Annotated in this window: 46 protein-coding genes and 1 pseudogene (1 of these 47 running past the window's edge); 20 read left to right on the top strand and 27 right to left on the bottom strand. The window is 59.3% G+C overall.

From position 1 onward, the window contains the following. The 8 genes from FJ964_RS24630 to FJ964_RS24595 form a co-directional block, all read left to right on the top strand. Positions 1 to 265 carry the final stretch of a GntR family transcriptional regulator gene (locus FJ964_RS24630; protein WP_140552869.1) on the top strand. The gene continues 410 nt to the left of window position 1, outside the view, so the window shows 265 of its 675 coding nt (coding positions 411-675); its start codon lies beyond the left edge, outside the window; it ends in the stop codon at positions 263 to 265. A gap of 34 nt (positions 266 to 299) precedes the next feature. Beyond that, positions 300 to 1,484, top strand: a complete 1,185-nt coding sequence (gene uxuA / locus FJ964_RS24625; RefSeq protein WP_140552803.1) for a mannonate dehydratase — start codon at positions 300 to 302, stop codon at positions 1,482 to 1,484. A gap of 211 nt (positions 1,485 to 1,695) precedes the next feature. Next, a complete protein-coding gene (locus FJ964_RS24620; RefSeq protein WP_140552802.1) occupies positions 1,696 to 2,748 on the top strand; it encodes a LacI family DNA-binding transcriptional regulator in 1,053 nt (350 codons plus the stop codon). Positions 2,749 to 2,750: 2 nt separating this feature from the next. Beyond that, complete coding sequence (locus tag FJ964_RS24615; RefSeq protein WP_140552801.1) at positions 2,751 to 3,512, top strand: glucosamine-6-phosphate deaminase; 762 nt, start codon at positions 2,751 to 2,753, stop codon at positions 3,510 to 3,512. Positions 3,513 to 3,547: 35 nt separating this feature from the next. Further along, positions 3,548 to 4,735, top strand: coding sequence for an extracellular solute-binding protein (locus FJ964_RS24610; protein ID WP_140552800.1), 1,188 nt, complete (start codon positions 3,548 to 3,550; stop codon positions 4,733 to 4,735). Between the two features lie 356 nt (positions 4,736 to 5,091). Further along, positions 5,092 to 6,273 (top strand): type III polyketide synthase, encoded by a 1,182-nt coding sequence (locus FJ964_RS24605; protein WP_318012748.1) that lies wholly within the window; start codon positions 5,092 to 5,094, stop codon positions 6,271 to 6,273. Further along, on the top strand, positions 6,273 to 6,995 hold the full coding sequence (locus tag FJ964_RS24600) for a class I SAM-dependent methyltransferase (RefSeq protein ID WP_140552798.1): 723 nt from the start codon (positions 6,273 to 6,275) through the stop codon (positions 6,993 to 6,995). Before FJ964_RS24605 ends, FJ964_RS24600 begins: the two co-directional genes overlap by 1 nt. Continuing rightward, positions 6,992 to 8,176, top strand: a complete 1,185-nt coding sequence (locus tag FJ964_RS24595) for an NAD(P)/FAD-dependent oxidoreductase (RefSeq protein ID WP_140552797.1) — start codon at positions 6,992 to 6,994, stop codon at positions 8,174 to 8,176. Before FJ964_RS24600 ends, FJ964_RS24595 begins: the two co-directional genes overlap by 4 nt. Before the next feature lie 134 nt (positions 8,177 to 8,310). Here the strand turns inward: FJ964_RS24595 and FJ964_RS24590 are convergent, their stop codons facing one another. The 4 genes from FJ964_RS24590 to FJ964_RS24575 all read right to left on the bottom strand — a co-directional run bounded on the left by FJ964_RS24590 (position 8,311) and on the right by FJ964_RS24575 (position 12,474). Next, positions 8,311 to 8,616: a hypothetical protein gene (locus FJ964_RS24590; protein WP_140552796.1), complete on the bottom strand. Its 306-nt coding sequence runs from the start codon at positions 8,614 to 8,616 to the stop codon at positions 8,311 to 8,313. A gap of 177 nt (positions 8,617 to 8,793) precedes the next feature. Beyond that, on the bottom strand, positions 8,794 to 9,294 hold the full coding sequence (locus tag FJ964_RS24585; protein WP_140552795.1) for a metallophosphoesterase family protein: 501 nt from the start codon (positions 9,292 to 9,294) through the stop codon (positions 8,794 to 8,796). A 78-nt stretch (positions 9,295 to 9,372) separates the two neighbouring features. Then, positions 9,373 to 9,702: a DUF768 domain-containing protein gene (locus FJ964_RS24580; protein WP_140552794.1), complete on the bottom strand. Its 330-nt coding sequence runs from the start codon at positions 9,700 to 9,702 to the stop codon at positions 9,373 to 9,375. A gap of 765 nt (positions 9,703 to 10,467) precedes the next feature. Continuing rightward, entirely contained in the window at positions 10,468 to 12,474 is a 2,007-nt protein-coding gene (locus FJ964_RS24575; RefSeq protein WP_140552793.1) for a DUF4838 domain-containing protein, read from the bottom strand. A gap of 547 nt (positions 12,475 to 13,021) precedes the next feature. Here FJ964_RS24575 and FJ964_RS24570 point away from each other — a divergent pair. The 5 genes from FJ964_RS24570 (at position 13,022) to FJ964_RS24550 (ending at position 18,047) form a co-directional block, all read left to right on the top strand. Continuing rightward, complete coding sequence (locus FJ964_RS24570) at positions 13,022 to 13,216, top strand: hypothetical protein (protein ID WP_140552792.1); 195 nt, start codon at positions 13,022 to 13,024, stop codon at positions 13,214 to 13,216. Between the two features lie 503 nt (positions 13,217 to 13,719). Continuing rightward, positions 13,720 to 14,136 carry a MucR family transcriptional regulator gene (locus FJ964_RS24565; protein ID WP_140552868.1) on the top strand — a complete coding sequence of 139 codons (417 nt, stop codon included), beginning with the start codon at positions 13,720 to 13,722 and terminating at the stop codon, positions 14,134 to 14,136. Positions 14,137 to 14,346: 210 nt separating this feature from the next. Next, positions 14,347 to 15,933 (top strand): GMC family oxidoreductase, encoded by a 1,587-nt coding sequence (locus FJ964_RS24560; RefSeq protein ID WP_140552791.1) that lies wholly within the window; start codon positions 14,347 to 14,349, stop codon positions 15,931 to 15,933. Between the two features lie 439 nt (positions 15,934 to 16,372). Next, positions 16,373 to 17,152 carry a response regulator transcription factor gene (locus tag FJ964_RS24555; RefSeq protein WP_140552790.1) on the top strand — a complete coding sequence of 260 codons (780 nt, stop codon included), beginning with the start codon at positions 16,373 to 16,375 and terminating at the stop codon, positions 17,150 to 17,152. Positions 17,153 to 17,285: 133 nt separating this feature from the next. Beyond that, a complete protein-coding gene (locus tag FJ964_RS24550) occupies positions 17,286 to 18,047 on the top strand; it encodes a Crp/Fnr family transcriptional regulator (protein ID WP_140552789.1) in 762 nt (253 codons plus the stop codon). A gap of 160 nt (positions 18,048 to 18,207) precedes the next feature. On the opposite strand, the gene FJ964_RS24545 is transcribed toward FJ964_RS24550, so the two are convergent. From FJ964_RS24545 to FJ964_RS31510, 3 genes are all read right to left on the bottom strand, one after another. Next, on the bottom strand, positions 18,208 to 18,939 hold the full coding sequence (locus tag FJ964_RS24545; protein ID WP_140552788.1) for a cysteine hydrolase: 732 nt from the start codon (positions 18,937 to 18,939) through the stop codon (positions 18,208 to 18,210). A gap of 176 nt (positions 18,940 to 19,115) precedes the next feature. Next, complete coding sequence (locus FJ964_RS24540; RefSeq protein WP_181172606.1) at positions 19,116 to 20,300, bottom strand: acyltransferase; 1,185 nt, start codon at positions 20,298 to 20,300, stop codon at positions 19,116 to 19,118. Between the two features lie 297 nt (positions 20,301 to 20,597). Next, entirely contained in the window at positions 20,598 to 21,185 is a 588-nt protein-coding gene (locus tag FJ964_RS31510; protein ID WP_246676221.1) for a DapH/DapD/GlmU-related protein, read from the bottom strand. Here FJ964_RS31510 and FJ964_RS31505 point away from each other — a divergent pair. Beyond that, positions 21,135 to 21,782, top strand: coding sequence for a hypothetical protein (locus FJ964_RS31505; RefSeq protein ID WP_246676222.1), 648 nt, complete (start codon positions 21,135 to 21,137; stop codon positions 21,780 to 21,782). The two genes, FJ964_RS31510 and FJ964_RS31505, sit on opposite strands and share 51 nt — an antisense overlap. On the opposite strand, the gene FJ964_RS24530 is transcribed toward FJ964_RS31505, so the two are convergent. Genes FJ964_RS24530 through FJ964_RS24505 form a run of 6 tightly spaced genes read right to left on the bottom strand, consistent with a single transcriptional unit; the run spans position 21,699 to position 27,534 of the window. Beyond that, positions 21,699 to 22,631 carry a transketolase C-terminal domain-containing protein gene (locus tag FJ964_RS24530; protein WP_140552785.1) on the bottom strand — a complete coding sequence of 311 codons (933 nt, stop codon included), beginning with the start codon at positions 22,629 to 22,631 and terminating at the stop codon, positions 21,699 to 21,701. The two genes, FJ964_RS31505 and FJ964_RS24530, sit on opposite strands and share 84 nt — an antisense overlap. A 3-nt stretch (positions 22,632 to 22,634) precedes the next feature. Continuing rightward, complete coding sequence (locus FJ964_RS24525) at positions 22,635 to 23,645, bottom strand: thiamine pyrophosphate-dependent dehydrogenase E1 component subunit alpha (RefSeq protein ID WP_140552784.1); 1,011 nt, start codon at positions 23,643 to 23,645, stop codon at positions 22,635 to 22,637. Next, positions 23,642 to 24,817: a DegT/DnrJ/EryC1/StrS aminotransferase family protein gene (locus FJ964_RS24520; RefSeq protein ID WP_140552783.1), complete on the bottom strand. Its 1,176-nt coding sequence runs from the start codon at positions 24,815 to 24,817 to the stop codon at positions 23,642 to 23,644. Before FJ964_RS24520 ends, FJ964_RS24525 begins: the two co-directional genes overlap by 4 nt. Before the next feature lie 22 nt (positions 24,818 to 24,839). Then, positions 24,840 to 25,517, bottom strand: coding sequence for a PIG-L deacetylase family protein (locus FJ964_RS24515; RefSeq protein WP_140498445.1), 678 nt, complete (start codon positions 25,515 to 25,517; stop codon positions 24,840 to 24,842). Beyond that, positions 25,514 to 26,176 (bottom strand): sugar transferase, encoded by a 663-nt coding sequence (locus FJ964_RS24510; protein ID WP_140552782.1) that lies wholly within the window; start codon positions 26,174 to 26,176, stop codon positions 25,514 to 25,516. Before FJ964_RS24510 ends, FJ964_RS24515 begins: the two co-directional genes overlap by 4 nt. Then, positions 26,173 to 27,534, bottom strand: coding sequence for a polysaccharide biosynthesis/export family protein (locus tag FJ964_RS24505; RefSeq protein WP_140552781.1), 1,362 nt, complete (start codon positions 27,532 to 27,534; stop codon positions 26,173 to 26,175). Before FJ964_RS24505 ends, FJ964_RS24510 begins: the two co-directional genes overlap by 4 nt. 218 nt (positions 27,535 to 27,752) lie before the next feature. On the opposite strand from FJ964_RS24505, the gene FJ964_RS24500 reads away from it, so the two are divergent. Both FJ964_RS24500 and FJ964_RS24495 read left to right on the top strand, forming a co-directional pair. Further along, positions 27,753 to 28,898, top strand: coding sequence for a glycosyltransferase (locus FJ964_RS24500; RefSeq protein ID WP_181172605.1), 1,146 nt, complete (start codon positions 27,753 to 27,755; stop codon positions 28,896 to 28,898). 9 nt (positions 28,899 to 28,907) lie between these two features. Further along, complete coding sequence (locus FJ964_RS24495; RefSeq protein ID WP_224713187.1) at positions 28,908 to 30,095, top strand: glycosyltransferase family 4 protein; 1,188 nt, start codon at positions 28,908 to 28,910, stop codon at positions 30,093 to 30,095. A gap of 36 nt (positions 30,096 to 30,131) precedes the next feature. Here FJ964_RS24495 and FJ964_RS24490 read toward each other — a convergent pair whose 3' ends face one another. Then, the gene (locus tag FJ964_RS24490) at positions 30,132 to 32,429 is read right to left on the bottom strand and encodes a polysaccharide biosynthesis tyrosine autokinase (RefSeq protein ID WP_181172604.1); all 2,298 of its coding nucleotides are present in this window, start codon (positions 32,427 to 32,429) and stop codon (positions 30,132 to 30,134) included. Positions 32,430 to 32,711: 282 nt separating this feature from the next. Between FJ964_RS24490 and FJ964_RS24485 the strand changes: the two genes are divergently transcribed. Further along, positions 32,712 to 34,052, top strand: coding sequence for an O-antigen ligase family protein (locus FJ964_RS24485; RefSeq protein WP_140552778.1), 1,341 nt, complete (start codon positions 32,712 to 32,714; stop codon positions 34,050 to 34,052). A 103-nt stretch (positions 34,053 to 34,155) separates the two neighbouring features. Here the strand turns inward: FJ964_RS24485 and FJ964_RS24480 are convergent, their stop codons facing one another. Further along, complete coding sequence (locus FJ964_RS24480; RefSeq protein ID WP_140552777.1) at positions 34,156 to 35,610, bottom strand: hypothetical protein; 1,455 nt, start codon at positions 35,608 to 35,610, stop codon at positions 34,156 to 34,158. A 20-nt stretch (positions 35,611 to 35,630) separates the two neighbouring features. Beyond that, positions 35,631 to 37,787, bottom strand: coding sequence for a nucleoside-diphosphate sugar epimerase/dehydratase (locus FJ964_RS24475; protein WP_140552776.1), 2,157 nt, complete (start codon positions 37,785 to 37,787; stop codon positions 35,631 to 35,633). Positions 37,788 to 38,224: 437 nt separating this feature from the next. On the opposite strand from FJ964_RS24475, the gene FJ964_RS24470 reads away from it, so the two are divergent. Then, the gene (locus FJ964_RS24470) at positions 38,225 to 39,103 is read left to right on the top strand and encodes a sulfotransferase domain-containing protein (RefSeq protein WP_140552775.1); all 879 of its coding nucleotides are present in this window, start codon (positions 38,225 to 38,227) and stop codon (positions 39,101 to 39,103) included. 98 nt (positions 39,104 to 39,201) lie between these two features. Here the strand turns inward: FJ964_RS24470 and FJ964_RS24465 are convergent, their stop codons facing one another. The 8 genes from FJ964_RS24465 to FJ964_RS24425 all read right to left on the bottom strand — a co-directional run bounded on the left by FJ964_RS24465 (position 39,202) and on the right by FJ964_RS24425 (position 51,710). Beyond that, on the bottom strand, positions 39,202 to 41,400 hold the full coding sequence (locus FJ964_RS24465; protein ID WP_140552774.1) for an acyltransferase family protein: 2,199 nt from the start codon (positions 41,398 to 41,400) through the stop codon (positions 39,202 to 39,204). A 154-nt stretch (positions 41,401 to 41,554) separates the two neighbouring features. Beyond that, complete coding sequence (locus FJ964_RS24455; RefSeq protein WP_140552773.1) at positions 41,555 to 42,772, bottom strand: glycosyltransferase family 4 protein; 1,218 nt, start codon at positions 42,770 to 42,772, stop codon at positions 41,555 to 41,557. Positions 42,773 to 42,778: 6 nt separating this feature from the next. Next, positions 42,779 to 44,710 carry a sulfate adenylyltransferase subunit CysN gene (gene cysN, locus FJ964_RS24450; protein WP_140552772.1) on the bottom strand — a complete coding sequence of 644 codons (1,932 nt, stop codon included), beginning with the start codon at positions 44,708 to 44,710 and terminating at the stop codon, positions 42,779 to 42,781. Beyond that, positions 44,710 to 45,720 (bottom strand): sulfate adenylyltransferase subunit CysD, encoded by a 1,011-nt coding sequence (cysD, locus tag FJ964_RS24445; protein WP_224713188.1) that lies wholly within the window; start codon positions 45,718 to 45,720, stop codon positions 44,710 to 44,712. Before cysD ends, cysN begins: the two co-directional genes overlap by 1 nt. Next, the gene (locus tag FJ964_RS24440; RefSeq protein ID WP_246676219.1) at positions 45,721 to 47,217 is read right to left on the bottom strand and encodes a lipopolysaccharide biosynthesis protein; all 1,497 of its coding nucleotides are present in this window, start codon (positions 47,215 to 47,217) and stop codon (positions 45,721 to 45,723) included. It lies immediately after the preceding gene. A gap of 196 nt (positions 47,218 to 47,413) precedes the next feature. Further along, entirely contained in the window at positions 47,414 to 49,234 is a 1,821-nt protein-coding gene (locus tag FJ964_RS31815; RefSeq protein WP_140552771.1) for a sugar transferase, read from the bottom strand. Between the two features lie 371 nt (positions 49,235 to 49,605). Continuing rightward, positions 49,606 to 50,709 (bottom strand): glycosyltransferase family 4 protein, encoded by a 1,104-nt coding sequence (locus FJ964_RS24430; RefSeq protein WP_140552770.1) that lies wholly within the window; start codon positions 50,707 to 50,709, stop codon positions 49,606 to 49,608. 17 nt (positions 50,710 to 50,726) lie between these two features. Further along, on the bottom strand, positions 50,727 to 51,710 hold the full coding sequence (locus tag FJ964_RS24425) for a sulfotransferase domain-containing protein (protein ID WP_140552769.1): 984 nt from the start codon (positions 51,708 to 51,710) through the stop codon (positions 50,727 to 50,729). A 319-nt stretch (positions 51,711 to 52,029) separates the two neighbouring features. On the opposite strand from FJ964_RS24425, the gene FJ964_RS24420 reads away from it, so the two are divergent. Then, positions 52,030 to 53,043, top strand: coding sequence for a formyltransferase family protein (locus tag FJ964_RS24420; RefSeq protein ID WP_224713190.1), 1,014 nt, complete (start codon positions 52,030 to 52,032; stop codon positions 53,041 to 53,043). Between the two features lie 57 nt (positions 53,044 to 53,100). Here the strand turns inward: FJ964_RS24420 and FJ964_RS24415 are convergent, their stop codons facing one another. The 3 genes from FJ964_RS24415 to FJ964_RS24405 all read right to left on the bottom strand — a co-directional run bounded on the left by FJ964_RS24415 (position 53,101) and on the right by FJ964_RS24405 (position 56,763). Then, complete coding sequence (locus FJ964_RS24415) at positions 53,101 to 54,129, bottom strand: NAD-dependent epimerase/dehydratase family protein (RefSeq protein ID WP_140552768.1); 1,029 nt, start codon at positions 54,127 to 54,129, stop codon at positions 53,101 to 53,103. Further along, on the bottom strand, positions 54,126 to 55,475 hold the full coding sequence (locus FJ964_RS24410) for a UDP-glucose/GDP-mannose dehydrogenase family protein (protein WP_140552767.1): 1,350 nt from the start codon (positions 55,473 to 55,475) through the stop codon (positions 54,126 to 54,128). Before FJ964_RS24410 ends, FJ964_RS24415 begins: the two co-directional genes overlap by 4 nt. 532 nt (positions 55,476 to 56,007) lie before the next feature. Continuing rightward, entirely contained in the window at positions 56,008 to 56,763 is a 756-nt protein-coding gene (locus FJ964_RS24405; protein ID WP_210243387.1) for a hypothetical protein, read from the bottom strand. A gap of 531 nt (positions 56,764 to 57,294) precedes the next feature. Between FJ964_RS24405 and FJ964_RS24400 the strand changes: the two are divergent. Next, positions 57,295 to 57,671 (top strand): annotated as a pseudogene (locus FJ964_RS24400) (molybdate ABC transporter permease subunit); the annotation flags it as partial.

Below are 57,671 nucleotides of genomic sequence, written 5' to 3'. Positions count from 1 at the left end.
TCACGAGGCGATTGCCCGAATAGCCAACTATTCCGGCATCTGGAACTATCTGAAGCCGGTCAAGGTGCAGATCGACCGGGCGCGGCGCATGACGCTGCCCGCGCTCGGCCGCATGGACCATGTGATCGGCGAGCATGCGATCATCCGCAACGCCATAGCGGCGCATGACGTGAAGGCTGCCTGTAAGGCCATGCGAATCCATCTAGGCGCTGTCATTCCCGATGTCGAGCAACTGCGCGACGCCTACCCCGACTGGTTTATTTGAGCCGACCAGCCCTGAAATGTTGGAGAAATGACGAATGCGCGAGGCATGGAGATGGTTTGGGCCGGATGCGGGGGTTCCGCTCGATGCGGTGCGTCAGGCCGGCGCCACCGATATCGTATCGGCGTTGCACGAAGTCCCGATCGGGCGTGCCTGGACCAAGGCGGAAGTAGCGACACGCAAGGCGATGATCGAGGATACTCCGTCAAACCGCTCGCCGCTTATCTGGTCGGTCGTTGAAAGCATACCGGTCCCCGACGCTGTCAAGCGTCACGGCGGCGGCGCGAAAGCCGAGATCGAGGCCTGGATCGCCAGCATGGAAGCGGTTGCGGCCAACGGCATCCATATCATCTGTTTCAATTTCATGCCGCTGGTGGACTGGACCCGCACGGATCTCGACTACGAGCTGCCAAGCGGCGCGACCGCGATGCGTTTCGACCAGGACCGGTTCGCAGCTTTCGACCTGCACATCCTGCAGCGCAGGGGAGCCGAAGCCGATTATTCCAAGGAAGACCGCGAGCGGGCGAAAGCTGTCTTCGAGGCGATGAGCGAAGAGGAGGCCGCGACCCTCGTCGCCAACATCGCCAGTGCGCTGCCGGGCTCGACCACGGAGCCGTTGACGGTCCCGCAATTTCGCGACCGGCTGGAGCGTTATGCGGGCATCGATGCCGCCCGGCTGCGCCAGCATCTCACCGAATTCCTGGCGGCGATCGCGCCCGCTGCACAGAGCAGCGGCGTCCGGCTTGCGCTGCATCCGGACGATCCGCCCCGATCGCTCTTCGGTCTGCCGCGGGTGGCCTCGACCGCCGCCGACTACAACGCGCTCTTCGAGGCAGTTCCGTCGCCGGCCGTCGGCATGTGCTTTTGCACCGGAAGCCTTGGCGTGCGCGCCGACAACAATCTTCCGGCGATGGCGAAGCACTTCGCTCCGCGCATCCCCTTCGCGCATTTGCGGGCTACCAAGCGCGAAGGCGATGGCCGCACCTTCCATGAAGCGGCGCATCTGGACGGCGACGTGGACATGGTTGCGGTACTGCGCGAATTGTTGGCCGAAGACGGCAAACGGGAACCGCACGACACCATCGTCTTCCGCTCCGACCACGGCCACCGCATGCTGGACGATCTCACAAAGAAGGTGAACCCGGGTTATCCGGCGATAGGCCGCCTGCGCGGTTTGGCGGAACTGCGCGGCGTGATCCACGCGCTCCAGTCGAAGGGTTGACGGCGCGGCAATGCCTACAGTGATCGGCGCAGCCCTCGGTCCGCCTGCGCCGATCCTGCCCTATCCCTGACGTCGATGGCATTAGGTCGGTTTCCGCCTGTGGAGGACTGCCTCGGGAGACAGCCCGACTATCCGACCTGTTCGAGGCCAATCAATCCTTGACACGACTTCGTGCAAGCGCTTTCATGCAAGCGCTTGCACAGGGGCGCGCATGCCTGACCGAAGGCGGAACAATTCATCTTCAACACCGACGCTGAGCGAGGTGGCGGACGCCGCCAACGTCTCTTCGGCTACCGTTTCGCGTGCTTTCAGCCGGCCGGAGCTTCTCAATCGCGAGACAGTCGCGAGGGTTCACTCGGTCGCCGCGCGGCTCGGCTATGTCCCCAACCATGCCGCGCGCGCACTAAGCACCGGCCGGATAGGCAACATCGCGCTGATCGTGCCCGACATCACCAACCCGTTCTTCGCGGCGTTGATGCGTGGAGGGCAGGCGACGGCCCGCGAATGTGGCTATGCGACGTTTATCGGCGATTCCGACGAGACGCCGGAAGTGGAAGACATTCTCCTGACCAAGCTGTCGGCCCAGGTAGAAGGTTTCATCATCGCCTCTTCGCGCCTGCACACGAAACAGATCCTTGAACATGCGCGGAAGCGGCCTTGCGTCCTCGTCAACCGCGACATTCCCGGCACGGTACGGCTTCTGGTCGATAGCGGGCCAAGCTATGGGCAAGCGCTGGCGCATCTGGTTTCGTTGGGCCATAGATCGATCGCCTATGTTGCCGGGCCGGCATTCTCCTGGTCGAACAGCCAGCGCTACGGCACCGTGACCAGGAGGGCCGCCGAGCTTGGGGTCGAGATCGTACGGGTTCCGACCTCGCGGCCAAGCTTCGAGGCCGGCCAGGCCTGCGTCGATGAGCTCGTCCTGACGGGAGCGACCGCCGTACTCGCATTCGACGATGTCATGGCGCAAGGCATCATGGCCGGGCTTGCCGCGCGCGGCCTGTCGGTGCCGGGCGACTACAGCGTGATCGGCTGCGACGGCATACTGGCGCCGACCCTTTTCCCGCCCCTGACGTCCATCGCAACCCATTGCGCGGAGGCCGGCAGGCAGGCGGTCGAGCTTCTCGTCGCTATGCTGCAAGGCAAGCCGCTCGCTCACAAGCGCATCAATCTCGTCACCGAATTCGTCATCAGAGCGACAACCCAGGCCCCGCGCTCGCAGCGAGCCAAGACGGGGCTCCATCGACTTACAACCACGGAGTGATCATGCGAATTTACGTGAAACCGGACAAAGAGCTGCTGGGCGCCGCTGCCGCTGAACTGGGGGCGCAGTCGATCCGCGCCGCGATCGAGGCGCGCGGCACGGCCAATATCGTCGTCGCCACCGGCGCCAGCCAGTTCGAGGTACTTGCCGCGCTGGTGAAGCGGGATGACATCGACTGGTCGCGCGTCACCGGCTTTCACCTCGATGAATATGTCGCCATGCCGGATACGCATCCGGCCAGTTTTCGGCGCTATCTCAAGGAGCGCTTCACCGCGCTGCTGCCGTCGCTCGGAGCTTTTCATTTCATCGACGGGGACGTGCCGGATCCAGGTGCCGAGGTGGCGCGCATCAATGCGTTGATTGCCCGCCACCCCATCGATGTGACCTTCGCGGGCATCGGCGAGAACGGCCACCTCGCCTTCAACGATCCGCCCGCAGACTTCGAGACGACGGCGCCGTTCCACCTGGTAACGCTGGACGACCGCTGCCGCCGTCAGCAGTTCGGCGAAGGCTGGTTTCCGACGCTGGAAGACGTTCCGCACAGGGCGATCTCCATGACCGTCAACCAGATCATGAAAAGCGGTCTGATCGTGCTGGCGGTGCCGGACCGCCGCAAGGCCGAGGCGGTGCGCGATACGGTCGAAGCGCCGATCTCGCCGATGGTGCCGGCCGGTATCTTGCGCAGGCATGCCGACTGCCACCTGTTTCTCGATCCGCAATCGACTGCTTTGCTTCACGACGTGCCGGACACCGTGGGCGAATAACCGTCCACGCAACCTAGAAAAGGGAGGAGACACCAATGACAACCCGACGCAATGCCCTTCTAACGATCCTGGGTGCTGGCGTTGCCGCGACGGCAAGGCCTGTTTTCGCGCTTGCCAAGGAGTTCCCGAAGCCGAAGGAACCGCTGGTCATCAATGTAGTCGACGTTGCCGGCGACCTGCAGCTCAGCCAGCGGGCGCTTGAAAAGTTCGCCGAGATCCATCCAGAACTGATTTCGAAGTTCGTTTACACGCAGGCCCCGGCGCCCGAACTTGCCGCCAAGCTCAAGGCCCAGCAGGCGGCAGGCCGGTTGGACATCGATTTCGTGCTCACCGGTAACGATGCCCTTGCAGCGGGCATCGATCAGGGATTGTGGACCCAGATCCTGCCCGACTACGCCGATATGTTTCCCAAGCTCGACGAGCGCTACCTGCCGGGCGCCTATGCCATGCAGCAGATGGCGAAGGGCCAGGCCTTCGTCGATAGCTGGTATCCGTCAGGCCCGCTCCTGGAATATGCACCGGATCGGGTCAAGGACCTTCCTGGGACCGCTGAAGAGTTGCTTGCCTGGTGCAAGGCGCATCCGGGAAAGTTCATGTATGCGCGACCGGCGAATTCCGGCCCCGGCCGAACCTTCGTCATGGGCCTTCCCTACCTGCTCGGCGATAAGGATCCGCTGGATCCTATCGACGGCTGGGAGAAGACCTGGGCCTATCTCAAGGAGCTGAACGACTGCATCGACTATTATCCCTCCGGCACGACCGTCACCATGAAGGAACTGGGTGACGGCACGCGCGACATCATCGCCACGACCACCGGATGGGACATCAATCCGCGCTATCTCGGCATCGTTCCCGAAGATTACAAGATTGCGACCCTGAAAGGCTTCCACTGGGTCAGCGACGCCAACTATGTGGCTATCCCAAAGGGTGTTTCCGACGAAAAGCTCGGCGTTCTCCTGCAACTGATCGCCTTCATCCTGGAGCCCGAGCAGCAGGCATTCATGTACGATCACGGCTACATGTACCCCGGCCCATCGATCAGGGACGTGCCGATAGAGATGGCGCCGCAGGACAGCCAGGACACGATCAAGCGTTTCGGCCGGCCCGAATATGCCGCGATGATCGCCGACAACCCGATCGAACCGCCGCTCGACGCCAAACCGCTGGTTGCCATGTTCGAGAAGTGGGACAAGGAGATCGGCGGGGCCAAAAACGCCAAATAGGGTATCTCCGCGCACAGCCATTCGACCGCGGTTTGTCCCCGCTGCCTTGATAGCTAAGCCGCCTTGACAATACCCCTGGTGGTCCGGGGAAGCCGCCGGTCCAACCGAGATCGCGGTCGACTGGCCAAGGCCTTGGCCGGTCAAGGAATGGATGACTCGTCTGGCCACATGGCGGCCGCGATGCCATCCGTCCTGACGCGAATGCGGCAACCGTCGCGGTACGGTGCCGACGTTCGACGCTCGCCCGCCTGCGCAGCCGACAGCGAGGATGCCTCCAATTGCGCTTGGTGCCGCCATAGGCCGGCACCTTGGAAATCGTCGAGGACGAGGGAAGCTTTCATCCGTCCCAGACGTTTATGAAGTGTTTACCATTCCCAGGGGCTGGTCCCGACCCGGTCGGGTTCGTAGTCACGCCCGCGGTACACCAGCCTAAAGCTGTAGGCCGAGGAAAAATGCCCGCTCAAGCTTTCATCAATCGGATTGCGGCAGCCGTTCCGGAGAATGGCGTTCACCGGTTCTTTCTTCAATTTGCCGGCTCCCAACTGACTGCAGATCCCCGTCGCCGGGCGATCTTTGATCGCATGGCGGACAGATGCGGAATAGAGCATCGTTATTCGTGCTTTGCGCCCGCCGATGATCCTGAAGGCCCAAGTGTCGATTTGGAGGGTGTTTTCAAACGGGGCGCGTTTCCAGGCACGGCAAAGCGCATGGAGATGTTCGCGGCCACAGCGCCCGCTCTGGCTGAACAGGCCGTGGAGAAGCTCCTTCACGGTCAGGACAGGAGCCGTATCACGCATTTGATCGTCACCACCTGCACGGGGTTTTCCGCCCCCGGCCTGGATCTGGAAATAATTGCCCGGTGCAACCTGCCGACCTCCATCGAGCGCACAATCATCGGCTTCATGGGTTGCTATGCAGCGATCAACGCACTCAAGCAGGCACGACACATCATCCGGTCAGAACCCGAGGCCCGGGTTCTGGTGGTCAGCATCGAACTCTGTACGCTCCATCTCAAGGAGACCTCCGACCTCGAAAAACTGCTCTCGTTCTGCCTGTGGGGCGATGGCTGCTCGGCTGCGTCGGTAAGCGCCAGCCCTTTTGGCATAGGACTGGATAGTTTTCACGCGCTCGTTGATGCCGGCAGCCGCGACCTCATGAGCTGGAACATACATGACGACGGTTTCGACATGGTGTTGTCGGGAGAGGTTCCCGCTGCAATTCACCACGCACTCGGCACAGACATCGGCAGCATTCTGGGAAACAAGAGCGTTTCCGACGTCGATCTCTGGGCCGTCCACCCGGGCGGGCGCTCCGTTCTCGACGCAGTGGAGCGCGCGCTGAATCTCCGTGCCGATGCGTTATCGGCCTCCCGCGAGGTCCTTCGTGAAAACGGAAACATGTCCTCTGCTACCGTCATGTTCGTACTCGAGCGAATGCTGCGCGAGGCCACAAAGGAAGACCGTGTGGGTTGTGCCATGGCATTTGGGCCTGGCCTGACGACCGAGACGATGATGTTCCACACAGCCGGCGATACCTAATGGCCAATGATCTCGACCATCGTCGGATCGAGCGGGAACTGCTCGACAATTTGCCTCCCGACGATCCAAGGGCCGTCGGTTCGCGGCGTGACCTCGCTTGGATAAACGCACTGATGTTTCAGAGCGCGATCATGGCCAGCCTGTTGAAGGCAAACGTGCGCAAAAGCCCACCCAGATTTTTGGAAATCGGTTCCGGCGATGGAGCATTCATGCTTTCCGTCGCAAAGCGCCTCGCCCGGCGCTGGACAGATGTAGACCTGGTCTTGCTTGACCAGTTCAACCTCATTTCGGACAGGCGGTTCGCTGATTTCTCCGCACTTGGTTGGCGAATCGAAACCATCACCGATGATGTCTTCGAATGGGTCGAAAGGCCCCGCGCCGGCGCCTTCGATGTGGTAGTGGCCAACTTGTTTCTGCACCATTTTTCGGACGCAGCCCTGAAACGCCTGTTTTTGGCGCTTCGCACTCTGGCGCCAGTGTTTCTCGCCACCGAGCCGAGACGAAACGCCATTGCCTTAAGAGCCTGCTCGCTTCTGCATGTCATTGGCGCGAATGAGGTGACTTTGCACGATGCGGCGGCAAGCGTCCGCGCGGGGTTTGCGGGTCATGAGCTTTCCAGCCTATGGCCCTCGGAATTCAGGCACCAATGTGCAGAACGCAGAATTGGACCGTTTACCCACGCCTTCCTAGCCGTCGACCGCGCTTCGGAAGGTTTGCCATGATGTACGACGCCATCGTCATAGGCGCCGGGCCAAGTGGTTCTTCCGTGGCCTTGGCTTTGAGCGGCCAGGGGCGCGCCGTTGCCATCGTCGAACGAAGTGAATTCCCGCGCCGCAAAGTCTGCGGGGAGTTCATGTCCGCGGTCAATCTGGATCTGTTGGATAGATTGGGCGGAGGCACCGCGGTTCGCGCCAAAGCCGGTCCGGAGGTCAAGCGGGTTGCACTTTTTGCATCGGGTCCGGGCCCAGAGGCGGGCATGCCGCGAGCCGTGGGAGATGCGTTTGGGCGCGCGCTCGGGCGCGACGTTCTGGATGGCATACTTTTGGATGCGGCTCGGGATGCCGGAGCCGACGTGTTTCAGCCTTGGCGGGCGGCGGAGATCACCACCGATGGTGACAACGCTACGGTTCGGATCGAAAGCAAGCACGATCAGGGAGTTCTCGTCGCGCCGGTCGTGATCGCCGCGCATGGCTCCTGGGAGCAAGGAAGGCTTCCGACGAACCTGCCGAAAACCAACGCGCCGCACGATCTTTTCGGGTTCAAGGCTCATTTCACCGGCGCTGAGCTCGACCGCGACCTCATGCCCCTGTTGGCATTTCCGGGCGGCTATGGCGGCATGGTCTGGGCCGACCGGAACAGGATGTCGCTGTCGTGCTGCATACGCCGCGACGTCTTGATCAGGCTGCGCGAAAAAGGCAACGCCTCGTCGGCAGCCCAAGCTGTTCATGCGCATATCCTTGCTTCCTGTCCCCGTGTCGCCTCCACGATCGTGGATGCCACGCTCGATGGCGAATGGCTCGCGGCAGGTCCCATGCGGCCTGGCATACGCCCACGTTTTGCCGACGACATATTTCGGGTGGGCAACCTCGCCGGTGAGTCCCATCCCATCATCGCTGAAGGCATCTCGATGGGGTTGCAGTCAGGCTGGTTGTTGGCCAATGAACTGGCCAGGTTCGACCGTTGGGACCGGGCGGCGAGGATTGCTGTTGGACGCCGCTATTCGAAGGCCTGGAACCGGCAATTTGCAACCCGCATTCGCGTGGCTGCCTTGTTGGCACGTCTTGCCTCCCATCCGATGTCCGCTGCCGCGATGAACACGTTCGTGAGCGGGTTCCCGAATACCCTGACGCTGGGAGCCAGATTGACCGGTAAAACGAAACCGCTGCCGATCGCGTGCGACTGAGAGGCTCAAGGCTTGGTACTCCAAGACGCTGTAGCGGTCACGCACTCAGTCTTTCGATAGGCCCAGCCTTGCGATTCGAGGTGACGTCTCAGGCCCGGTCATCGCCGGGCCTGAGCTGAATTCTGCTGGCGGAACTACTTGTTGCAATTCTGGGACGGCGAGGTGGCAGTGCCGCTGGCGGTATTGGTGTCGACGTCATTGCCCGCAGTGTCCTTGCAACGGTCATTCATGCCGTTGGGCGTTGTCGTGGTCGAGTTCGTCGCATTCGGATCAGTTGTGACGGTACCCGTGGTGTTGCCGGAGCCGTTGACGCTCGTGCCGCTGTTGTTCATGCCGCCACCTGCGGTACCACCGGCATTGCCCGAGCCGCTCGTTTGGGCCAGAGCGGATGTGGCGAGCGCTAAGGACAGGGCGGATGCGACGAAGATCGTTTTCATCATAAGTGTCTCCATTGGTTAAATCGCTTGTTGCGATCACTTTCCCAACGGAGCGCCGTCCTTGTTGTTCCTGTAACGGAAAATCGTGATCGATCTTCATTCTTGTCCGGCTTTGATGCTGAGCGAAGCACATCCAGAACTGTATAAATGACGACTGCCGGTCCGTGGCGAGGGCCACGCTCAGCCTGATCGACGGTTATGCTTGCTGAGTAGCATCGGCAGGGAAACCGGCCGGAAATTCCACACGTCAACGCCGACATCACGCTGGCGAGTAACCGGCTTCAGCTTGCCATGCGAATGGCCGTGCAAATTTACCGATTGCTTGCCCATCTGATTCCAGGTCCGAAACGGATAATGGCACAGGATGAGGAGGGTGCCGTCCACCACCAGTTCCGCATAGTGCTGGATGCTGGCCCAGCCAGATGCGAGCGTTGCATCGCTTCCGTCATTATTGCCGATGATCAGGTGCTTGCGCCCGTTGAGCTGCGACAGGATGTTTTCGATGCCGGCCCTCGGGCGGGCAAAATCACCCAGATGCCAGATCTCGTCGTCCGAGCCGACGGTCTCGTTCCAGAGGCTCATCAGCGCCGCGTCATGCGTCGCCAGCGAGCTGAACGGCCGCCGGTCGATTCGCAGGATGCGTGGATCGTTGAAATGAGTGTCGCTCGTGAAGAAGATCATCCTGTGCGCGGCTTCCCTCGCTGATCAACCCAGCCCATACGCCGGACTAACGATCCGGTATTCGGCTGTAGGCGCTCGTCAGCTCTCTTCCTTACGGCCGTCACCGGCGGCAGACACTGAGTGTTCAGGCTCCGCAGCCTCAAGACCTTCGATGATCGGCGTGAGCGCGCCATCTTCTTCCGGAACTGGCTGCCGGCCGTTGGTTGCGTTCGCCTTGTCGAGGGCCTGCTGGATGGCGTCCTCTATGTTGCCGATATCTTCTTCGCGAACCTCGCGCCCATATCCTGCGGCGTCCGCATCCTGCTCGAATTGCTGGGCCAACACTGTAACGCTGACTTGCGTGTCGGCGGCCAGGTTTCCGACATTCTCCTGCAGCCAGGTTCGAAAGAACTCGATCGTCGCGCTCATATCGCCTCCTGAACCGGACAACTGCTGCTGAGAGCGGTTGTTCCATGTTCCTGGCCACGCTTGCGGACTCTTGTGACGTTGACCTTGGGTGCCAGGGATCTGATGAACTCGCTGGTTGAGCATGGCCATTGCCGCCACGGCCGCTGCCATCGGTCCCGCGGCCCTTGCCGTCGGCAACACACGGTATCCGAACGGAGTAGCCCCAAACTGTCAGCTTACAATTTGCAGTCATAGGTTACAGACTTCCCTTGTTCTATAAAGGGAGGTGGGAAGTACCTGGGCCTAACAATACTCTAGTGCGAGGTTGACGGTTCGCCTTCGAATCGCGAAATGCCCAGGTGGTTCACAACTCCCAAAACAACGGGAGGTGTCAGCCAAACAGGATGAAATTCGGGTTTCGGTCCCTAGTCCCCTCGGTCCGATTCACCGGTTCAAGGGCAACGTTAACACAGCTCAAAGCCGCACAGGAAAAATGCAGTCCGGCAAGTCTCGGCCTCACATCTGGAAACCAGAGCCAGGCACCGACTTCCGCGCAGCACGACGTGTCCTCTCCGGCGATTGAGGAAAAATTGCGAGGTGATTGTCGCGTCTGTCGCCTGTCTTGACGCAGTCCCCCCGTTCATGGACAGAAGCGCTCCCGCAACTGCACCGAGCACAGTCGGCAGTGCCTGGCACAACGCCGACCACCTCTCCCTAGCTGGCCAGGGCGCGATATCGTGCGGCTTGGCCAGCTAGCTTCCCGCAACGTCCTTCAAAATAGATGGATCATTCCGGATCAAGGTCCGGAGATTGAATCGCAAAGCCCGGCAGGATCCAACTCTGGCTCTCCACCCACGCGCAGTGGTTCATGTTGGATATCCAGATATGCTCATATGAGCGCCGAAACTGCAGCAACGCTTCCAGTTCCGGCTTCCCGCGCTCATAGGTGGATTGCGGATCGCCGAGCGTGAGCTTGCTGGCCGCTCGCGAGCACAGCTTCGCATGCTGCAATCCCAGCTCAAGGAACTTCACCCGCATTGAGGCTTCCGGATCTTGGATTGCGGAGGCGGCCGCCCTGTCAAGCAAGGCTTCCGCCGGCGCGAAACTCTCCTCTGGATAGACAGCGTGCGCCGCCTTTGCCCAGCTTCGCCAACGAGATGCTCCAAGAGCCTCGAACCCGTCCCGCAGCTGGGCGCGAGCGTTCGAAGTATACGCTTGCCAATAATCAAAATAGCTTTTGACGTCGTCGGCCGCAGGTCCGAAGGCTGAATAATATTCCGACAACAATGACTCCATGGCAGTCTCGGGATGTGTCTGCAGGCGCATCAACAAATAGAGATTTGGACCTTGCGTCGCCCAATGGCCTGTCAGCGAGTCAAAGTCGGTTCCGACCATCCCGTTTCGCGCCGCGTTCTGAAACTCGTCGGCGAACTGGCCGGCGAATATATGGGGCATGCAGTAGCCATCCAGGAAATAGTTGGTGCGCATGAACACCTGGGCAGTCGTTGCCGCCCATCCGCGCCACTGGTCTTTTATCCAGTCCTGCTCTTCGCCGTTGCGTGGATAGTACCACGCCGATGGGCAAAACCCGATCAGGATATTCGGGTTCAACTTGATTCCCGATGTCGGTGCCGCGAAGTAGTTCATATAGGCGTATCCCACCACGACCGCGTTAGGGTCGTCTTTGGCGGCTATCCGCTGAATGGCCTGCCATGAACGCGCATAGCGGTCCGATACGAAAGGCTTGCTGGCGATCTTCGACTTCGACGGAATGAACTTTCGATAGTCAGGCGGCTCTGGGCCATCCAGCGCCTTGCATACTTCGCACTCGCACTGCCCTGGAATATCGTTCTCGACCGCATTGACGAAAGTTGGTTGTCCCGCAGAGGCGCTCCGATGCTCACGCCATTGCGAAACGATCTCTTCTCGCAAGCCCGGATTGGAAATGCACATCGAGAAGCGAGCGCCCAGCCTCACCGGGCCCCGTTTGCCTCTGACCAATTGAAACCATTCGGGATGCTCGGTGCCATACCGCTGCCACCAGTCGACGAAAGCGTGACCGTAGTTCGTGGGTACTCTGCGGCCCATTCGGTGGCGACGCAGGAACGTGGCCTGTGCTTTCATGTATTCTTTCGCCGCTGCTGCGGTGAAACCCATTTCGGGATGTTCTTCGCTCGTGAAGCCAGCCCCAGGGCGCACGCGACGCTGCATGAACCGAGGCGTAACGACGTGATCAAGCGCAGGGATCACCAAGGACTGTGCCTTTGGGACAAACGTTCCCAGCTCACCTGGCCATAGCCATCGGACACCGAAATAGCGATCAAGGAGCTCGTACACGCCGAAGAGGGTGCCCGCGGACGTGTTTTGGTCGAGTGCACTGCCGGGATGATCGAGGCCGGCGATGCACAGATGGTTGCCGACGGTTCGGATGATACAGGTTTCACGCGGCAATGCGCCGAAGGTGATTCCGGCCTCCCGGGCGAACCGGGTGTCGCCCAGAAAGATATGGGCGGCGTTACGCAGGCCAGCCGGCGAGACATGGCTTTCAGTTGTGATGGCAGGTTGGATGCCGGTCGCTTTTCCTATGTGCCAGCCGAGTTCCGTGGCGGCGTAGTGGACAGAGCCACTCGGTTGGTCCGAAGTAACGAGCGTTACCGCAGGTCTGCCCCCGGCGATAACCGTTACGCCAGTTGAAGATTGAGCGGCCGCTTTGCCAGGGCTGGTAAAGCCAAGCCAGTGTAACAGGCCCAGAACTGTTCCCTGTGCAAACGTCCTTCGCGATAACGGCCCCATGCCAAAGACCTCACTTAGCGCGCCCTACAAGAATGTAGACCCTTTTTGAGAAGAAGGGGGTTCACAACAATTTGTATCAAGTAAGCTTTGCATGCTTCCGCCGTTACGTTTCCCCTTACCCGCATGCCGTCTATGGATCGCCATTCGGCAGTTCGGGGCCAAGACGAAGATCAGTGTGTAAGGGCTCTCTTTGTACAATATGTACATACATACAGAGGTCCCATCTGATTTAACGGATGCAGAGAATTAATCGATATATCCGCGATTTTCCTCGAAAAAAACTATTCATATCCGCGGGATAAGCAATGCCCTCTTTTGGAGGCTTATCATGATCAAACACATTCTTTTGACAGGCTCACTGACCGCTTCAGTGCTTCTTTCATCTGATCGTTTTGCCGATTCCGGGACAAAGGTCGGGTCGGCGGATGCCGGTCGGTCCGGCGCTGTGCGACCGGTTTGCGCGACCCACTGGTGAAGTCCCCACCATCCGGGAACTCTCATGCGCCATGTTCGTTACTGCTCCACATTATGGAGAGACGGGGGTCGGATGGATTTTTCGAAACGTACGGACTGGGAGGCTCTAGCCAGCGCCCTCGACGTCAACATCTATCAGCGTTCGAAGACAGTGTGGATTGCGGCTGGAAAGTACCGCGGCAAAGACATTGAAGTGAAAGGCCGCTCGCCAAGCATCGCACTCGCATTGTGGAAGGAAGCTGCGGGTTATACCGGCTCGGAGTGGTAGAAAGAGTTGCTCCTCAAGCCGCGCCGCTCAGGTCCGAGCGCGCTCGCGCAGCGCAAGGCGCAAGCATCATTCAAGGGGCGACGCGTGGATAATCGTGACTTCGCGCGCGCCATGAAGCTCCTGACACGACAGCCTTAACAAGTCGAGCCGCCGCAGAGAGGCGGCGCTGGATATCGATTTAACAGTCGATGCCGGTACGCGATGTGTGCGCACCGGCATCGGATCACTCAGGTCCTGCCGGCTTGGCTGTGCCGCCTTTGTTGTCGGTTTCGCCGCTGCCATCACGGGATCGGCACGGCCAGGCGGTACCACTTTTGGATGGATCGGCTGCCGCCAAGGGACAATTGACACAAACGGCACCTGGGGATGGCATTGGGCTATGCAAGGAGCGGGGCATCAGGAGCATTCTCCTGTGACGGTGGGCAGTCCTTCAATGAGCGATGCAGAACGTGCTCCGCGCCTCGGCCACGGAAGGTAATCTTCTTCAGGCAATGAGCGGACTCATGGACTCTGACCCCGCCGACCACATTGAGCTAACCGCTGATATTGTTTCGGCCTATGTCAGGAAGAACCGGACGTCGCCTTCCGACCTGATTGACCTGATCCAGAATGTCGGCCGTGCTTTGCAAAAGCTTGCCGTGGGCGATCACCAGCCTGAACCAAAACCTGTTCCGGCCGTGCCGATCCGCAAGTCGGTGACCCCTGACTTCATCATCAATCTGGAGGACGGACGCCGGATGAAATCGTTGAAGCGGTATCTTACGTCCATCGGCATGACGCCAGCGCAATATCGGCAGAAATGGGGTTTGCCGCCGGATTATCCGATTGTGGCGCCGAATTTAACTGCGTTGCGTTCGGAGGCAGCCAAGAGGATCAGGCTTGGACAACGGAATGCCAGTGGCCGAACTTCCAGAGGTTAACCGAATGGAGCACAGGGCGAGGCTCCGGCAGTCCTCGCGCCGTTGCTCGTATCGTCGCATTTGTTTTCTTCGGACGACAGATTTAACGTGCCTGCCCGATGCCAGCGGGACCAGCAGTCAGATAGGGCTGGGGGCAGGGCGCAAACGGCCACGCTGTTCTCACAAGCGTGCAATTTCTGGTCCCGATCGACGCCATGCCCGATCGACGCCATGATTGAAGATTGCAACGCCTTTCCGCAGGGGATGCGCCTGGAGGCGGACGTGTGCATCGTGGGAGCGGGTGCCGCCGGCCTGGCGATAGCATCACAACTCGAAGGCATGCGGCATCGCATATGCGTCATCGAAAGCGGCGGCATGACGTACGAGCACTGGCGCCAACGGCTGTCGCGCGGGCTGTCCGTGGGTCAACCCTACGAAGCTCTTGACCTTTGCCGCCTTCGTCAGTTCGGCGGAAGCACAGGCAAGGCTGGTTGGGGCGGATGGTGCAAGATGTTGGATCATGGCGATTTCGAGCATCGCCCCTGGATACCCCTGAGTGGGTGGCCCGTCGCCCATAAATCGTTACTACCCCATTATGAGACCGCAGCCCGGCTGCTCGGAATCGACGACCTGCTGACCGATTGGCCGACTTCCGCGGTCCTGCCCGAAAACGGGCCGCTCTTTTCGGAACGCTGCTTTCTTAGTCCCACTCCGGATATCGGAGCAACGCTTCGCAAGAAGCTTCAGGACGCAAAAAACGTTCAGGTCGTGCTGCATGCCACGGCGCTGCGGCTCGACACCGACGACTGCGGAAGGCGGGTTCGCTCCATCGAGGTAGCGAGCACGCCGAACAAACGATTCCAGATTGACGCGCGATTTTTCGTGCTGGCCTGTGGCGGTATCGAAAACGCGCGCCTGCTCCTTGTTTCAAACCGACAGGCGCCGAATGGCATAGGAAACCAGTATGACCTGGTTGGCCGCTATTTCATGGAGCATCCCCGGGTAAAATGGGGAAGCCTGCAAGTCAGCCAACCCGACAAAATGATAGACCTCCACGTGCCCTGGACCCGCAGGACCGGATTGTCGCCTGAAAACCGCGGCACCAATGATGCGTTCGGACTGGCGCTGCGGCCCGAGATACGCGCAAACGAGCGCCTCCTTGATTCCCGCACATGGATCAAGCCTGGACCTTGCGTCAATCACATGGATGGTTCCGAAGCCTTGCAGTATCTTGCCTTCTGGCTGCGGAGAGGCCGCCTGCATCGCGATCTTATCAAATGCGGCCGAACTATCCTGATGCATCCTGCGGGAGCAGTGTCGGCAGGTTTCGAACGGGCATGGCACTCACGTCGGCGTGCAAGGCATTTTCATTTTGATACGATACTCGAACAAGAACCGGATCCGGCAAGCCGCGTCACGCTCGATACAAGGCTCGACGAGTTCAGTCTGCCCCGTGTGAAGCTGCAATGGAATGTGGGGCCTCTCGTCCGACGGACGCTTGAGCGTGTCCAGACAATCATCACTGAAGAGATGAAGCGGCTGGGGCACAGAAGCGCCATTCATACAGGCCAGGACGAAAAGGCGGCGGGAGAGCGAGACATCCCTTATCACTGGGTTCGACACCACATGGGCACGACGAGGATGAGCGATGACCCGCGAACCGGCGTGGTCGATAGTTCGTGCCAGGTGCACGGCCTCGCAAATCTGTTCGTCGCCGGCAGCTCCGTCTTCCCGACCGGAGGCAACGACATGCCCACGCTCACCATCGTCGCGCTCGCTATCAGGCTGGGCCAGCACTTGCGGCAAAGCCTCGAATAAGGCTCACCTCCATCTTCGCTAAGGCGGCCAATCGACGGGAAAGGGCGCTGGCTGCGACGTCTCATGCCGCAGGGTCCGCATATGGAATGTGCCGGCTCCTGAATACAATTTTATGTTTTGCCGAGAAAGTATGCGCGTTCTGAGCGAAGGTCTGACCAACGGCTCACATAGCCACCCTGTTTAGCTCTTTGTCGTAACGATTCTGGGTGACCGCTACTTCCGTAGCTACCCCCTATTGGTAAGCGCATGGACTGCGAAGCCAACTATAATACTGCAACCAGGACTTTTTCACTTTGATTGCTTGGGGAAACCGAAATTTTGGCCGCGCTGTGCGTTTTGTCACACCACCACCTCCGGTCCACAAGCTATTACTAAAGTGTTAAGGTATGGGTTTAAAAGCGAAATCTCCGTTGGGGCGAGATTTGCGCGGGGGTGAGTCATGACAAGTTTTTTGCCTGCGAATGATCGGACGGACAAAACTGATCTTGATCAATATCCATCTATTCTCGACGTCAATCGTCTCTCACCGTCCTCGGGAGAGGGAATCGAGATTGCAATCATCGATGGCCGGCCTTTGATGTGTGACTGCTTCAGCAGAAGCCTCGAAATCATCGAGCCATCATTTCATATTCAGCATTACGCGTCGGTCGAAGCGTTCGACATGGCGGATCCCGAAGAAACGCAGAGAGTTTCGACGGTCCTGATGTGTGTGATGTGGTCGAACTCCCAGGCGGACTACCATCTTTCCCAGATAGGCCATCTGAAGGCGACCAGGCCCGAGGTAGGGGTGGTCATCCTATCGGATATCGAGAACTTTGAGGACATTCTCAAAGTGGTCGAAAACGGCGCGCGTGGCTATATTCCTACCAGCGTCAGGTTGCAGGTGGCCGCCAAGGCGATCCAGCTTGTCGCGGCGGGCGGAACCTTCGTCCCGCCCAGTGTTCTCTTTCATTCAGGGCGCGCTGTCACCGACGGCCAGCCCGCGACCAAGCAGCAGCCGCACGGAGACAACACTTTTACTTCGCGTCAGATGTCTGTCATCGAGGCATTGCGTCGAGGAAAGGCGAACAAGGTCATCGCGTACGAGCTCAACATGTGTGAAAGCACGGTCAAGGTACACATCCGGAATGTGATGAAAAAACTTCGTGCCAGAAACCGTACGGAAGTTGCCTACATACTCAACACAACGCCGTATGAAGGGATTGCCATACGGAATTGAAATATATGGGTGCCGCCTCACTCAACGAATAATGGTTCTTGACGGACCGTTTTAGTAGATGTGATTTGCTTGAGCTTGGGGAGCAGCCGCAACGGAAGCGGCTGCGAACCTTTGCAAGGGGGGCGCGACCAGAATGAAACAACCGCCCGTTCGATATCCAGGCCCGCAGACTGACGGGGAGATCACCTCCGTAGCTGATGCCAACCATATGCACGGGCCGGATTTGAAAAATATCGAGCATTTCAGCAATGTTAAGTCGTCCACCCTGATCGAGATAGACCGTCGCTGTCGTTGGTTGCATCTCAATGAAGGGGATGTACTGGTCCCGGCCGGCGAAAGTGTCGACCGGCTTTTTTTTCTGCTCGAGGGTGAGCTTCGGGCGCTTGTTTATACCCGCAACGGCAAGATCGTTTCGCTCCCCCCCGCGCATCGTGGCTCGCTTGTTAACGGAATTGCCTTGAGCGGCGACATCCAGATGCCATATTCGGTCGAAGCGGCGGGACCATGTACTGTCGCTTCGATCGGCAGTCGTGCCTTTCTGGACATAGTCAAGCAGGATCCTGAAGCCCTGCATGCCGTTGTGCAATTGTTGGTGGAACGTCAGCAAGTGCTTGTCGAGCACATCGTTGAGCTTTCGACGCTCAACGTTCGGTCCCGGGTGCATAAGGAACTCCTGCGCTTATGCGCCGAAGACATCGGAGCCGACGGTTCAGCGAGGATTTCTCCTATCCCGACCCATACGGATCTGGCCCACCGCATTGGCACCCACCGCGAGGCGGTGGCACGCGAACTGAGCTACCTGCAAAACATCGGATTGGTGCTACGCCATGCGAAAGAGCTTTACGTGCCGGATGTGTCCCGCATCGCCGATCTTGTGGCAAAGTCGGACGACTAATCGTAAGCGATGCGTCGGGGCACCTTTCGAGAATGGTCGCGATCTCTGAGATTGCCGGTTTGCATTGGGACCAGACATCGGTTGTGTTTGGGCTTGATCTACGCTGGCCCTGAGCGGCAGCCGCGGTGCTCCGAGGTGAACGATAGGCAGCTTCGCCTGCTCATTCGGCTGGTTCAAGACGCCCGTGAACTCGCTCCGCGACCGACTTCAGGAATTGATCGGATGTCGATGTCCATCCAAAGAGTATCTGAACGAGTGTGATCGAGGCATCATGATTGCTCCTTGGGGCGTCCCAGGCGATGGGCTCGCTGGTGCAATCCGTCAGCAGTATGCAGCGATAGTCCCTGAAGAAGGCATCCCGAATTGTCGATTCCACACACACGCTGGTCGTGCATCCTGTCACGATGAGGTGTTTGACGCCTGCGGTTTTCAGAACAGAATCGAGTTCTGTTTCGTAGAAACCGCTGAATCGCGTTTTATAGAGGACGATATCCCCTGCCTGTGGCTTGAGGTCGTTGACGACATCTGTTCCCCAGGTGTCGCGGATCAGAATCCGGCTCTCGCTGCCATCCGGGGCTGCCATGTTCGCGCCGACCCCGAAGATCTGGAGATGTCGAATACGGTTGGGGGCGTCCGATGTTCCAAGGTCCGAGAGGTCGCGATGATATCCCATCTTCAGGTAGACGATGGGCATGCTCAGTTCGCGAGCGGCAGCTATTACGCTGGCAGTAGGGCCGACAGCCCGTTGAATCCCGGAGATATCGATTCCGGCTCTGTCGAACATTCCACCGCTGGAGCCGAAGTCATTCTGCATGTCCACGACGAGGACGGCAGCGTCAGCGGGATCGATTGAAATAGGTTGAGGCTTGGCGTCGATGACAAGTGGATCCATTTCGTCCTCCCACCAGCATGAGGTGTCGCTGTTGCGCCCTTGGTCATCACGATCCCGCGCCTACATCGCGTCACACAAATGCGAGCTACATCCCTGCTTGCGGCCTAAGAACAGTGTTACGACCAGTCTGCTATCTATCCGCCTCAAAAACCGCAGGTCGCCGCGCAACGGCGGTCCTACCCCCGCAGCCATGCCGCACGTTTGGCATTTGACGCCAGCCAAAGCCGCATTGCGCTTGGCTGCGAGTTCGAGCGATAGATCTTCTGATGATAGACAAATTCGTAAGGCCACAGCTCGAGCGTTCTGTTCGCGAAATGCGTGAGCACCCAGGTGATCGCCGCCGCCACCAAAATGAAGGCACCCATTGATACGGCAACATTGTCCGAAAAGAGATGGGCGCGGGAAAACAGCGAGCGCGTCAGAAAATACGTGTAGGGATGCACCAGATACAGACTGTAGCTCACCGTTCCGAAGTATCGAAGCAGCCGATTGCCAAGGAGTAGTGCCGTTAAGCTGTTCCGCGACACTGCAAGGAAGAAATAAAGCCCCGTCGCGACCATAAGCAAGGGAAGCTCGGCATTTTGGAAATCGGACCAGTGATAGTCGTAATGGCCGCGGCTGGCGAGAAAGACGCAGGCTGCCAACGCCCCACTCTCGGCAAGCCGATGGCGGCCCAGGCTTACCCATTCATATCGGTCATAGGCAAGGCGAATCAGCCCGCCGGCAAGAAAGTACAATGCGATCGGATAACGGGCGACAAAGAGCGCCGCGAGAAGGCCGAGCGCAATTGTGCCGAGCCTGGTCGGGCGACGAACCGTCAGGAAAACGAATGCTGCGGTAAACACATAGAACCAGACCTCGAAGGTCAGGCTCCATGCGTTCGGCGTCAATTGCTCGGTATGGGTTGCAAGGTTCAGGAATGTCAGTCCTGCCAGAACCGCTGTGAGATTGTTGGTTTCGGGATAAAAGTTGGTGGTTGCGTTCAGCACGATGAAAAGCAGGCTTAGTGCGAAAAACAGAGGGTAGAGGCGCAGGAACCGTCGGGCAGCAAACTGAGCGGGACTGTAGCGTATCGCACTGGGCAGGATGACGAAGCCACTGATGACGAAGAAAAGGCAGACTCCGAAGGTGCCGAAATTCCAGAAGGGCGTAATGCGGTCGACATAGGCCGAATTGGAGGCGTAGACGTGCTCCGCCGTGCCGCCCAGGAGGTGAGCGAAGAAGACCATAAGAGAAGCAATGCCGCGCAACCCATGCGCGGCTACATTGAACGAATTGTCGCCAGCCCGCTTCGCTGACGCTTCGACGGGAAAATGCTGCGGACCCGATGGGTTCTGAGGATGGAGATGTGCAACGGTCATCTGAGCCTCCAAATTGGATCCCGCAGACCATTTCACCGTACACCATCCCAGGTCTCGCAATGCTCGGGAATTCGAAGGACACCCCCGCCCAAAAGTAGTGGGCTGCCGCAGAAAACTCCACCGGATGACTAACAGCTGCATTGCGGGACTGATTTAACGGCGACCGCTGGATCGCAACCGAAGTACGGCTTGGCTGACACCGATCGGAATTGGCGGGCCTTCGGCCGAGAGCCGCCACGTCGAACCGCCCCGCCATGTCGCTTTCCCAAGCCGGAGATCGCCTTTGGGCGACATGCATTAGCGGAGATGGCGGCGGCCCTGCGCGTCGACGATGGTGTTGTCTGCGACATTGGCGCTGATGTGCGCGCCGTTGTGGATCAGGCAGTCGGCGCCGATCTGGACGCCCAGGAGCACCGTTGCGCCCATTCCCACGACGGTCATGGCTCCGATGCCCACTCCGCCGGCTAGGATGGCGCCTGGTGTCAGGTGCGCATTGTCCTGAACGAGGCTGTCGTGGCAGACAATAGTCCCTTGATTGACGATGACGTTGTTACCGATCGTACAGCGCGGACCGATGCTCGCGCCGGCCAAAATATGGCAGCCATGTCCAATCCTGGTCGCCTTGGAGACGATCGCGGAAGGATGGATCACAGGCGGCAGAACGAAGCCCATTGCGGTGGCGCGTTCATACATTGCCCGCCTCACCTGGCTTGACTGGGCGCCTCCGATGCCGATGAAGGCATAGCGCGTGCCCTCGGCAAGCAAGCGCTCCAGGCAGTCTTCCGTGCCGATTACCGAAATACCGCCGCAGACGTGATGGCCGGCGGGCAACGCTTGATCGGTGCAGCCCACGATATCGTATCCGGCACCATCGAGAGCATCGATCAGACAGGCAGCGTGGCCGCCGCCGCCGATGATGACGGCCCGCCTGGAGAAAGCGACAGAACTGGGCTCGCCCGGTTCGGCTCTCTTGGCGCCGGATCGGCGACCGGCAGCAGCGCGCACTTCGGCTTCGCCAATGCGGCCATTGGACGGAATGACGTCCGCAAGGTCGACCCCGAGCTCGGATGCGGCCTTGCGGGCTTTAGCCGTTATCGCGACCTCGCTTGCCCCGACATCGGCCGAGCTGGTTTCCCCGACAACGGCATTCAAATTTTCGTCGCTGATTTTGCAAAGCGTTGCGCCGACAGGAACGAAGTCACCGACCTTGATGTCCAGCAGGCCGACAGTTCCTGCCTCCGGAGCATCAACTTCGACTGCGGCCTTGGTGGTCTCAAGCACGAAAAGAATGGTGCCTTGTTCGACCCTTTCACCTTGTGCGACCCGAATCTCGATGAGCTGGAGATTGTCCTCGTTGGCGTTAACCCGCGGGGCTTCGACAAGCACGGTCATGTACGCTTAGCCTTTCTGGAACAGGTCGATGCAGGCCGCCTGGATGGCGTTCACACCCGGCAGCAGATCGTCCTCCCAGTCGCGGCTTGAGGGAATGGGGTGATCGGGTCCGGTCAATGCGCTGAAGTGCTTGACCCGACCGATCAGCGCGCGCGCACACTCCGACGCGAAGCCCCAGCCGGGAGAGCCTTCCTCCACCGCGACCACACGCGTGCAGTTGCCGACCTGGCTTCGGACATCCTCGCCAGGGAAGGGCGACAGCTGTTCGACGGCCACCACGCTGGTCGCGATTTCCTCCTCTTGCGCGAGTTTCTTTGCGGCCGCGACAGCGTGCTCGACGCAACCCCCATATGTCAGGATCACGACATCTGCATCCGCCGGATGTGGAAGCGCGTCGGGTCCGAGCACGGGCCTGGAATACATCACCTTGTTTTCGATGATCAGGTGAGGGGATCGCGACGCGAAGGCCCGATGCAGAAGCGTACCAGGATCGGCATACTCGTGAGTGGCAAGCACCGTCAGCCCGGGCACGCCGCAAAAATGCTTTTCCAGGCTTTGCGAGTGCGTCGGCCCATAGCCGCGCCGTCCGCCCATGGGAGCGCGGATGATGACGGGGACCTCAACCTGGTCGTTGTACATCCAGCGGAACTTGGCGACGTGGTTGATGATCTGGTCGGCAGCAAGCGCTATGAAGTCTCCGAACATGAGTTCGACGATCACAGGCCGGCCTTTGATGGCCATGCCTGCCGCCATGCCAACAATGCCGCCTTCGCTGATCGGCGTGGTCCAGACACGGTCCTTGTAGGCTGACGAAAGACCCTTGGTGACCTTGAAGGCGCCACCGTAGGGGTCAAGAACATCCTCACCCAAAATCACCAGACGGAGATCGGCTCCCATGAGATCGTGTAGAGCGCGATTGATCGATTCGACGACACGCATGGATCAGCCCCGCGCCAAGGCGGCCACGGCGGCGGATTCGACCGCGCGGTCCACGACATTCAGGCAGTAGGCGTCGATCTCATCGGCGTTCGCAACGCGCTGGCGCATCGGAGGTATGGGATCTCTGGCTCGAGCTTGCTCAAGACGCTCCGCCGGCCTTGTATCATCTCCCTTGCTGTGCGGGCCGATCCGTTCGGTTCGCAAGTAGAGCCAGCAAGGGCGGGATTCGGCGCGTACATAGCCTATGGCTTCTTGGGCGAGCTCATATATCGCGATCGGATCGTTGCCATCATAGGCGAACGTGCGGACGCCGAACGGCTCGGCCCTGGCGACGATCGAACCGGAGACGGTCAGATGCTTGGGCGTCGTCTGGGCGATCTCGTTGTCCTCGATCACAAAGACCACCGGGGCGGCGAAAACAGACGCAAGGTTCAGGCTCTCGTATACGGCTCCCTCGCCCATCGTGCCGTCGCCGAGGAACACCACTGCGACGGCGCCCTCGTCCTTTCGCGCCAGCGCGCTGCCAACCGCGACGGGCGCGATGCCCCCTTGGATGCCATTGGAGTGGAAGTTGCGGAAGCACAGGTGCTGGCTGCCGCCACGTCCGCCGCAAATGCCGGTTACACGCCCCATGATCTCCGCTATCAGGCCTTCGACTTCACCCGAATAGGCAATGAAATGACCGTGGCAGCGGTGGTTGCTCCAGACAATGTCGCGGTCCCGGTCAAGAGCGTTTATCACGCCAACCGCATTGGCTTCCTGTCCAATGGACGTGTGCGTCGTGCCGAACAGCAGACCTTGGGAAAAAAGATCGAGCAAGCGCTCCTCCACGAGCCGGATGAGCATCATCTGCTGATAAAATCGAACCGCGGCCGGCAGTTCGAATCCGAGCAGACTGCGTTCTGTACGGGCAAGGGTGAGGTTCCGCGCTGCTGACGACGTCACTATCTGCAGCTCTGCCAGAGAAGACGCTAGAACGTTTTCATCCTTTCTGATGGCGCGTTCCTTTGTCATGCTGCCTCGAGCTGGCGCGAAGCCGTAACAAGGATTGACCGCGCCGTCGACGCGGCAGCCATGGTCTCCTCGGTCGTCCAGGACGGGTCGACCAGAAAAGCCATACTCGTTTCACCGAGCTGCCGTGCGACCGGCAGACGTTCGGGCGGCGCTACCCCGGCGTCCGCGAAGGCATGTTCGAGATAGATCTCCGAGCAGCTTCCCGAGAAGCACGGGACGCCGGCCGCATTGATGGCCGCGATCAACTCGTCGCGCGACCATCCGGGAGACAGCAGCTCGGGCTTGATGTAGAAATAGCATCGGTACCAGGCATGCTTATGCTCCGAACCGAGCTGGGGCGCGCGCAGCATCGGCAATTCAGCAAGCGCCTTTATCCAGATGTTGGCATTTCGCTCGCGTTGGCGAGTCCAATCGGGCAGGCGTTCGAGCTGCCGCAAGCCAAGCACTGCCTGGATTGATGTCATGCGCCAGTTGGTGCCGATGCTGTCATGCAGCCAGCGAAACCCTGTCGCCCTATGGGGGGCAAAGACCAGATCGTAGTTCTTGCCGTGGTCCTTGAGGCTCCAGGCAGCGAGCCACAATTTCTTGTCGTCCATTGCGACAAGTCCACCTTCGCCGCCCGTCGTGATGATCTTGTCCTGGCAGAACGAGAACGCCGCTATGTCGCCGAAGGAGCCAATCGGTCGTCCGTTGTATTCGGCTCCATGCGCCTGGGCACAATCTTCGATGACTTTTATGCCGCTGCGCTTTGCGAGTTCCATGATCGGCGCCATATCGCACGGCCAGCCGGCAATATGCACGACGATCACTGCCTTTGTTCGAGCCGTTATCTTCGGCGCAATCGTCTCGGCGGAAAGGTTGCCAGAACTCGGGTCGACATCCGCGAAGACAGGCGTGGCGCCGGCAAACATGACGCAGGCGGCGGAGGCGACGAAACTGCGGGGCGTGACGATCACCTCGTCGCCGGCGCCGATGTGGAGGATCTTCATCGCAAGATCCAGCGCGAGCGAGCCGTTGGCCAGCGCCACCGCGTGACGTCGGCCGAGGCTGCGCGCATAGGCGCGTTCGAAGGTCTTCACATGGTCGCCGGTCCAGGCGTTCACCTGGCCGGATCGCAAAACCTCTACCACATCGGTTATTTGTTCTTCGTCGTAGATTGGCCAGCGTTTCATCGCAGAATACTCCAGCTAGGATTCAAATGACGTTTCGCAGAAGGACAAAGGCCTCGGCAGCCCTCAGATGGGCGGCGGTGCCCCTGACGATCGCAAGCGCCCGCAAGGTTTCGATCGAACGCTCGTGCGGGAAATCTCTGATCTGTGAGGCGAACATCGACGCAGCTTCGAGTTTGCGGTCCAGCGTCGATGCGATGTCTATGAAGACGTTCGGCACGAAGCTCGGCGTCACATAGGGCGCATTCCAGTTCGTTTCGGAGACGGTCTCATAAGCCATGATCGTCCGCGGATATTGAGATTGGGTCGGGCGAGCGGCTACCAGCGATGACAGGAAGATCAACTGGTGGTCCATGTGCACATCACCGACGAAGGGGATGAGCAACGTATCCGGCACGACATCCCGCAACAGGGTCAGCAGCGCCCTGTTGAGCGTCGCGTGCGGCGTTTCGGCGATCTGCGCTGCCGGCAGATCAAGCCAATGCGTCTGTTGCACGCCCAAACAGGCATGCGCCGCCTTGGCCTCGCTGCGAACCCGCTCCGTCATCTCCTCTGTGAAGGCGGGCGGGCTGCCTCGCGTAACCACTGCGACATGAACTTCTGCGCCTTGCGCAGCCATCCGGGCTATCGTGCCGCCACACCCCAGGACCTCATCATCAGGATGCGGTGCGATCACCAGAAGTCGACCGAGTGCTGGGTTCATGGCCGGACCGTCCCGGCAGGCATAGCCTTCAAAGCATGGTCGACATGGCGGCGATCGACGCGTTCGCCCAACAGTGCCACTTGGACAGTCAGAACCAGTATGTGCAGATCGAGCCACAGGCTGCGGTTGCGCACATACCAGAGGTCGAGCGCCAGTTTTTCGCTGTTGGTGAGGCGGGTATTGCCGTTCACCTGTGCCCATCCAGACAGGCCGGGGCGGACCGTGCCGCGAATACGCCCAAGCTCGCCGAATTCGGCGATGGTGGCCGGGAGCAACGGACGGGGCCCCATGAAGGCCATGTCCCCCCTGGCTATCGAGAGAAGCTGCGGCAGCTCATCGATACGGACGGAGCGCATCAGCCGCGTGGCCGGCGTCTCACGCAAGGCGTCGGGGAGCAGCATGCCGTTCCCGTCTCGCCCCTCGTGCATCGTACGAAACTTGCAGATCACGAACGGGCGACCTTCCAGCCCGCTGCGAGACTGGCGGAAAAACAGCGGACGGCCAATGTTCGCCCAGACAAGGACAGCAGCCACCAGCCATAGCGGCAGGCTGAGAACCAAAAGGACCACCGCGGCGATACGGCTTGGTATGGCCCGGCCAGGCGGAACGCGCGCAGTCCAGCCGCCGGAACGTGCTGTCGGGGTGCTGAGGCCGATCATTGCGACGGTCCGACCTGGACGGAAGAGGTCGTCGCCAAGGTAGTGGCTGAACGGCTTGTCGCGTCCTGGGCGCTGTCCAGGCGGTTTATTGACACCAGGATCGTATCTCCGGCCGCAACCGGATCGTCGAGGGTCGCCACCTTTGTGGCGGTCTGGCCATTTACCTTGCGGCGGATCTGGTAGGTGAACGTGATGGAGTTGTTGCTGCGTGTCTGCTCCGCGGCCAGTGAGCTCAACAGCAGGATCTGTTCCTCGGTCGATTCTCGAACCGCGATCAGGCGTTCGATTTCAGAGTTGTGGGCCTGGAGATCCGTCAGCGCCGTGTGTGTCCAGGTCTGGGTGGCGTCATCCAGGTCGCGCTGCAACTGGCTCAATTCGCGGCGCACCGTCGATGCCTGATTGTAGATCTCAAGCAGATGAGATTGCTGCGTGGTCGCTTCGCGCTCGGCGTTCGAGAGGTCTGTGATTGTGACGAGACCTTTCTTGTTGAGGCCCCTGATGCGGTCGAGATCCGCCTGTGCCGAAGCGATCACCGTCTTTTGTATGTCCGAAAGCTGTTGAACATTGGCGAGGGCAACATTCACTTCTTCGATCCCCGCAGAGAGCTGCTTGCGACGTGTGGTCAGCGCTTGTTGATCTGCTTCAAGGATGCGCTGCTCGGTAGGAAGCAGCGTCGCGAGCAGGTTGGCATTCATCAGCCCCTTGATCTTGGCTGGCAGATCCAGTTCCGAGATCTTATCGCTGTTTGCCAACTGGGCCTTGATGCGCGCAGCGGCGACCGCCTCCTTGGCGATCTCCACCACGCTTTCATCAAGAGCTCCGCGCAACCGGGCGCGTGTTACGACGCGATCCTCCGCCGTGGCTCCCCCGGTCGACTGGCCGCCCGCAAGCGCCACCGCCTGCTCCACATTCAGTGCCGGCTGGTAAGGAAATGAGCCCGGCGCCTTGACATCCCCAAGGACGAAGATCGGGCGGAAGCTCACCACCGCAAGGGCTATATGCGGGTCATTGAAGAGTTCACGCGCGATGAATGCTTTACGGATCCGACTCAAGGCGTCGGGTACCGTCAGGCCGCCGACTTCAAAGCTGCCGATCAGCGGAATGTTGATCGCGCCATCGCTGGCGACCGTGAGTTGTTCGGCAGGAAGCGCGTCGTCGATGAAGTCAAACGACACCACATCGCCGACCGAAAGCTTGTAATCATCGTCCGCCGCGGCCCAGGCATCAAGCTGGGAAATCAGAATCGCTGCAACCGCAAGGATCGCAATACCGGCGGATCCCAGTGCTTTCGCAAGGAATGTACTGGTCCATGCGCCTGTCGATCGCCTGCTCCGCGCCGCATTGCAATAAGATGCCATGGAAGCCCACCATAGAATTTTCCTGCAAAGACCCTAGCGACACCTGCGCGAGGACAATGAGTCATACCTTTGGTGGAGCGGTGACAACCTTCGGTCTGGTTCCCACCTAATTTGGCTAACTGGATGTCGGCTGCAACCAACGTATGGTGCGGCTGGATACTGTCGGATGATTGAATGCTTCCTCAGGGCGGAGCGTTGCAGACAGCTGGGAAGCTTGCGTGCACACAAGTGTTCTTCACACCATTACCAGTCTCGACGTCGGCGGCGCTCAGGTCATGCTTGCCCGTTTTCTTGGCCAGGTCGACCAAAATCGCTTCTCGACTTCAGTTCTGTCCCTGCTTTCACCCGGTCCGGTGGCTGCAAACGTAGAATATACAAGATCGGGGCTCGTTTCGCTCGGCATGACGGAACGGCCGCGACCGCGCGATGTCGTTCGGCTGACGCGGTCGATAAGACGGGCGGCGCCCGATCTTCTTCACGGATGGATGTATCACGGCAACGTCGCGGCAACGCTCGGCTCGATGCTGGGGCTCAATTTCTCGCCGGTCATCTGGAGCATCCATCACACGGTTCGAGATCTAGCCGACGAGAAACCGTTGACGCGCCAATTGATACGGCTCTCGGCCCGCCTGTCGAGGCGCACCAGCGCGATCTCATATTGCTCGCGCGTCGCCGCCGATGATCACGAGCGCCTGGGCTTTGATCCGCGCCGGAGGGCGGTTATCCCGAACGGGACGGACTGCGATCAATTTTCCCCCTCGGTCCACGCCGGTGCGAAACTGCGCCGCCTGTTCGGCTTGCCGCCCGGACGGCTGATGATCGGCCATGTGGCACGCTTCCATCCCATGAAGGACCAGGTCAGCCTGGTCCGCGCCATCAGCCGGCTCCTGGAGCAGGGATACGACGTTCAGGGCATATTTATCGGGGAGGGACATGCCGACGGCCCCGTGCGGCGCACCGCCCGTGAGCTCGGCATAGACGACCGCATTACCACGCCGGGCATCCGCGCTGACATCGCCGACCTCATGCCGGGCTTCGATGTCTACGCGCTTTGCTCGGCCTGGGGCGAGGCATTTTCCCTTGCCGTAGGCGAGGCGATGGCCAGCGGCGTGCCGGCGGTGGTTACCGCGGTCGGCGACTCTGGCTGGCTGGTCGGCGACAGCGGCGTGGTCGTTCCACCGGGAGACAGTGAAGCACTGGCCGCCGGATTGATCAGGCTTGTCAGCCTTGAACCGGCCGAGCGCCGCGCCCTGGGTCAACAAGCGCGTCGTCGCATCATGGAGAACTTCTCGCTTTCCCTTTACGTCGGCCGGCACCTGGAACTCTACGAAGCAGCTCTAGGGCGTCGTCGCCATATCCGATAGGAGCGGCTGATGGTTGCTGTGCACATGAATGGTCGAGACTCTCCTCGCGCCCCTATGGACTATGCGATGCGTCGCAAGCGCATCGTCGTCATTGCGAGCCTGACGCGTTCGCTTGTCAACTTTCGTCTCGAATTGTTGAAGGCCATGGTCGCTGCCGGGCATGATGTCATCGCGCTCGCCCCCGACGAAGATGAGCGGGCGATCGCCGGGCTCAAGGCAATTGGCGTGACCTTCCGACAGATTCCGATGGCCAGGACGGGTACCAGTCCGCTGGCCGATTTGCGAACGCTCAAGGCGCTTTACAAGCTCATCCGCGGCTTGGCGCCCGAAATCGTCCTGGCGTATACGATGAAGCCGATCATCTATGGTGGATTGGCTGCCCGCCTTGCCCGTGTACCGCGCCGGTTTGCGCTCTTTACAGGCTTCGGCTTCATATTCAGCGGCAGCATCACGGGACTGCGCGCAACTGTCTTGCGCCGGTTGAGTATTGGTCTCTACCGCTCGGCGCTGGTCGGCTGCGAAGCAGTTTTCGCTTACAATGAAGCCGACGCTTCCGACATCCGGCGCCATGGGATGGTTTCTGCGACGACGCCGGTGATCATGATCCCGGGTTCAGGAGTGGACCTGACGCTGTTTGCCGCAAGCCGCCCACCTTCAGGGCCTCCCGTCTTCCTTCTGATCGCTCGCTTGCTACGCGAAAAGGGAATTGCCGAGTTTGCTGCCGCCGCGCGTATCCTGAAGACCAAGTATCGCGCTGCACGCTTTCAGATTCTCGGGCCCTTCGATCCGAGCCCCCTCTCCATCTCGAAAGCCGAAATGGACCAGTGGACCAAGGAAGGTGCCGTCGAATATCTCGGCGAAACACACGACGTCGGTCCCTATTTGACCGCGTCCACCGTGTTCGTGTTGCCGTCCTATTACAGGGAGGGCATTCCTCGCAGCGCGCTGGAAGCCTTGTCGACCGGCCGGCCGATAATCACGACCAACGCCCCTGGCTGTCAAGAAACGGTGATCGAGGGCGAGAACGGTTTCCGGGTCGAGCCGCGAGACGTGGAAGCTCTCGCCTCGGCGCAGCGGGCTTTTCTCGACGATGAGGAACTCGCCGCAAAAATGGGTGCCAACTCAAGAAAGCTCGCGGAAGACCGGTTCGATGTTCACAAGGTGAACCAAACCCTGCTCGAGGCGATGGGAATATAGTCGGCCGCGCCCGATCGGCCGCGCGGCCGATGGCGGTCAAGCGGGAAAATAACGACGAATCTGCTGCCGTTTCAAATAGGCTTTCCGCAGGGCACCACGGGCCTGTCGGAAGGGGTCGACGCGGTTGAACACCCAGCCGATCGACGGGCCGCCAGCGAACCGCAGGCGCTCGACAACCTGGGCGAGAGCTTCTTGCGTGGTGTTGTCGCACGCGGCCACGACCACGACAGTGTCCACCGAGGCGGCAATCCTGATAGCGTCTTCGACGACGAGCACAGGCGGCGCGTCGATGATCACCACGTCGTATTCCAGCCGGAACGCCTCCAGCAATTTCGCGAATTGGCTGGAATTGAGGAATTCAGGCAAGGTCTGGTCGTCGGCAGATGGCGCCAGCACATCCAGTCGCGGAACTTCAGGAAGCGTCTGAACGATCTCCGCCAGGGTGCAACCACCATGTAGGTAGTCGTTGAGTGTCTTGTCGGCGGGCCCAAACTCCATGGCGCTATGGATGCTGCGGGTTCGCAAATCCAGATCGATCAGCGCTGTCAGGGCGCCGTCCATTCCAGCTGCCACGGCGAGGCCCATGGCCGTCGTTGTTTTGCCTTCCTGCGGTAGTCCTGAGCTGACCAGGATCACCTGTTTGCTCCGGCCACCGTTCATCCGGGTGCAGGCCATGTACAGCGACCGGAAGGCATCGGAGAAGGCCGACCGCGGTTGCGACAACAAGGTTTCAAGAGGGGGCGTGGCGCGTTGCAGGAACTTCTTGGGCAGTTGCGGAATCGATGCCAGCAGTGGCGCACGGATAAGCTTCGATACCCGTTGTGACTCGCGTATTCTCACATCCATGCTTTCAAGCGTCAGCACAAGGATCAGGGCTAGGATCAGCGACGCGGCGAAACCGCCCGCCGTCATCAAACGAAGTTTGGGAAAGGAAGGGCTCGTCGGAATCTCGGCGGCGGAAACCGTCCGCACGCCGGGCTCGACCGCCTCGGAAAACGGATCGAGGCTGCCAAGTCTGCCTGACACGAGGTCGTAGAGCTTCTGCTCGGTCGACAATTGGTTGTTCAGTTCCCGGAGCTTCGCTTCCGCCAGGCTCCTTTGCCGCAGTTGCTCGTTGGACTCCTCCAAAGTCTTCGCGAGTTGGTTGACCCTGCCTTCGTTGACGCGGACGTCATTTTCCAGGATTGCGATCGTACGCAGCATCTCTTGAGAGATCATCGTGCGGACGGCCGCTACTTTTGCATCCGCCTCCTGGACCAAGGGATGATTGCGCCCGTAGTTGCTGGCCAGTTGCGCGCGGTCCCTCATCGCCGTCGCTTCGTCGTTGCGCAGGGACGTCAGGAAGTCCGATGAGAGCAGGGGATCGACGTTGGCGCCCGCGTCGCCGCTCTTGGCCGCCAGCCTGACCTGGGCGAGGCGCGCCTGCGCTTGCGTGTATTCACCTCTGGCGGTGCTGAGCTGCTCGTTGCTTTGCTGGATCGAGGCGCGCAGCAGATCATCGCGCGGATCGCTGGACACGCCGTGTTCTGCCGCATACTTGGCGATCTGGCCTTCTATGGCGGCTATCCGTGACGCAAGCTCCGTCGATTGCTGCCTCAGAAAGCTAACGGCGTCCTTGATGTCCTGCCGCTTGTTGTCCCGGGACCATTCCACGAACAGTTTGGCCGTCGCATTGGCTATCAGGGCCGCCCTCGACGCGTCGTCATTGAAAAAGGAGATCGTCATCGCCGAGCTCTCTCCGGACCGGTCAACCGAAACGCTCGACAGATACGATGAGATCGCCCGATCTTGCTGAACCCCCTTCGATGGCAGCGATGCGGCATCCTGCGGGTCGGCGCCGGCGACAAGGTTCCATAGCGCTCGCGGTATCGAGACGATCAAGCCGACGGTCTGTGACAGCAGTCCAGGGCCCGAATCCGAAGGGGAAGCTCGGCTCGCGGCTGGTTTCAGATAGGTGTTGAAGTCCGGGTCCTTGATGAGGTCCAGTCTGTCGACGACCAGGCTGGCAAAGACACGAGAGGTGATCAGATCCGCCTCGGTGTCCATTCGCGACTTGTCAGGCTGTTGATTAGGCTGCGCTTGTGCGGTGTCGAGAGGATTGGGATCGTCGGATTCGACAACGATCATCGAACGAGCGGTATACGTCTTGGGAAGTTCCATGGCCGCCATGAGCGCGAGAGCGGTGCCGGTAGTTACGACCGCAAGGATTAAAGGGAGGCGCCTTCGGAAAAGCGTGTAGAGTTCGCGCGGGCCGAAAGTGCGTTCCTTCGACGGCTCGATCGGCTCTTGAAGGAATGGTTCCAGACGGCTCCACACGCTGTTGTCGTCTATCAAGCTCACAGATCCCGCCCCTTTTTGTTTTGTCTTCGACTGGTCTAATCCGGCCCTGCCACATCGGACCTGGAGGCAACCCAGCATCGAATTCGCGACTTACCGCGACGACAGTTTTAACATGGTTGTGCGGCCGCAATCGCGCTCAAGAGGCTTAGCCGCAAAGGCAACATCATCCAAAAGGATAGCGTAACCGGCCCGGGCCCTATCTTGGCAGATAGGCTGAACTGCAGGCCCAATGAGGGCTGGCGAAACGGACTCTCAAAACAGATTTCAGGAGTGAGGATGAACTACGCCAGGGCTCCTCGCCATTATTGGACAAGGCCCGGCCCCAAACCGGCCGTCACATCGTTGCCAGAGGTAGCCGAGAGACTCGGGCTTTGGTTCGCCGTGGCGTCCGTCTTTCTCACGCCCTTCAATATTCTTCGTTTTGATGCATTCTACTTTACCATCAGCGACGGCTTCGCTCTCGTGGCCGTATTTGCAGCCATGCTCGGGAAATCCTTTTCGATCTCTCCCTTGGGGGCGGGGACGTTTCTATGGAACATCGGCATCACCCTACTATGCGGGATGCTGCTGCTAAGCAGTCTGATCCTCGGAGATCCGCAGCGAGGCTTCATCATCTCGGCGCAATATCTGTACGCTTACTTTCTCCTGGCCTTCATGGTCGTGTCGAGGCCCTGGGCCGAAATCGTTCTCTTGATGAAATCATTTCTTTGCTCGATCGCCGTGATGTGTCTGCAGGGGATAGTGATAATCGACATCCTCAAGCAACGCGGCACCGTCTTTGTCAGCGGCAATGGTCGCTTCCAGGGTTGGGTGGAACGCGAGAATGAATGCGCAACGCTGATAGCGCTCTCTGTCCCGCTAATGTTGTGGCTGGTGGCGTCAGGCTGCATAAGGCCTCGCTGGCTTTGGGTCGGACTGCCGCTTTTTGGTTATGGCATTATTTTGACAGGATCCAATACCGGCCTGATCGGCCTTGTCTTTGCGGTCACCATCTTCGTGGTCGCGACGGGCTCGTGGCGCCGTATCATTTCTTTAGCTGTGACCTCGCTCGCCACATTCTTCATTGCAGTTACCTGGGGCCGCGACTTCTTGCCCGAGGTCTTCCAACGCCGCGTGCTGAATGCGCTGCAGAATGGTGACCTCGATGAGGCTGGCACGTTTGCGGACCGTATGCGGCTCATCCATGAGGCGATTGGCAAAGCGGACAATAATTCGCTGCTCGGCATCGGTGCCGACCAGTATCGGCACGTCAGCGAATTGCACGCCCCGGTTCACAACGCCTATCTCCTCATATGGGTCGAGGCAGGGCTGCCCGGATTCGTCGGTTTTCTGCTCCTGCTCGTGGCAGGCATCACCATCGCCATCCTTGCCGCTCGTAATCGTGAAGGCAGGGCATCTGCCATTTGCACGGCGACGACCGTTCTCCTCTTCGCGGCGCTGGCCAATGCGCTGCCCCACATCTACGGTCGTTTTTTTGTCGTGCCTCTGCTGCTTGGAATGGCGCCCAGTGTTGCGATTTTGCGCGACGGCCCAACTCCAAGAACGGTCGCGCGCTTTCTTCGCGGTGCTCGCCCCAAGTACGGTCGTTCGCGACCTTTCCTACGCAGGCCGATCTAAGGCCCACCAGCCGAGCTTTCCAGCTTCTACAAAAGGCTAAATCGGCGCACCGGAAGATCTTGGTCAGGATCTCCCCATGGCAAGAGCGAGCGATATGCAGAAACTATTTCGCCGGCTCTGATGCTGGCGCGGAGATGAAACGAGCGAGGGCGAACACGCCCTCGACGAAGTCTTCCCCCTCGATAAACCGGCCCTCGACCCAGCGTCCCTGGGTATCCTGACTGTCGACGAGCTGACGCACCTTCGAATTCAGTTCGCCAGCGCTCAACTCATCCGCGGCACTGATCCACAGTCGTTGACGTGAAACTCTCTGCCCCCGCTTTGCAACCTCGAGCCGAGCGAACACCGGCTCGATCTCTGCACCGGTTTTCATTCCGTAGTGTTTCAGGAGGTCCATGTCGTCGAAGGTCACTTGGCCGCCCTCATCGATGTAAAGCGGCCGGTTGGTGTTGAGTTCGTAGAAACGTGCCCAACTGCCGTCGGGCAGGCGCGCTGCCTGTAGCCAGACGGCCGCAGACGTCGCCGCGTGCAGCAACCGCGCATCCCCGTTTTGCTCGTTCAACTCGATCAGGTAATCGATATTGCCGGCGGTTTCGCGCGAGACGACCGCTGGCGGCTCAAACCTGCGCCCCCAAACCGGCTGCATGGAACGATCGTAACCCTGAGCCCAGCCCTGTTGTGGTGCGGGCAACTGGGCTGCAAGGAGAAAATCACCGACCTTCTCCGCCGTCTGGAGATATGCGGGATCATGATATGTGCGGTAGGCGTTTAGAAAGAGACGACCCATATCGCGGGGAAGATTGTCGTTGATGATGAAGTAGGGCGGACGATCAGGCTTCTGCCACTCGTGAGACCAACTGGCCGGAATACTCGCCTTGGCCGCAGCCTTTACATCCGCCCCAGGCGCGGCTCCCTTGAAGAACACTGGGAAGGCCCCATTCGGGTATTGCACCCGCATCAATCGATGAAGCGCCCTGTCGATGCAGGAACGGACGTCCGGATCCGAACCGCCGCTCGCCAGGTCGAACCACATCAGAAAATTCAGCACGCTCTGTGTGTTGTTGTCATCGAGGACAGTCTCGTTGCGTTGCGGATTATCCTTGATATCGCGACAGGTATTCCTGCCCAGCTTCAGTGCGTGGTAGCACCATGTCGCCGCCTTTTGCGGGTCGGTCTCGATCTTGTAAAACCATCCGCCGGACTCCAGCTGAGTCTTGACGAGAGCGGTTGCCACGACCTGGGCAGACTGAAGCCATTGCTTGTCGCCGGTAACCTCGAAGATGCGCAGGAACGCAGCGCCGACGGCCGGCGTACCAGGCGGCTGCACCCAGCCAACGCTCGCGGGCACGGTACCGCCTTCGCCCACCCTCTTTTGGCCGTCGAGGGAATATTTCCATACATAAGTTCCCGCTACACCGAGATGATCGCGGAAATAGGCCCCCGCAAGCTCGACCGCCTCCCGTGCCTCGGCCACTGTCGGCTGAGGTTGAGGCGCCCCGGCCAGTGCAGTACCGCACGACAGCGCGACAAACAGAGCCGAGGCAATATGCCTTAGCACGGCAGCGCTCCCGCTGGGCCTCAAGCAGCCGCCTCGTGTGGACGCGTGGTTGCCTTGGCTGAACCGAGGATCACATGGGGCACGAATGGCGCCGTCACCGCCGCCGCAGGCTTGGCTTCGTCTCTGCGGTAACTGGGAAGCATATCCGCAACAAGGTTTAACACTCCCTCAGTGTCGCCGGCCCTCGCCAAGCGACGCAATTGCGAAAATCCCTTGCGAAGCGTGTCAAGCGGCATCGCGTTGGGCACGGCGCCCAAGACTCCGGAAATCGGAACGTCGACACGTCTTTCGCTTTCGTCGAAGAGTTCCTCGAACAGCTTTTCTCCCGGCCGGCAGCCGACAATCTTTATCTTGATGTCCTCATCCGGCCGAAATCCCGCGAGCTTGATCATGCGGCGCGCCATGTCGATGATCTTGATTGGCGCACCCATGTCGAGAACGAAGATTTCGCCCTGTCCGAGTTTTTTCTCCAGACCATGGGCCGATGCCTGCAAGGTCAATTCAACCGCCTCGCGTATTGTCATGAAGAAGCGCTTCATCTCCATGTCGGTCACGGTCAGCGGACCGCCGTGGGCGAGTTGGCGCTTGAATAGCGGGATCAGCGACCCGCTTGAACCCAAAACATTGCCGAAACGAACGGTCATGAAGCGAACGGGGGTATCGCCGGCGGTAAAGGCGAGGTCCAGGGACTGGCAATAGAGTTCCGCTAGGCGCTTGGTAGCGCCCATGACACTGGTCGTGTTCACAACCTTGTCGGTGGATATCTGGACCATTGCCTTGGCGCCGCAAAGGCGAGTCGCTTCTGCCACGTTCATAGTACCGATGACGTTGGTAAGAATGCCCTCACAGGGATTCAACTCGACCATCGGCACATGTTTGAGTGCCGCCGCGTGGAAGACCAGGTCGACGCGATGGCGTCGGAAAATCTCCCCCAGGCGAACAGGGTCGCGTACGTCGCAGATATATGGCTTCCGGCGCACATTCGGGAATTTCTCCGCCAACTCCAGATCGATGGCGTACAGATTGTACTCGCTGTTATCGATCAGGACCACTTCGGTGGGACCGAGCGCGGCAATCTGCTGCGTGAGCTCTCCACCGATCGAGCCTCCGGCCCCGGTGACGACGATGCGCCTGTTTTCGATCATTCGGGACAACGCATCTTTATCAAGAACCGCCTGCGGCCTCTCCAGCAGGTCGGTAAGTTCGATCGGGCGCAAGTCGAAGCGACTCTGATATTTAGGATTGCGCAGCTCCAGGACGGGGGCGGGGCGAGAGACAGCGATGCCCAGACGGTCGGCCCGGTCGATCAGCGCTTCAAGCGTCGGGTCGACGAGGCCAGGCACTCTTTCGGTGAAAATCACGTGGCGGGGCTTGATGCCGCGACCTTCCAGATCGCCGATGACCATGTCGAAGTCTTCGATGCTGCCCAGAACCGGCACGCCGCGCAGGAAATAGCCCTCTGTCGTTGCGCCATTGTCGAGCACGCCGACCGGCCAATGGCGTGCATTCGGATCCCGCTGCAGCGCGCGAATATAAAGATCGGCCGCATCGCCTGCACCGATCAGCAGCACAGGGACCACGTCGCGTCCGTTTCTCGCTCTGTTCGCAGTCGGACCAAAGCGGCTTAGCTCAACGAGCTTGGAGCGGATGCGAACCGAAATAAGCAGCGGCACGAGCAACAGAAACTGGATCACTATCACCGAGCGCGGAATCGAATCGAGCCGTGTAGCCACAAACATCAGGAACACGAAGGCCAGCGATGTGACGAATGCCGCGCGAACGATACCGAGCATGTCGCCGACGGAAGCATATCGCCAGTTGCGGGTGTAGAGGCAAGTCACCGGGAAGACCACGGCGCATGTAAGCAGGAAGCAAGGGAGTGCGAAGAGCAACGAAGCGTGGCTTTCCGGACCGGTGAATTCTCCATCAAGGCCCAATCGCATGAATGAAGCAAACGACAGTGCCGCCAGCGCCAGGGCCAGGTCGATGATGTAGAGATGAAGGTTCTTGCCAACGGCCTTGGCGCGCCCGGTCACCCGCCGGCGCAAGTACGACAGCACATGAACAATTGTGCGCGGCTTGCTGACGAGACGGCCGAGAGCGATTGCAGTGGCCAGCAAAAGGGATTGGCCTCCCAGTGGACTGATTGCCTCAAACGGCTGATCTGACTGGCTCATTCTAGACCTCGACAAAGCTTAGCCGCCGCGCTCCAAGAGAGCACGTTAAGAGACGCGGCTGTTTGAACTCGCAGGCACAAATCCGTGCCTGCCAGTCCCTTGCTCAATCAAGAACAGGTTGGCCTGCAATCGTTCGGATTCGAGGCTACGATCTTATCGCTGCTATGGGGCGCTTTACCCGCTTTCTAAGCAACACATGCTTTTGTGCATGGGGGGACTATCGGAACTGCAAGCGGACTTTGCCGCGTTAATCCAAAGAGGTACTCCCACCAGTCCGGGCCAGCCAGCTAGCTAGGTCTCGCTGCACCAATGCAATGGCTTACAATGGCGGAGATTAAAATGGTCGCTTGAGTTTCGGTACGGCGGTCCCGTTCTTCGGGCACTTCATTATCGGCGACGCTAATGCGCCAAGCTCACGCTAGCAGAGGAAGCTTTCTATGCTCGGACAGTTGAAGAACAATCTTCGCGACGCTACCTTTTTCCTTGGCGAAGCCGTCGTTCCAAAGAAAATACGTTACTCGGGTCCCCTGGGAGCGTTGCGCCGCCAGATGATCTTTTGGTCGCGGGACTCCTTTGTGCTTTCATACCCGAAATGCGGTCGAACGTGGCTGCGCACCATGGTTGGCCGCGTCATCGACAAACACTACGGCCTTAACCTGCAGAATCCCATGGAAATCCAGCATTTCTGGAAGATCTCGTCGAATATCCCTTGCATTGGCTTTTCTCACGACGACAGTCCAAACCTTAAGCGTCCCAGCGAAATACAGGCCGATAAGTCAAGATATTCGGGAAAAAAGATCCTATTTCTGGTTCGTGATCCGAGAGACGTGCTTGTTTCATATTATTTTGACGCAACGCACCGAATGAAGGTGTTTGACGGGACGATCAATGAGTTTCTGGCCCAGGATGTCGGCGGCATTGATTCCATCATAGCGTTCTACAACGCCTGGGCGCACAACCGCGACAAGGTGAAGGCATTTCAAATGCTGTCCTACGAACATATGCGCCAAGCTCCAAAATCGGCGCTTCGCACGGCGCTGGATTTTCTGGGCATTCAGGGCGTGCCGGAAACGATCCTCGATGAGGCGACAACCTTTGGCTCTTTCGAGAATTTGCGAAAGATCGAAATGGCAGACGCTTTCGGTCACGAAAGAATGCGCCCGACGGACCAGTCGAACCCCGACAGTTTTAAGGTGCGGCGGGGTAAAATTGGCGGTTATGTCGACTATTTCAACAGAGACGAGATCGCTTACATGGATGAGAGAATTGCCAGCTCTTTGGACCCGTATTTCGAAATATACCACCGCAAGGCATAGCGTCGAGCTCTACTGCAAGGGGCAGCCCTTGTCGCTTCCGTGCTGGGCCGTCGCATAAGGCTTCCCCCTCGAAAAAGTCCACGGCTCTCCTTCGTCTGTCATCGGTCATTTCCCCACCGTGCTTTGATGGCGTCCATGATCAAAACGTTGAGCTTGGACGCGCCGGTCTCGCTGAGATGGTTGTCGTCCCGATAAAAAATCTGAGAGCCTCGATTGGCGAAACAGCGCAGTTGATCGCAGAAGGCCTTCTCCGGATATACACGCACGAGATTTGGATCGGATCCGACATTATCGTATAATTCGTATGTCCGTTGCGTTCGCCGGCGGAAATCCCCATAGGAAACCGAAATCGGTTCCGCCTGCATATAAGCTGCAGGATCGTTCTGGCGTCTGGCCCGCATGAGAAGTACCTGCGGGACGTTCCAACCCATCTCCGGGACTGGATAGACTAAGACAACCTTCACCCCGCGCTCCAGAAGTGTGTTTATGGTGTGGGAAATGGCCGTGGCGACCGCAGCCGGATCGGCGGGCCCGGTTTCACCCAGCTTGGCCAAATGCGGGTGATCGTCGCCCGGCTCGACTCCCCCCTCGCCATTGTCATAACGGCTCTGCTCCACGAGAATGGGGAGACGCCACAAGAGCACGGCTATCGGCCGCTTCAGCTTGCCTATGTAGTCGAGCCTCTTGTCATTGTAGTCGCCTGGACAACCCGGTTGGTCCACGTCAACCCTTTGCAAACCCAGGAGAAATACGCAGCCGCCTCGATTGAGCGGTGTGAACGAGGCGATATCTCGGTAGTCGTCGAGGCTGTCTCGCATCGGACCAAGCAGAGTGCGGGCGTGAGAGTCACCTAAACTAACAAGAGCATAGCCCTCGGGGTTAGAGCCATGAAAGGTACAAGGGCCCTGTTCAGGCGCAAAGTTGAGACAGCTCTTCCCGTTCTGAAAAATCTGAGCCTCGCGAATATCGGATGCAGCGGCAATCGGGGCAAGGCCGTCCGCAAAACGGCTTGGCATGCCATTCTGGACATACCAGTAGTATCCGCCGCCGCTGAGTAGTACGGCCCCTAGTGAGGCAATCAGCCATATAACGGGCTTGCTGGTTCGCTTTCTGCTGCGGGTCGGCATCTCAACGAAGCGGTAAGTCGCAATGGCAAGTATAACAGATATCAAAATCCAACAAAGTACCATCGTGCCATCGACAGAATTGGTCGCACTCATTCTGCCGAAAGCAAATATCGGCTGGTGCCAAAGATAGAGAGAATATGATATCAGGCCGACAAATACAAACGGTTGGGAGGAAAGCGCTCGTGTAATGGGATCGCCGTGCCCTGTATACCAGATAAGCAATGCCGTTCCTGCAACCGGGATCAGCGTTACAAGTCCTGGGTGGTGCCACTGCGGTCTCATCAACGGCACCGCGCAGATCAGGAGCACCAAACCGACCGCAGGCGCGACTCGTGAAGAGCGCATCGACACAAGCCGGCCGCCAGTCAATTCGCGTCTTGCCAGAAACACCCCCAACCCTAGTTCCCAGATTCGAGGCGGCAGTAGAAAAAAAGATGCATCCGGAAAATGCCTTGTCATCCACTCCGCAAGAATGAACGAAACGACGAGCCCAAGGCACAGGATGGGGGTTAAAAACCTCCGAGCATATTTCCACACCAGTAGGAGAAAGCAGGGGAAGATCAGGTAGAACTGTTCTTCGACTCCCAAGCTCCATGTATGAATTAACGGACGAAAAAGATTGTCGGCTGCGTCGTAGCTCGCAACATGCCAGAAATATAGATTGGAAGCTGAAAAGATGGTTGCAAAAAGGCTCGCCGAATAGTCTCTGAAGGCGCTCGGCAGCATATATAGCCAAGCGAATGGGATCGTTACCGCTAAGACGGTATACAGAGCAGGTAAGATCCGTCTCGCGCGACGCTCGTAAAAGTTGGCGAACGAGAAAGTCCCCTCCATGACTTCCCGCTGTACAATCGAGCCAATCAGATAGCCGCTAATAACAAAAAAGACATCAACGCCAATAAAACCGCCGGCAAAGGGGTCAAGGCCCGCGACGCGAAGCCCTGAATGGTAGAGAATCACCAGAACGACTGCGATCGCCCTCAGGCCGTCAATTTCGCGGCGATATCCAACTTGACCGGCCCGGGTCGTGGCAACGATCCCACTCTGGGTAGCTGCCGTGTCTTGGTTCGCATTGCGAGCAGGATGATGGGCTTCGTACGGCAGACCTCGATCCATGCCGGGGGAACCATATATCAATGGCGCAGCTGACTTTTCGCGAAACTCACTCATGTCAAAGGAGGCCCTTCCCTTGGATGCGTCTATCAAGATACCGGCGTGCTGACGCCCGGATCGGCCTGAAGCTGCTGCTGCAGCCAGGTCGTCGTGCTTCTTGCGGCTCCGATGACAAGGAAATCGATGTGCTCTACCCGCATTGTGAAACCCTTTAACCGCCGATTTCGCTGGTTAGGTCGGTCGCCAAGCCGGCCTTGCGGGAGCAAAGCGCCCTGTCATAGATCTTCATGACATTTTCGACATGGCGGTGCGTGCTGTAGGAGAAGAAGGCGTGGTCTCGGGCTGCATCGCTGATCCGGGCCCAGAGCGGCGGATTGGACAACAACCGCGATAGCGGCTCCATGAAGGCCCCGGCGTCTTCCGGTGTGACCAGAAATCCGGTCCGCTCGTTCTCGATGGCTTCCGGATTGCCGCCATGATCGGTTGCAACCACCGGCGTCCCAAGGAACATCGCCTCGATAAGGGTTCGGCCGAAGGGCTCTCCCATGGCGGGAACGACCAGAACATCCGTTGCCGCGAGGAAAGGTTCGATCGGGTTGCGAAAACCCATGAAGCGCACCGTTTGGCCGAGCCCGCGCTCGGCGCAGCGCACGCGGGCGGCAGCTTCAAGATCTTGCGAGCCCGCGGGAGAATTCCCGAACACGCAGCCGACGACTGGGATTTGCGGATGCTCCCGCACGAAACGATCAAGGATATCGATGAAGAGGAGCGGCCGCTTTCGTTCGATCAGCCCGCCGATGAAGCTCAGGACGCGTGTTCCCGGTGCAAGGCCTAGCTCGTCCAGAAGTGCAGCCTTGGCCGCGATCCTGTCAGGCACAGTCGACGGATGGTCGAAGGGACTATGGATGACGCTGAGCCGTCCCTTGAGGGATCTGATCGGATGCCGCGGTCGCGAAAATCGCGACACTGTCACCATGCGATGCGCGATGAGCGGCGCAAGCACGTTGGCGCCTTTGGCGTCGGGGTCGCCGCGATGATGCCAAACCAGCCGGACACCTGACAGCCTCGCCGCAATGCCCCAATTCACATGCGTCCTGCCGTCATTGGTGTGAACGATATCGAACTTCTGCTCCTTGATGAAACGCCGCATGCGCGGGAGCGTACTGGTCAGATAGGTCATGACATCGCCGGGAATTGTTCCCTTTCCAGGCGAAGTCGTCGGCAGCGGGAAACCCATGAAGGGCTGGCCTTCCATTTGCAGAAAGGCCGCCAGAGGCCCGGCCGTTTCCTGAAGCACCAGAATCGGAACGACCTTCGATGTATCGAGATTCTGGATGAGCTTGAGCGCCGAGATGTGGCTTCCACCGACATCATCACCGATAAATGGAAAGCAAACCCGTACCGGCCCCTGGCTAGCTCCTCCAACCATCGCCTGTTACCCGGTCGCAGTTCCGAGGTAGCCGCCTCGTTCAAGGTAGCTGACGATCGCTTCCGCGGCCCCCTCGGCGCTCAGATCCGGCGTTACCGTGATCTGTGGCGCTTCTGGGCGTTCATAGGGACTGCCGATGCCGGTGAAATTCTGGATCAGCCCGTTTCGGGCGCGTCGATAAAGGCCCTTCGGGTCGCGGCTTTCGGCGACCTCCAATGGTGTATCGATGAAGATCTCGATAAACTGCCCTGGGCCGAAGAGGTCGCGCGCCATCCGCCGTTCCGCCTGGAACGGCGAAATGAATGAAGTAAGCGCTATCAGTCCGGCATCGACCATCAGCTTGGCGGCCTCGGCCACGCGTCGAATGTTCTCCACGCGATCAGCATCGGTAAAGCCGAGATCTCGGTTCAAGCCATGGCGAACATTGTCGCCATCAAGCAGGTAGGTGTGCTTGCCCAGCGCATGGAGGCGCTTCTCCACGAGATTCGCGATCGTCGATTTTCCGGAGCCCGACAGGCCTGTGAACCACAGCACCACGGGCTTTTGACCTTTGGCGATCGCCCGCGCATTCATGTCGACATCCAGTGCCTGCCAATGGACGTTGTTCGCCCTGCGCAGACTGAAGTCGATCATTCCGGCACCGACCGTGTGGTTGTTGATCCGGTCGATGACGATGAACGCACCGGTTTCGTGCACGCTGGAAAAGGGGTCGAAGGCGAGCGGCGCCTGCGTCGTCAAGTTGACAAAGCCGACGTCGTTCTTCTCGAGGGTTTTTGCTGCCAGTTTTGCAAAATTATTGATGTCAACCCGGTGTTTTATCTGCGTGACGCTCGCACCCACCACGCTGGTGGCGAGTTTGATCAGATACGGGCGGCCGGGGATCAATGGATCCTCGTGCATCCAGAGCAGATGGGCCGCAAACTGATCTGACACTTCCGGGCGCTCCGCCGCCCCCGCCAGGACGTCGCCGCGGGACACGTCGATCTCATCCTCGAGCGTCAGCGTGACAGCCTCGCCCGCCGCTGCCTCCGACAGGTCTCCGTCCTGGGTGACGATGCGCTTGACCAAGCTTGTCACGCCGGAGCGTGCCACGACCACACGGTCTCCCGGCCGGATCACGCCGGCGGCGACGGTGCCGGCAAACCCGCGAAAGTCGAGGTTCGGACGATTGACCCATTGCACCGGCATCCGGAAAGGCGCGCTACGGCGGTCTCGTTCCACCTCGACGGTTTCCAGATGCTCGATGAGCGTCGGGCCCCGGTACCAGGGCAGGTTCTCGCCTTTCGAAAGAACATTGTCGCCATAACGCGCCGACAGCGGGATGGCCTCCAGAGAAACGAAGCCAAGCGGTTCCGCGAAGCTTCGATAGGTCGCCTCGATCTCCTCGAATGCCGTTTGCGAATAGTCGACCAGGTCGATTTTGTTGACCGCAAGGACGACATGCCGGATTCCGAGCAGCGAAACGATGAAGGAATGTCGGCGTGTCTGGGTCAGAATGCCCTGCCGCGCATCGACAAGAATGATCGCCAGGTCGGCATTGGATGCGCCGGTAGCCATGTTGCGGGTGTATTGCTCATGGCCGGGCGTGTCGGCGACTATGAATTTGCGCCGCTCCGTGGCGAAGAAACGATAGGCCACGTCGATCGTGATACCCTGTTCGCGCTCGCTGGCGAGACCGTCGACCAGAAGGGCGAAGTCGAGATCGCCGCCGGTTGTGCCGTGGCGTTGGGAATCGCGGGTAAGTGTGGCAAGCTGGTCTTCCATCAGCAGCTTCGTGTCGTAGAGCAGCCTGCCGATCAGCGTCGACTTGCCGTCATCCACGCTGCCGCATGTCAAAAATCGCAGCAGGCTCTTCTTCTCGTGAACAGCAAGATATTGCGAAGTGATCTCGTCTATCGAGGAAGATTCGAGTTCCGCGGTTTGAGCAAAACCCAGCATCAGAAGTACCCCTCGCGCTTTTTCTTTTCCATCGATGTTGCTTCGTCATGGTCGATCAGCCGGCCCGATCGTTCGGAGGTCCTCACGACAAGCATTTCCTGGAGCACTTCGGGAACAGACGCGGCAGTGCTTTCGGTGGCCGCGGTGAGGGGATAGCAGCCAAGCGTGCGGAAGCGGACCGAGCGCATTTCGGGGGATTCGCCTGGGCGAAGCGGCAGACGGTCGTCGTCCACCATGATCAACTGTCCGTCGCGCTCCACCACCGGGCGCTTGGCCGCGAAATACAGCGAGACGATGGGGATGTTCTCCCTCATGATGTATTGCCATATATCGATTTCGGTCCAGTTCGATAGAGGAAAGACCCGGACCGACTCCCCTGGTTTCAGCCGGCCGTTGTAGAGGTTCCATAGTTCCGGGCGCTGGTTCTTTGGATCCCAGCCGTGGCTATCGCTGCGCAGCGAAAACACCCGTTCTTTCGCGCGGCTCTTTTCCTCGTCGCGCCGCGCGCCGCCGAAAGCGGCGTCGAAGCCGAGCGAGGTCAGTGCCGATTTCAGCGCCTCCGTCTTCATGATCTGCGTGTAGGTCGACGAGCCGTGTGTGAATGGCGTGATCCCTTCGGCCAGGCCGGCCTCGTTGCGACGCACCAGCAGCTTCACACCGAGCCGCGCGACAGTCTCGTCGCGGAAACGGATCATTTCTTTGAATTTCCACGTCGTATCGATGTGGAGGAGGGGGAACGGCAGCTGCGACGGATAGAAGGCCTTCATCGCGAGATGGAGCATCACTGCCGAGTCCTTGCCCACCGAATACAACATCACCGGGTTGCGCAGTTCGGCGACGACCTCGCGAATGATATGGATTGATTCAGCCTCGAGTCGTTGCAGATGGGTGAGCAACGAAGGTGAGGAAGGCGAGCGCCGCTGCGCTGCAGGCAAAGTGACCAGGGCTTGAGGTGCCGGGGCTCGAGATGCAAGAGCTTGAGGTGCAAGAGCTTGAGGTGCAAGAGACATCTAGATCGCCTTTGAAGGGGCAAGACTTGCTTGGTTGAGAGCGTCCGCCGGCGGGGTTTGCCGGTCGGGGTGATGGGCGGTCTTGAGTGCCTGTCGCAACGAAAGCGCCAGACCGAAGGCCCACAGAATGCCCAGGACGATATGGGCAATATTGCCGCCCATCGCGCCGATCCGCGGGATGAGCAGGAGGGCCGTTACGTGGAAGGCGGCTGTCGCAACGACAACAATGCGCAACACCTCACGTTGCCGGCCCATGGCAAGCAGCGCCGAGCGGGCGGCTGAGCCCGAAAGCACGAACGTGACAGCCACCATCTGCACGATGACTAGGCTGGCTGCGCCTATGAACTCCGGTCCCGCGGTCCAGGCGAGCAGCGGCCGGATGAGCACCGCCACGACCAGGACGCAAATGACGCCAAAGCAGAGCAGCATGGCTTCGGTCTGAAAGATCACCCGCTTGAATTCCTCGATGCTGCCTTTTGCCCAAAGGCGGGCGACATCGGGATAGAGAACGTTTTGCACCTGCGGCCCTACTTGCTGGCCGACGCGGCCTATGCGCTTGGCGATCTGGTACAAGCCAGCCGAGGCCGGGTCGGCTAGCCATCCGACCAGCAGTGTATCGAGCTCTTGCGCGCTCGCGCGCAAAGTGAGTGAAATGTTCGACGACCACGCGAAATCCCAGATGCCAGGGAAGCGGCGTGTGATGCCGGCCAAAGGCGCGCCCAGGACATTGTGGACACCCTGCCTGTGTAGCGCGCGCATGGTCAGCGTCAGGAGCGCCAGGGAGCCGAGGATCTGCGTTCCGGCCCAAACCGCTGTGAAATAAGCGAGATCGCCATTGATCAGCACGCCGAGCAGACACAGCAATACGCGCAGAACGGCGTTGAGCAACTGCCCATAGGCGAGGAGGCGGAAGTTGCCGGCCATGCGTTGGACAGCCACGGGGACGCCGGAAATCTGAAACAGCAGAACGCTGGAGTAGAGAACAAGAAGATGCACGATTTGCGTCGACCAACCGAAAACCGGCGCAATGAGAAGGGCCGCGCCAATGGCGACGACCCAGGCGCAGACAGCGGCGCCGACATCGATAAGCAGGCCGAACTTCATGAGGACGCGCAAATTCTCGTGGCCCTCGGACGCGTTCATGCCGGCTGCGTATTTGATAATTGGCTGCCACGACTGGAAGCTGACAACGCGCTCGACGACCCTTGTGAACGCGATGATCAATGCAAGCTCACCATAGTTCGTCACGCCAAGCGCTCGTGCTGAAAGCGTAAAGGCTACAAGCGCCAGCAATGAGCCAAGAAAATTGCCGGTCAGAAGGTGTGCGATATTGGCCAGGCGCGTGCGGCCCGCACTCTTGCGCCTGGCAGCTTGCAGCACCCGTCGAGCCAGTCTTCCGATCATCGCAACCGTAGCCAAAGTCGCCCCGCTCATTCTTGATCGGCAATACGCGTCCCTTGGTCGTTCTCTGGGATTGTTTCTGCCGATGACATCCATCATCGGCAGAAACCAGAAAGCCGCCACGACCAAGTTTGGTCCTGTCGCAACCCCAATAAGCTAGCACCTGATCGCCGCTACGACCGATGGCCTACCCCATTAGCGGTAGCGGCTTCATGGCCGGTTTATCGCTAAACATGTACGGCGCGAAAAAGTAGAACTATAAGAGATGCCGAACTAATAAAGAGAAATCCCCCTAAATATTTGGCTTTGTAACTTTTAAAAAAAGCAAACGGCTCCATATCTTATTAATCTCCTCGGGATGAAGCACAACATATATGGTGCGCCTCTTTCGCTGTTGGTCGAGGACTGCTCTAAGGTTGGATCCGGTAAGAGATATGCCGAAATCCGACGGGCCCGAATAGGCCTGGCCGAGCATGCGATCCAGCATCAACTCTCCCAAGGCCGGAGTGTAACGCGCAGAGCTCCAGTACCACCGCATCGTCTGATGACGATCGCCCGGATCCGGAATGTCTTCCATCGTAACGGAGTTATAGCCGCTAAAATCCCACAGTTTCACTTCAGATGTGGCTGTCTTGGATGCATTGACCTGACTTACAGTATACGTCAGATCCACACGCCATCGGTCGTAAACCGGGAGTAGCCCCATGGCCCTGAGTGCTTCCATCTGACGAGCATGTATCGGTGAAATGAAGAGCGTGACGTCTACTCCAGCGGCGGTGAGACGATCCAGCAGGTCGTGCAACAGGCCGATTCTGGTGCGGTCATAATCGAAGCTGCCGGGAGACGAAAACTCCGCCATCAACCGATTCAGCCTCTGGTCGGACACCTGTCTGTAGCTGTAATTGTGCGCCAACATGATCTGGTGAAAACCGTCTTCCTTGTCGGTCTCCCGAAATCCAATGCTGTTGGCGTGCACCGTCCGCAAAGCGTCGATAAAGCTTTCGGGGGAGAACAAGGACCGCGCATAAACGATAGGCATTGGAACCCCGGCAAAGCCGGACTCCGGAAAATCTTGGGTTTCCGTTCGGTCCGCCTCAAACATGGAGAAATCGAGATTGACGATCATCCGGCGGGGTGCGCCATGAGCCAAGGCGAACATGCCAATGTCGTAGAGTTCGGCCATGCTCGCATGCGGAACCGCGGCATTGTAGGCCTTCAGCCTAGCTAGGTTCGGTCCGGCGGGATCAAGCCCGACGCGCGCCCGCGAGCCGCCGAGGATCAAAGTGTCGTAGTCGGTGAGCCATAGACGTAGTGAGCGCTCGGCTGTCGTACCGATCGAAAGGCGATGTGTCTTTTCGGCATTGAAATCAGGAATCCCAAGATGGTGGTTGATCCCATATGGATCGACAACAAAAACGAAAGCGGCAGTCCCAAGCTCTAGCAGAATACCGATGGCTGCAACCCTTGCAGCGAACCGTGGCAGGCGCGATCCAGATGTCCTCAACGGCCCGCCCGACTGCGAAACCTGCGAGCCCATGAACTCGGGCATGGTGGCGTGTCCCGCGGCGCTGATCCCCTCTCGGGTGAAGATCTTGTAAAAGGTCAGGCAGAGAATTTTCAGGTCAAGTGCGAAGGTCCGGTGATCGACATACCAGACGTCCAGGACGAAGCGGTTCTCCCAATCAAGTGCGTTGCGGCCGTTCACCTGCGCCAAACCTGTGATGCCGGGAATGACTTGGTGACGACGCGCCTGCTCAGGGCTATAGCGGGGGAGATACTCCATCAAGAGTGGACGAGGCCCGACGAGGCTCATCTCACCCCGCAATACGTTGATCAATTCGGGCAGCTCATCAAGGCTGCTTGCGCGCAGAAAGCTGCCGAAGCCAGTTAGCCTGTCAGCATCGGGAAGCAGCCGGCCATGATGATCCCGACGATCGGTCATCGTTCTGAACTTGATTATCTTGAATGGTTTTCCGTGCAGGCCGGGACGTTCCTGGCGGAAAAAAACAGGACGCCCAAGAAACAGCGCGACTCCTATTGAAAGCACCGCGATGAAGGGCGACATCAGCAGCAGAAGGCAGGCGGCACCGAGCAGGTCGAACGTGCGTTTCATGAGCGATGCTCCTTTCATCAGCATGCCTGCCGCGGCTCGCTGATACGCCCTCTGGCCAACCGCAAGGCTTCGTAGTGATCAAAAGCCAGGCCACGCCGCGGGACACAATCTCGAAAGTCTGGATGTAGCCTTGTGTCTTGAGGCCGATCCCAGCCAGGGACGATGTGCGGGCATTGCCTTGCCCCGCGCGACAGGTCGCCGCTTTTAGTTATATTGGCTGTAAAGTACGCTTATCAAAGATCATCTCCGGATGAACATCAGGATATGTGCGCCGGATTTGAAACGCTCGAGGTGTTCTTGTCCGGCATTGGATATTTTTCATTCGCAGATCGCGAACCTGAACAACTGAGTTCGTGATCGATTGCCTTCACTCAGAATTTCGTCAAAGCGGAGTCCCATTTTTCCGCAATCTGCTGCATTGAGAACCGATCGATCGTTTTCCGGGCCGATCTACCCATTTTGTGGCGAAGAGCATTATCTCGCATCAGGCATGCCATCGCAGATGCCAACTCGGCAACATCGTCGACTGGTACCAGCAGACCCGAAACGCCTGGTTCGACGATTTCGGATGGACCGAAATCACAGTCCGTTGCGACGACGGGCAGGCCGGCCGCCATCGCCTCGATCAGCACGTTGGGAAAGCCTTCGTAGCGTGACGGCAGGACAAAGAGGGAAGCGTCGCGTGCCCATTCGCCCGGACGCTCGGTAATGCCGGCAAGCTTTACCCTGTCCTCTAAATCAAACGCATTGATCTGACGTTGAAGAAGAACCCGATCAGGTCCCTCGCCGAAGATCGTCAATGCCCATGCCGGAAATTCGGTGGCGATTTTAGCAAAGGCCTTTATCAGCGTGTCGAAGCCTTTCTGTTCCACCAGGCGTCCGACGGCGACCAGGCGAAACATTTCATTGTCGTGGTCTTTGTAGGCATCGGTCGCTTCGCAGGGATTTCCGATGACCTCGCAAGGATTTCCGATAACGTGGGCCTTTTTTCTGAGCGTATCTGGAAGCGTCTTGACAATCGCATCAGTCTGCATGACCAGCCGATCCGCCTGCCGAAGTACAATTCCAGAAACGAGCCGCCAGGCGGCGTGTTTCTTCTGCGCTTTGGGATTGTTCCTTTCCGAGATAATAACCCGGATGCCAAGATTCTTCGCCGCCAGCAGGCAGAGAATATTAATCTTTGTTAGAAACGAAACGATCAGAGTGGGCTGAAGCTGCTTGAATTCCGCGCGCAACATGGCCACGCGCCGCAAGCTGCGGACAAATCCGAGTTTCGAAAGCCGCGAAGCCCCATCCTCTACAAGTCTGTGGACGGTGACCTTCGGGTGCAGGGCAAAATAGCTCTTATCTTGCTCTCCCACGAAAGCAAATAGATGGACTTCATCTCCGCGCCTGCATCGATCTGCTGCGAGCAGACTGACGACGCGCTCCGTCCCTCCCGCACCCAGGCCCGCCTGCACAATCGCAAGTCGCATTTACTCCCCTCTTAACGTCAAGACGTCGATGGATTATTTCCATACTTCTCGGCAATCTCCGCCAAGTTGCTGCATGGATTGGTGGAAAGGGATTCGATGACAGGAAGATCTCTCTTGATCGTCTCGCCTTGGCCGTGTTCATCCGTGGTTTGGCGGCGAAGTTCATACCAGCCGCAAACGAACCGCGTTCCGCCACGGCGAAGCAGTTCCATCGCGGCTGGAGTTAGCCAGTCGATGCAGGTCTGCTCAATGAGTTCGGCTTGCGCATCACTAAGATAGTCGGCAAAGCCGCCGACCTTGCCGAGACGAGCATGCTGGCTTTCGCCATCGTGCGCCGCTAGGCCGCCCGCCATCTCATGCTCACGCATTACGTCGAAACGCGAAGCGTCGATAGAATCCTGAAGCGCGCGCACGGACGGTGTGTGGCCGAGAAATCTCAGGATACGCGTGCAGGCACCCATAGGATCTTCAGTCAGTTCCCCATAGCCCAATACTGCACTCACGTGATGCTTCAGACCTCTACCCCAATCATTCAGATATACTATCAGAGCCGGCAGGCCTTGTTCGCGATCGGCAATGAACGCGTCCATGGTGCCTTCGAAGCAGTGTTTGTGACGTGTGGCATCGAAATAAGCTGACACGATTACGTCGCGCGGATCTCGGGTCATGAAGATGATGGGTCGATTGAGAAAAAGCGAGCGTCTGTAGGAGAGGTGCGAAACCAGGACGAGCGGCACGCGATGGCGCTCATCTGTGTAACGAAAAGCCGGAATGCCCCTTGTCGGATCGAGATCGAAATCCGGAAGAACCTCGAACATTGGCGAAAGATCGCCATTCTCGCCGTTGGCGTGGCGACTGAAGTATTCCGAAAGTATATGTCTAAGCTGGGTTGCTCCGGATTTGGGGTAGGAGACAAGAAACGCGTCTGCGCCCGACGCAGCCCAGGTCATCCTGATCCGGGCGTCGATCTTATGCAATGTCAGACGGGTGGTCGTCAGCATGGTGACAGGTCTTCAGTCCTTGGGGATCGTAGCGCAGCATGTATGACGTCGCAGTCGACGGATGCGATGGGCGGGCTGCCGGCCATGGCCTTGAGCGGTACCGCGCAATCTTCGTAGCGGGACGAAAGCACAAATGCGTCGGCGTCCAGAAAGCAGGATCGCCATGCGTGGAAGATCAGATCCGCCCTTCCCGACTGTAGCGGCGCTGCGATCCAGAAATGCCAAGCCGGCGAAGCTGTCCATCGCGTATTCCAATCCCGCTGTCGCAATCCCTAAATACCCAGCTTTCTTTGAAGGGACGAGTTGCACATAGGGATGCATGGCCGGCTGCCGTTTACCTCTAAAGGAGGACTTGGGCGCAGAAACGAAGCAGACAATAGAAGAGATCTGTGTCCATCTATCGCTCACGCCGGTGAGTTGGAGCCTTGAATTCATGCGCATAGCCTTTGTCGGTGCGGTGGAGGGATCTCGGGTCGCATTCGATGCCCTTGTCGAAGCTGGCATGACGCCATCGCTGCTTGTCACCCTTGCGGCCGAAGCTTCCAAACGCCATTCCGATTTCGTCGATCTAGCGGGGCCGGCACGTGTGGCTGGGGCCGCGGTCCACCTGACCAGGGACATCAATGCGCCGGACACGATCGAGAGGCTCGAAGCCGAGCGGCCCGATTTGACGATGGTGATCGGCTGGTCGCAGATCTGCCGCAGCGAATTTCGCTCGGTCGCCCGGTTTGGCTCGATCGGCTTTCATCCGGCGCCGTTACCGCGCTTTCGGGGCAGGGCGGTGATTCCCTGGACGATCATTGCGAATGAAAAGGAGACGGGCTCGACTTTCTTCCGGCTCGACGAGGGTGTCGACAGTGGCCCTATCGTCCTCCAGAAGCTTTTTGCCGTGGCACCGGACGAGACCGCGCGCTCGCTCTACGACAAGCACAAGCAGGCCCTGTTCGAGATGACGCCGCTTGTCGTTTCGGCGATAAGTCGTGACAAGGCCGTGGGCGTCACGCAAGACGAATCCCTTGCCAGCTATTGCGCAAAGCGCACCGCCGATGACGGGATGATCGACTGGAGCGATGCCGCCGAGAATGTCCTTCGTTTTGTCCGCGCCGTCGGCGATCCCTATCCGGGCGCCTTCACTTTCACTGCCGGTGCCAAGATCGTGATCGAGAAGGCGCGCATGTTTGCCCTGCCTGGGCGCCATATCGGGCTGACCGGCCAGGTCCAAACTCATACCGACAGCGGCTTTACAGTGCTTTGTGGAGACGGAGCCGCCATTGAGGTGACATCCTGGCATGGCGAGAGGCCCAGGATACACGCCAAGCTGGCCTCGGCATGACCAACCTGTGTCGGGCCAAGGAGTTAGGCGCGTGCACTGATCACAGGTCTGCGCGCTTCAGGCGGCTATTGTCGGCCGCGACGGCCGTTCTTCCAGATACCAGCGTACGAAGGCGGTCACCCCGTCCTCGACGCTGGTGCAAGGGCGAAAGCCGGTAAGGGCCTCCAGCAGGCGGGGGTCGGCATAGGTTGCCCGCATGTCGCCAGCCTGCATCGGCAACATCTTGCGGATGGCGCGTTTGCCCAGGCACTTCTCGATCGTCTCGATGAAAGGCAGCAGCCCGACAGGCTCGCCGCCGCCTATGTTGACGACACGCCACGGCGCGACGGGTGACAGCGTGTCGACGACGCCGGGAGCGGACGCCGCGCGACCTGTCGCCGGCGTGCATTCGACGAGCCGGACGATGGCTTCGACGAGATCGTCGATATAGGTGAAATCACGCTTCATCAGGCCTTCGCCATACACTTCGATCGGACGGCCGTTCTCGATCGCGTCGACAAATTTGAAGAGCGCCATGTCGGGCCGGCCCCAGGGGCCATATACGGTGAAGAAGCGGAAGCAGGTGGTCGGCGTCCCGAAGATATGTGAATAGGAGTGCGCCATCGCCTCCATCGCCTTCTTCGTGGCCGCATAGAAGGTCAACGGGCAATCAGCCTTGTCGGTTTCGACGAATGGCATCTTGTCGTTCGCTCCATAGGCCGAGCTCGTGGACGCAAGGAGCAAATGCCGGGGCTTGAGATCACGCGCAAGCTCAAGCAGGTTGAACGAGCCGACAAGATTGCTGTCCGTGTAACTTCGCGGATTGTCGATTGAGTAGCGGACACCCGCCTGCGCGGCCAGATGCACGATCACATCGGGCCGGGCGGAGTCCGCGGCGCGGCGAAGGGCATCCAGGTCTTCCAGTTGGCCGATATGGGCGCGAAAGGCGTCGTATCTTTGAAGCAGGGCGTGTCGGGACTGCTTCAGGACGATGTCATAGTATGGCGTCATCCCGTCGAAGCCGGTGACGCGATGACCGTCCTCGAGCAGCCGGCGCGCCAGGTGAAAACCGATGAATCCTGCGGTGCCGGTGATCAGATACCTCATTCCGCGGCCGCGGCGAAAACTGCCTTGTCTGCGACCGCTCCCTCACCGATATTCACGTACTCGAAGCCGTGCTTGGAAATCTCTTCCCGCCGGTAGATGTTGCGCAGGTCGACCACCACCCGTTTCGACATCGTGCGGGACAGTCGTTCAAAATCCAGGGCGCGGAACTGATTCCACTCGGTCACGATGACCAGCGCGTCGGCGCCCTCGGCGCATTCATAGGCGCCTTCGGCATAGCTTACGCTTGTGCCGAGCACGATTTTCGCCTGATCCATGCCTTCGGGGTCATACACTCGGACATGTGCTCCAAAATCGATCAAGGCCTGGATGATCGAGAGGGAAGGCGCTTCACGGACATCATCGGTGTTGGGTTTGAAGGTAAGACCCAGCAAGGCCACCGTCTTTGCGCGGACATCGCCGCCGCAGGCAAATACGATCTTGCGCGCCATGGTGCGTTTTCGCTGGTCGTTCACGGCAACCGTCGTTTCGATCAGGCGCAATGGCGCGCCGCTGTCCTGCGCCGTCTTGACCAAAGCCAGCGTGTCTTTTGGAAAACAGGATCCTCCATAGCCCGGGCCGGCGTGCAGGAACTTTGAGCCGATGCGATTGTCGAGCCCGATGCCCCGCGCTACCTCGCGCACGTTCGCGCCCACGCTCTCGCAGAGATCCGCGATCTCGTTGATGAACGTGATCTTGAGCGCCAGGAAGGCGTTGGCCGCATATTTGATCAGCTCGGACGTGCGGCGGCCGGTAAACAGGATTGGCGCCTGGTTGAGATAAAGCGGCCGATACACCTCCGCCATCACCTCCCGGCCACGCGCGTCCGACGGCAGGCCGATAACGATCCGGTCTGGTCGTTTGAAGTCGTCGATCGCGGCTCCTTCGCGCAGGAATTCCGGGTTGGAGACGACCGCCACGTCGGCCAGGGGATTGCATTGGCGAATGATGCGTTCCACCTCATCCCCCGTGCCCACCGGCACCGTGGATTTGATTGCCACCACGGTGAACCCGTGAACAGCGGCCGCGATTTCCCGGGCCGCTTCGTAGACATAGGACAGATCGGCATGGCCGTCGCCTCGCCTCGAAGGCGTCCCGACGGCAATGAACACCACGTCCGCATCGGCGACTGCCGCTGCAAGCGTGCTGGTGAAGGTGAGCTGGCCGCTCGCGCAATTCTTGTCGACGAGGTCGTCGAGACCTGGCTCATAGATCGGCATTCTTCCGGCCTGGAGATCGGCAATCTTGGCCTCCGCCTTATCGACGCAGACGACTTGATGGCCGAAATCAGCCAGGCAAGCGCCCGATACAAGACCCACGTAACCCGAACCAACAATCGCGATGCGCATGTAACCGCCACTCTGATGATGAAAACTGACGCGATTAAGCCAGCAGCGGCCAAGAAAATGGAGTGCGCAATCGGATAAGACATTACCACTTCCGAGACCTGGTATAGGCCCGGACGGTCGTCTGGCGCAGTTTGACAACGCTAAGTGCTGATGGCCATTGCAAATGGACGAGACGAGATGATCTGGCGCGTAGCCACGCTCGGCTGCAAGCCGGCTGACGGCGCTTCATTGGCGCGTCGATTGCTTGAGTTCATTTTCCGTCAAAATTCCGGTCGGCGGCCGTTCGGTCTTTTGCCATGCTCTTAGAGGTAGCTCTCGCTTCAACTTGCCGTCCGGGAGCCGAGCCAGGAAATTGCCCTCGAACAGCCTCGCCTGAGCTTGATAGATCTTCGTCCGGGTGAGGCTGCGCGCTGGAGTGTTCTGCCGTGACGAACAACGCTAGGCAGAGCACGCCGAGGCCGGCAGGGCGATTTTCCGGTCCATGCAATGGAATTGTTGCCGGCTGCGCGTGGTCGCATTTGCCGGCGAACATTCAAAGAATGTAGCTGAGGGCCTCGCTTTCCGTCGCACTGTCAGCCGCGGAGACAGGCTTGGCGAAGAGGAAGGCACCATCTCGCGAGAACAGATCCGCCGGCATCATCTGGAACTCGCGCTGCGAATGCGGGACATCCAATTCACGATCGACAATATGCCAGAGGCTGTTGAAGAACGACCCGTCGGCTTGTCTCATGCTTTCCCCCCGAAGCGGCTTTCTCGATGAGAAAACCGTTGCTGGATTGGCCCACATGTCGGCAATGGCGATATCGTAATAGCCGGGATGCCCGGCATTGGGTTTGATAATCGCGAAGGGCGTGTTCTTTTCCGGCCAGCCTATGCGGCCCACGGTCAGGCACTCTTCCGGCTCGGGCAATCTTGCCTCCACAAGATAGGCCAGTGCCGCATCGATGCCCCCGATTTCCGAAACGACACACGATGTCAGTCCCGCGCGGGCAAGCTGCATCAGCTTTCGAGCCTCCTGTTCATCCATATCGGCCCATCTCAGGAAAGCCATCCATTGCTGGTGCAGGCAGTCGTCCTTGGCCTGGCAAAGAAGTCGTCCTGCCTCCAAAGCGGATTCGACCCTCCTCCTGTCCGCCTCCGCGAAGGCTTCTCGCGCAGGGCGAATTCGGCCGGCTATTTCCATCAGGTCATTTGAGATGTTTTTCATATCCTCCTCCCCAGGCGGATTTCTAATCTGACTTATGCGCTCCATGATGCGTTGGTTTTGTATTGCGTAGAATGCCTCCACGGGAACGCGTGAGATATCTTAGTGACGTGGCCAACCTATTCTTTTGAGCAAGGGTCCCACTTCCGACCGTCGGCCGACCCGCGCGATAGTGTTCGCTACTACTTGCTGCCATAGCTTCGCTTTCGTCATTGTCGGCGTCGCCTGGTCCACACGACGACGTCTGCAAATTCTGTCGTCCGATCCGCCGAACGCCATCTGCCGGGCGGTATGCGCGCGATGGATGCTCGGGACCCAACACTGGTCGCGACATGCAAGGCTTGTCCCCCGGGTTTAATTTTTCGACGACTGAAGAATACGCGTACCCTATCATTTCGGTGATGGTGCTCATCCAACCAGATCTGGAGACCTGCGCAGTAAGGAGTAGTCAGAAGAGCTGGAGAAAGCCCGAATGACCGAGAAGAAAGAAAATCCACACGCCTTTGGGCGAATGGAAGTAGGCGCCGTATCTTTCAACGAACTTGCACGCCCAAGGCTCTTGAAGTCATAGCGGAGGGCAATCTGGCTTGAACGAGTGGGGCGATCCAGAACTCCATGACAGCAGTGGCCATCACAGCACCCGCTCGGGCGGGTTGGCGGTTTCGACAGCCGAGCGTCATTCCGGGTTTCGGATTGACGCTCGGCTTCTCGCTTGCCTACCTGACCCTCATCATCCTCATTCCGCTGTCGGGGCTGATCTGGCGCTCCGCAGCGCTCGGCTGGACCGATTTCTGGGCGATCGCCACCGACCGGCGCACCGTCAACGCGCTCCGCATCAGCTTCGGCACCGCCTTTGTCGCGGCCGCCGTCAATGTCGTCTTCGGCACGCTGGTCGCCTGGGTGCTGGTGCGCTACCGCTTTCCCGGCCGCCGCATCGTCGATGCCATGGTCGACCTGCCCTTCGCGCTGCCGACGGCGGTGGCCGGCATCGC

The sequence above is a fragment of the Mesorhizobium sp. B2-3-2 genome, assembly GCF_006442295.1.
In the GTDB taxonomy this organism is placed as follows: Bacteria; Pseudomonadota; Alphaproteobacteria; order Rhizobiales; family Rhizobiaceae; genus Mesorhizobium.
Note: the sequence above shows the minus strand (reverse complement) of the source record. Positions and strands in the feature narration are given on the sequence as shown.

Excerpts from the sequence above, each read along its gene's own strand:
- uxuA (WP_140552803.1), top strand. The coding sequence starts at position 300 with ATGCGCGAGGCATGGAGATGGTTTGGGCCGGATGCGGGGGTTCCGCTC.
- FJ964_RS24620 (WP_140552802.1), top strand. The coding sequence starts at position 1,696 with ATGCCTGACCGAAGGCGGAACAATTCATCTTCAACACCGACGCTGAGC.
- FJ964_RS24615 (WP_140552801.1), top strand. The coding sequence starts at position 2,751 with ATGCGAATTTACGTGAAACCGGACAAAGAGCTGCTGGGCGCCGCTGCC.
- FJ964_RS24610 (WP_140552800.1), top strand. The coding sequence starts at position 3,548 with ATGACAACCCGACGCAATGCCCTTCTAACGATCCTGGGTGCTGGCGTT.
- FJ964_RS24605 (WP_318012748.1), top strand. The coding sequence starts at position 5,092 with ATGAAGTGTTTACCATTCCCAGGGGCTGGTCCCGACCCGGTCGGGTTC.
- FJ964_RS24600 (WP_140552798.1), top strand. The coding sequence starts at position 6,273 with ATGGCCAATGATCTCGACCATCGTCGGATCGAGCGGGAACTGCTCGAC.
- FJ964_RS24595 (WP_140552797.1), top strand. The coding sequence starts at position 6,992 with ATGATGTACGACGCCATCGTCATAGGCGCCGGGCCAAGTGGTTCTTCC.
- FJ964_RS24590 (WP_140552796.1), bottom strand. The coding sequence starts at position 8,616 with ATGATGAAAACGATCTTCGTCGCATCCGCCCTGTCCTTAGCGCTCGCC.
- FJ964_RS24585 (WP_140552795.1), bottom strand. The coding sequence starts at position 9,294 with ATGATCTTCTTCACGAGCGACACTCATTTCAACGATCCACGCATCCTG.
- FJ964_RS24580 (WP_140552794.1), bottom strand. The coding sequence starts at position 9,702 with ATGAGCGCGACGATCGAGTTCTTTCGAACCTGGCTGCAGGAGAATGTC.
- FJ964_RS24575 (WP_140552793.1), bottom strand. The coding sequence starts at position 12,474 with ATGGGGCCGTTATCGCGAAGGACGTTTGCACAGGGAACAGTTCTGGGC.
- FJ964_RS24570 (WP_140552792.1), top strand. The coding sequence starts at position 13,022 with ATGGATTTTTCGAAACGTACGGACTGGGAGGCTCTAGCCAGCGCCCTC.
- FJ964_RS24565 (WP_140552868.1), top strand. The coding sequence starts at position 13,720 with ATGGACTCTGACCCCGCCGACCACATTGAGCTAACCGCTGATATTGTT.
- FJ964_RS24560 (WP_140552791.1), top strand. The coding sequence starts at position 14,347 with ATGATTGAAGATTGCAACGCCTTTCCGCAGGGGATGCGCCTGGAGGCG.
- FJ964_RS24555 (WP_140552790.1), top strand. The coding sequence starts at position 16,373 with ATGACAAGTTTTTTGCCTGCGAATGATCGGACGGACAAAACTGATCTT.
- FJ964_RS24550 (WP_140552789.1), top strand. The coding sequence starts at position 17,286 with ATGAAACAACCGCCCGTTCGATATCCAGGCCCGCAGACTGACGGGGAG.
- FJ964_RS24545 (WP_140552788.1), bottom strand. The coding sequence starts at position 18,939 with ATGGATCCACTTGTCATCGACGCCAAGCCTCAACCTATTTCAATCGAT.
- FJ964_RS24540 (WP_181172606.1), bottom strand. The coding sequence starts at position 20,300 with ATGACCGTTGCACATCTCCATCCTCAGAACCCATCGGGTCCGCAGCAT.
- FJ964_RS24530 (WP_140552785.1), bottom strand. The coding sequence starts at position 22,631 with ATGCGTGTCGTCGAATCGATCAATCGCGCTCTACACGATCTCATGGGA.
- FJ964_RS24525 (WP_140552784.1), bottom strand. The coding sequence starts at position 23,645 with ATGACAAAGGAACGCGCCATCAGAAAGGATGAAAACGTTCTAGCGTCT.
- FJ964_RS24520 (WP_140552783.1), bottom strand. The coding sequence starts at position 24,817 with ATGAAACGCTGGCCAATCTACGACGAAGAACAAATAACCGATGTGGTA.
- FJ964_RS24515 (WP_140498445.1), bottom strand. The coding sequence starts at position 25,517 with ATGAACCCAGCACTCGGTCGACTTCTGGTGATCGCACCGCATCCTGAT.
- FJ964_RS24510 (WP_140552782.1), bottom strand. The coding sequence starts at position 26,176 with ATGATCGGCCTCAGCACCCCGACAGCACGTTCCGGCGGCTGGACTGCG.
- FJ964_RS24505 (WP_140552781.1), bottom strand. The coding sequence starts at position 27,534 with ATGGCATCTTATTGCAATGCGGCGCGGAGCAGGCGATCGACAGGCGCA.
- FJ964_RS24495 (WP_224713187.1), top strand. The coding sequence starts at position 28,908 with ATGGTTGCTGTGCACATGAATGGTCGAGACTCTCCTCGCGCCCCTATG.
- FJ964_RS24485 (WP_140552778.1), top strand. The coding sequence starts at position 32,712 with ATGAACTACGCCAGGGCTCCTCGCCATTATTGGACAAGGCCCGGCCCC.
- FJ964_RS24475 (WP_140552776.1), bottom strand. The coding sequence starts at position 37,787 with ATGAGCCAGTCAGATCAGCCGTTTGAGGCAATCAGTCCACTGGGAGGC.
- FJ964_RS24470 (WP_140552775.1), top strand. The coding sequence starts at position 38,225 with ATGCTCGGACAGTTGAAGAACAATCTTCGCGACGCTACCTTTTTCCTT.
- FJ964_RS24465 (WP_140552774.1), bottom strand. The coding sequence starts at position 41,400 with ATGAGTGAGTTTCGCGAAAAGTCAGCTGCGCCATTGATATATGGTTCC.
- FJ964_RS24455 (WP_140552773.1), bottom strand. The coding sequence starts at position 42,772 with ATGGTTGGAGGAGCTAGCCAGGGGCCGGTACGGGTTTGCTTTCCATTT.
- cysN (WP_140552772.1), bottom strand. The coding sequence starts at position 44,710 with ATGCTGGGTTTTGCTCAAACCGCGGAACTCGAATCTTCCTCGATAGAC.
- cysD (WP_224713188.1), bottom strand. The coding sequence starts at position 45,720 with ATGTCTCTTGCACCTCAAGCTCTTGCACCTCAAGCTCTTGCATCTCGA.
- FJ964_RS24440 (WP_246676219.1), bottom strand. The coding sequence starts at position 47,217 with ATGGATGTCATCGGCAGAAACAATCCCAGAGAACGACCAAGGGACGCG.
- FJ964_RS31815 (WP_140552771.1), bottom strand. The coding sequence starts at position 49,234 with ATGAAACGCACGTTCGACCTGCTCGGTGCCGCCTGCCTTCTGCTGCTG.
- FJ964_RS24430 (WP_140552770.1), bottom strand. The coding sequence starts at position 50,709 with ATGCGACTTGCGATTGTGCAGGCGGGCCTGGGTGCGGGAGGGACGGAG.
- FJ964_RS24425 (WP_140552769.1), bottom strand. The coding sequence starts at position 51,710 with ATGCTGACGACCACCCGTCTGACATTGCATAAGATCGACGCCCGGATC.
- FJ964_RS24420 (WP_224713190.1), top strand. The coding sequence starts at position 52,030 with ATGGCCGGCTGCCGTTTACCTCTAAAGGAGGACTTGGGCGCAGAAACG.
- FJ964_RS24415 (WP_140552768.1), bottom strand. The coding sequence starts at position 54,129 with ATGAGGTATCTGATCACCGGCACCGCAGGATTCATCGGTTTTCACCTG.
- FJ964_RS24410 (WP_140552767.1), bottom strand. The coding sequence starts at position 55,475 with ATGCGCATCGCGATTGTTGGTTCGGGTTACGTGGGTCTTGTATCGGGC.